Source organism: Nonomuraea sp. NPDC003709, from assembly GCF_040610775.1.
GTDB classification, from domain to species: Bacteria; Actinomycetota; Actinomycetes; order Streptosporangiales; family Streptosporangiaceae; genus Nonomuraea; species Nonomuraea angiospora_A.
Window position 1 is genome coordinate 1 of sequence record NZ_JBEXMW010000032.1, and the last position, 57,671, is coordinate 57,671.

The following is a 57,671-nucleotide window of genomic DNA, read 5'->3' on the forward strand; positions in this document are numbered from 1 at the left end:
CCACCACCATCCGGATAACGCATCCCACCGGCATACTCCCGAACCCCGCCACGAGCACGCAACCACGCCGTGTTACCTCAGACTTTCAAGCGCTGTAGCACCTTGATTCTGCAGAAAGAGTCCGGCTTGGTTGATCAGGAGGGCGGTGTTGACGGTGGCGGTGTCGGGGGATGCGTGGTCGGTCAGGGCGGTGATGTGCGGCAGGAGTGCTCGCCAGGTCGGCCAGCCGATGGGATCGTCTGCCGATTGCGGGAGAGCGTCGAAGAGCAGGCTGGTGGCTTGGTCGCGGGCGGTGTCGATCGCGACGGCTTGCCGGTGCGGGTCCTCGGGATCGGGGGTGCGGGCGACGGCTTGGACCAGCCGGTGCACAGTGACCGTTTCGACGCTGAGCGTGATCATGTTGTAGGCGGCCAGCTCACCCAGCGCGTGTTGCACCTCGGTGTGGGCATCCAGGCCGTCCAGCAGGGTGCGGGGTACGGGCTCGGCGCCGTACCAGGCCAGAATGCGCAGCAGTTGCCCAGCCGGCGGGAAGCCGGTCAGCTGGTCGAGGGTGAGGCGCCAGATGCGAGCGATGGTGCGTTCGGCGTCTGCGCCGCGGGCGGTGCGGTCGTACATCACCGCCGGCTGCTCGCGCAGCAGATTCAAATGAGCGCGCGGGGTCAGCCGGGTTTGGTGCAGGTATGCGCCCGCCTGCTCGATCGCTAGCGGCAGATGGCCCAGCTCGCGCACCAGTTCAGCCGCCCCATCCAGTCCCTCGGGCAGGTCTTGCCCGTCGAGGGCGGCCTGGACCGCGGCGGGGGACAGGCCGGGGGTGGCGAGCCGGGCCAGGAGCTCGATCGCCTCCCGCTCACCCAGCACGTCTAGGTGCAGCACGTGCGCGTCCAGATGGTGCCAGCCCTCGCCCAAGCGGCTGGTCACCAGTATCTGCCCGGTCAACGTCCGCTCCAGCAGCGGCCGCACATCGGCGGGGTCGACAACGTTGTCGAGCACCAGCAGCCACCCGTCATGGGCGGCCAGCCAGGCGGTGGCACGCTCGGCCAGTGTCTCCAGCGGCAACGCCGTGGCCAGTTCCGGCTGCAACGCCACCGCCAGCCCGGCCAGGCCAGCCTCCATTGCCTGGCCGGAATCGGCGGTGATCCACCACACCGGATTGAGCCGACCGGCTTCACCTCCCGCCAGCTGACGGCCGGTGGCCTGGGCCAGCGCATAGTGAGCGGCCAGCGTGGACTTGCCCACCCCACCCAGCCCGTGTAGCGCGGCCACCACCACCTCACCTCCGCTACGCAGCGCCGCCTCCAGCCGTGTCAACTCATCGTTGCGGCCGACGAACATGCGCCTTTGTCGGGGCAGATTCACCAGCCGCAGCGGCGCGGCCACCTCGGTGACCGGCCGCAGTGCCGCCTCGGGCAGCACCATCTCGTTGATGAACTGGTCACGCCCGGCCTGATACACGCGGGCATGTCCGGAAACGGTGGCCTCCATCCGGATCTGCGGCCGCTGGTGCTCGGGCTCGTCCGGCCGAGCCCGGGAAGACGTCACCGCTCGTGGATGGTTTGGTCGCGGCCGGCCTGATAGATGCGGCCGTGCCCGCTGGCCCTCGCCCTCATCACCAACGAACCGACTCGCTCCTGATCGGCTGGCTCCAGCGCCGGGGTGAGCACCTCGTCCACCACGCGTTTGATCTCCTGCGCCAACGACGGATCGGCGCGCAGCAACTGCTGCAGCCGCACCTGCCAGGACCCGACCAGGGCCTGCTCGGTGTCGGCGTCACCGTCCCGGCGGGCCTCGAGCATCTGCTCACGGACCTCGATCAGCTCCGCCTCGATGATGTCGGCTTGCTCGGGGCGGACCTTACGCCACAGTGCGATCGCACCATCGCGGGCCGACTGCCAGGCATCGGTGGCCATAGCCGTCACCAGCGCGGTGCCCGCAGCTAAAACGATCGGATCCACGTCGCCCCCTCACTTCCGAAGGATGCCCCCCACGGTAGAGCTGGACACGGCCATCAACCATCCCCGGCCAAACCGCAGATAAGCACTGGCAGTCCACTCCGCCCGGCGGCGCAATCGCTCGACGCCGGCACGTGGTGCACCGGAGCATCGCCGACGATCAGCGCGTCGTTACCCGCATATAAGGGCTCACTATCTGCGATAACGCTGGCCGAGCAGGCGGCCGGGCCCGCGCACGTCAAAGGCCACGCTCCCGCCCTGTCCTCCGAGTCTGTCGAGGGTGGCATCGATGGTGAGCCAGTCCCGCACGGGCAGCGTGAGGGTGAGGATGTGAGCTCCCTCGGGCTCCTCCATGTCGTGCTCCGACACGCTGCCGCGACCGCAGGAACACCCCGACGCGCCCGGCAGCGAATCAGTGAGCGAACACGCCATCGCCGCGGTCGTCCGCGGTCAGCTGGGGAACCGTGGCGATCGAGGAGATGTAGCCGGACGGTGAGCACCACGTTACCCGCGCTCCTGCGGGAAGCGCCCGGGCTTGTCGCGCGTCCCGCGCCGACTCCATCGAGACGGGGTTCTGTCAGGTAGATGGAGCGTCCCGCAACGTTTTCAAGACACACAAATAACGCCATATAATTAATCCCTTACTTAGCTCTTCCCAGATAATCCACATCGGGGATAAGCAGGCATTGAGTATCGCTGCAAGCATGCTTTTACTGACGAAATTAATTCTCCAGCACGTCATTCAGTGATCCCTCACCCCAACCTTCTGCTAGCGGTGCGCGGTCCCGGGGAGCTCGTCGGCGAGATGACCGTGGACGAGGGTTCCAGCACGCCAGGGCCGGACATTCCGACCATTTGATAGACTGCACTTGTGTGCGCCGCAGTGTTTCGCACCGACAACGGCGGCCTAGTTTCGTTTCGTTCACAGCAGGCCGTGTTCAGTATCGTTTCACGGCCAAATCGTTTCGTTTCGTCTCGTGTAATTTCCCTCTTGGTGGTTGTGATTACGGGGCCCACATCTCACAGTGTGTGCGGAGGCAACCGACGGGGCGCGGTAGCCGGCCCCGCCGTGGGCCTGACCCTCCACCGGTTCGCCTCGCCTGTCCCAACCTGTCGCCGGCCTTGGCCTCATGGAAGGAGAAGCCGATGGATCATCCGCCTTGGCACCAGCTCCTATCCCCGGCCGAGGTCCTGGACGGGGCATCGAGGCTGAGCTCTGCCATCGCGGCCATCGCGGCATGGCGGAATGCGGCTTCGGCTCGCCGATGCCACAGCCCTTGCTTCGACCAGCTGGTCTTCCTTCAGCGGCGGCTATCGGCGGCGCGCCCTCCGGCACACGTGTGCGTCCCGGCCGTGGGCCGGCACCGTGTCCGCCCTGCTCAACGCCGCATCTCCGCGGCCTGGCCAGGTTCCGGACGGAGGCGGACAGGCCGCTGTTTGGCGTTGTCATGCCGTGCTCCGGCCCGCGTCCTGTGGACCAGACCGCCCTGGGCTGACCATGCTGTCAGCTCATCCAGCCCTGCCCTGCCATCGCCGCTCGCTGCGGCATTGATCGCCCTCCGTCTGCGGCGTGCCGGGATACCGCCTGGCCGCGTGCAGGCGGTCAGTCACACGCGGCGCCATCGCGGCGCGGCCGGGTGTCATCGCCCGCCGCAGCCGGCCGCCTGGGGGCATCCCATCCCTGTCCAGGGCCAGGTTCTTCCCTGCGCAGCCCCTACGATAGGTGGGCTGCGGTTGTCGCTCAGCGGGCTGCGGCGCATGCATGCTCGCGCCCCTATCTGAGCAATTCCCAACACCCCGCGCACTTCCGAAGGCACCGATCTGTTGGTCCAGGCGGGCATTCGGAGATAAGAAGAGGCTCTCCGCTGGCACGGAGAGCCTCTTCGTTTTCCACCCTCTCCAGCCACGCCGCTTAAATCGGTCGGGTCCTCACCATCGCAGGAATGTCCGGCCCTCTCGCGAAGGTGGCGACGCACCTTTCTTTTTATCTCGAAAAGTCTTTTCACGATATTCACAGGAAAGAAAGGAGGCTAAGGCGAGCCTTAGTTTGATAACCGGTCAGACCGGTGCCTCGCCCGCGAGGATGAAGATCGTCTGGCCGCAGACTTGTCAAGAGCGCGTAGTGGTGTAATTGTTCTTCTCAAGGGTTCCGCAATGGCCACTCCCCGCGCGTGCGAGGGGGCCAAAGCAGAACCTCGCTCTGTATGTGGGCGTTGTTGCCACGATGCCAGTCAAAGCAACCCAAAACGCCCATTTGCGGAGTTCGGGCGCGCACATCCCCGTGCGCGAGCCCGCCTGGACCAAGGGTCAGGAGGAGTGCGGCGCGCACGTGAGCCCGCGTGCATCCCCACGTACGCGAGCCCCGAGAGCGCCGCGCACCTCCTGACCTCTGCACACGAAAGGTGCCTGTCGGTGCCCAACTCGATCAACGCCGGCAACGTGGCCGGCGCCCGCGCCCACCCCGGCAACGCGATGACCTTCGGCCTGGCGCTGCTGACCCACGTGGGCTTCACCGGCTACCTGCTGTTCCTGGGCCACCCTCTGTGGGAGGCGCTGACCGGCTCGACCAGCGCCGTGCTGGTGGCCGCCTACGTCACCCGCATCGTGCTCACCGGCGTGCCGCCCCTGGCCTTCACCGCGCGCTCTCTGGTGGCCCGCACGGTGCTGTCCTGGGTCAAGCAGGGCGTCGCCGAGCAGCTGCCGCCGGCCCAGCCCGGCAAGGACCAGCAGCCACCCGTGCAGGGGGAAGTCATCGAACGATGATCACCCTGTACACGATCCCCGTCCCGGCGCAGGACCTGCGCGAGGCCTACACCTCCCTCAGGGCCGGCGGGCTGATCTATGCCATCAAGGCCGTGCGCACGACCACGCCCATGGGCCTGAAGCAGGCCAAGGACTTGTGCGAGGCCATGCGCGACGGGCACACCGCAGGCGACATGGGGACCTTCTTCATCTCCCCGCAGACCCTCCAGGAGGTCAAGGGCCTATCAGCCGTGCGGCCGCGAGAGGCGGCCGTGAAGCTGGCGATCGAGACCGCAGGCCTCATGATGGAGGGCCAGGCGGAGACGATCGTCAAGGACTTGCTCGACCCGACCCGGGCCGGCGACTCCAAGGTGCAGGTCAAGCCGTGGCCGGTCGCGCAGCAGAGCGCCACCGCGTCCGTGACGCCCTCGAGCGGCACCGTGGCGGGCAAGGCGGCGGACGATGTGTCATCGGCGCCCCCGCTGACGACCACGCCTGGATGGCCGAACACGACAGCGCAGGCGGGCGTGCTGAAGGTGCGGCCCAAGCCGGCACCATCTGAGCCGGGCACGGCCAGACGGACCTTGGCTGACGAGTTGAAGCTGGCCTGGCGCCGGGCCGGGGAGCCGCCGCTGCGCAAGCTCCGGCGCCAACTCCTGGGCAAGGGCCTCGACTGCGCCGTGTCCATCGCCTCGATCTCCAAAGCCATGTCTGGGTCCACCGGACGGCCGCCGTCGTGGACGTTGGTGGCCGGACTGCTGGAGCAGTTCGACTCGGGCGCTGACATCGACGGCTTCTGGCGGCCGCTGTGGGCGAAGGCCCGCGAGGAGGTCGCGCCCTTGGGCCTGACCTCCGCCACCGACACGACGAAGCCGAGCACCATCACCCCGGTCATCAGCCTGGTAAGCACGTCCGGCCAGGACAACACCACCGGCGAGCCCGACGACCGCGCCCCCGAAACCGGCAACACAGCCCCCGCGGGTTTCGAGTGCGAGGACTGCGGCTCCTGGGTCGTCAACGCCGATCGGCACTACGCCTGGCACTGGAACATGGAAAAACAGCTCCGCCGGACGATCATCCGAGGAATTGAGAGTACCGGCAGCTAGACCAACCCAACCGGCCCGCGCCCGTCGCCGGACTCCATGGTGGACATGGAGTCCGGTGACGGGGGCGCGCTGACGTCCGGAGATCCACAGTCGAGGGCTCGCCGAGCGGGATTCTCAGGCGGCGCTCCAGCGGGCGCCAGGGACGCCTTCGGACGGGGCGAGGCCCCACGCTATGGCAAGCGCGAACGCAGGCCCAGCGCAGTTATCCCGCAAACGACCATTTTCGGACAGGGCGACAGTCCGCCCCGTCCGGCTCCCGGCCTTGGCGGCGTCCGGTTCATCGCCAACAGCACTGCTTCTTGCCCGCCGGCTTGGCGGGGCGTCGCGGCTGGTTCCGGCGTCGGCGGGCGACCGCCCAGCCGATCAGGGCGGTGGCGAGGTTGATGGCGCTGACGGCCAGGGGGATCCAGTGAGGGAGGTCCTGCATGGTGGGCTCCTTCGCAATGGGCTGTTGGAGCCTTAGGGCAGCAGGGGTGGCGGAGGTCCGGCTGCAGATGCGTACCGGTCCGGACAAACGCGTGCACCGCTGTGGCAGGCGAGAGAGCCTGAGCAGCAGAACGGTCCGCAGCGTTGGCCGCCTGTGGGGAGGCGTTCGGCATCGTCCGGCGGGCGAGCCGGACGGCCTCGCGCGCCGCGCATGTCAGGAAAGGAGAGGCGATGGCGCCCGATCCGGGCCAGGTGCACACAGCGGCCGAGTTGGCGGTGGCGTTGAAGGAGTTGGCTGGCGGGCGTTCCTACGCGGAGCTGGACCGGGCCGCCCAACCGGACAGGCTGCCGAAAGGCACGCTGACGGACATGTTCGGCAAGGGCCGGCCGAGCGAGGAGACGCTGGGGGTTTTCCTGCGGGCCTGCGGCATCCCGCGTGAAGAGCAGGCAGCCTGGGGGCAGGCGCGCAAGCGAGCCCTGACCACGGACCCAGTTTTTGAAGGGCTGATCCGGGTGGCACAGGTCGACCCGCGCCGGTTGGGCGTGCACGCGCCGATCGACGCCCCTGATGCGATCGAGGACATGCCAGTGTACGTGCGGCGAGACGTCGACGATGGCCCGCGCGGCGTGCGGGACCTGGTGAACCGGGCCGCGCAGCGGGGCGGGCTGGTGGTGCTGGTAGGCGGCTCATCGGTAGGCAAGACCCGCTGCGCCTACGAAGCCATCCGGGAGCTATTACCGCAGTGGTGGCTGCTACACCCTGCCGACGCCTGCCAGGTCGAGCGAGCCGCAACGTCGGCGCTAGGGCGGCTGGTGGTGTGGCTCGATGAGCTGCAGCGCTACCTCGACGGCTCGCACCCGCTGACCGCTGCTACGGTCCGTAACCTGCTGCACCGTCGCGCAGTGGTGATTGCCACGCTGTGGCCGGACCGGTTTGCCACCTACACGCTGCCACCCGAGTCCAAGAGGATCGATCCGCACGCTGGCGCTCGTGAGTTGCTCGGTCTGGCCGAGGTGGTCCACTTCGATGCGGAGCTGAGCAAAGCTGAGCAGGAGCGCGCCCACACGGCTGCGGCGGGGGATGCGCGGATCAAGCTGGGGCTGGAGTCCAGCGACTACGGCCTGTTCCAGGTCATCGCCGCCGCCCCGCAGCTGATCGACCGCTGGCGCGGCGCGGACGCATATGCGACCGCAGTGCTGACAGCAGCTGTCGATGCCACCCGGCTGGGGGTGCACTCGCCACTAAGCGCTGAGTTGCTCCGCGATGCCGCCCCCGGCTACTGCGACGCCCGCCAGCGAGGCGCCGCCCCAGCGAACTGGTTCGAGGCATCTCTCGCCTATTTGACCCAGGAACTCCACGGTGCAACCGCCGCGCTTGCCCCCATCGCTCTGCCAGGGTCGATGGGCCGCCCGGTGGGTTATCAGCTCGCCGACTACCTGCAACAGCACCTCGGAAGGCGTCGCCGCGATGCCAAAGTACCCGCCGCCACCTGGCGAGCCCTCGCTCTCCACCTGACCGACCCTGATGACCGGACCCGAACCTGCGCGGCAGCCCTCGACCGGCTGTTGTACGACTACATCCTGCGCGCCTTACCACCGCCACCTCACACCGGCGACCCGGCCACCACCGCGCGGGTGGCCATGATGCTGGCCGGACAGGGACGCGTAGAGGAAGCCCTCTTCCGCCTGCGCCCCTGCGCCGCTAGCAGCGACTGGCACGGCGATTACGGCAGCTGGCTCGCCGCCACGGCTCTGGGCGACCTGCTAGCCGAACACGGGTGTCTCGAAGAACTGCGAGCCCGCGCGGACGTCGGAGACCGGGTCGCCACCTCGCGACTGGCCGACCTGTTGGCCAGCCAAGGCAGGATAGAGGAGCTATCAGCCCGCGCCGACACCGGCGACTGGGACGCTGCCTGGAATCTGACTGAGCTGCTGGTCAAGCAAGGCGAGGAAGAGAAACTCCGGGCCCGTGCCGATGCTGGCGACTTATGCGCCGTTAAGGGGCTTGCCGATCTGCTGGCTAAGCAAGGATCCGTGGAGGAGGCCATCGCCATCCTGCGTCCCCACGCCAGTTGCGATAGCTCTCACCCGCTAACCGGACACGTGCATACGGAGGTACTGCGCTCCGCCGCCAACGTCGGCACCTTGGTCGGCCCCTGGATCGCCGCCTCACGGCTGGCCGACCTGTTGGTCAGGCAGGGCAGGGAGGATGAACTTCGTGCCCGCGCCGACGCCGGCGACTTAAGCGCCGTCAAGAAGCTTGCCGATCTGCTGGCTAAGCAAGGATCCGTGGAGGAGGCCATCGCACTTCTGCGTCCCCACGCCGACCGCAATGAATCCCACGCCTCGCGGCTGGCGAAGCTGTTGGTCAGGCAGGGCAGGGAGGATGAACTCCATGCCCGCGCCGACGCTGGCGATGGGTACGCCGCCAGGAGTCTGGTCCACCTGTTGTACGAACAGGGCAGGGAGGATGAACTCCATGCCCGCGCCGACGCCGGCGATGGGTACGCCGCCTCACTGAGGGTCGGCCTGCTGGTCGACCAGGGGCGAGTGGACGAACTGCGGGCCCGGGTTGAGGCGGGTGACGGGATTGCCGCCCTCCGACTGGCCGACGCACTTGAGAGGGTGGGGCAGGTGGCGGAGGGCGAGCGAGTGCGCCGGTTCGGGCTGCCGCTGAATGACGACTGAGTCGGGGCTTTTGATCGCTTGTATGGAAGAAAGATGGTCTCAACCCCTCTACGCGCAGGGCGCGTGCGCGCGGGTCATGCATGCACGAACAGCCCCCATCAGGGTGCCCCCGCATCGGAGGAATCGTCGGGGCACTGCCTAACGGGCGGCGACCGGGACCGGCCAAAGAGCCGCACGCCCGGCCGACCGATCCGCCGGGCAGCGCCCCGACGCGCATCGCGCCAGGGCGCTCTTGATATCTCATAAGAACAATTCGGCAACTCGTTCTTCCGCGGTCGTGTTCTCCTGGAGTCGATCCCTGAAGAGAGAGATGACAATGAGCGACAACGACATGATCGGACCTGGCGCTCACGAGATCGCCGCGCTGAACGCTCTCGCGGATGACAAGAGCGAGGATGCGAAAGTCCTGGCCATCCTGGCGCTGGCTTCAGCGGTCAATCGGCTGGCGGAAGCGCAGGAAGCTATCGCGAACATCTGAGCCTCCAGGATTGGCCGAAGCGTCGCATCTCAACCTGCGACGCCTTGTGGCCCGCCGGGGCGGGCGCCTTGGCCAGGGTGTGGTTGGTCTTGTCCAGCTCCCGGTTGCTGCGCAGCAGCTGCTCGGCGCGCTGGCCTCCGAGTAACTGCCGGGCGGTCAGCTGCAGGTCCGCGCGGAGGGTGCCTTGAACAGCGCCCCGGCCCACGTCTAAGACGCCCAAGCCTTGGCTGCATAACCGGGCGACAAAACGGCACAAAACGGGCATGGCTGAAGGGTCGGAGAACACCATCGACAGGTGGCCGAGGCGCGTTGATCGCGAAATCCTAGACCGAACAGAATTAGGGCACTGTCTGGTTACCGCTCTCCGCAGCTTCCTCCGGGCCGACAGGGCCGGCGGGCGCCGGTCGGCGAAGACCCGGTGCTGTCTCCGGAAGACCTTTGATCCCGTGATGCCCGTCCGCGACATGAGAGATGTAGACCGTGCCGCCGGAGAACGTCGCGTCCCTGAAGGAGACCGTGCCGCTGGAGAACTTCGCGCCGCGGAAGCTGACCTCGCCGCCGGAGAACTCCGCACTGACGAGGGAGACCGTGCCGCCGGAGAAGCTCGCGCCGATGAAGTCGACCGTGCCGACGGAGAACTTCGCGCCGCCGAAGGCGACGGTGGCGCCGGAGAAGCTCGCGGCGCCGAAGTCGACCGTGCCGACGGAGAAATCCACGTGGTTGAAGTTGACCTCGCCGCCGGAGAAGGTGGCGCTGTTGAAGGAGACCGTGCCGCCGGAGAAGCTCGCGTCGCTGAAGGAGACCGCGGCGCGGGCGAACGTCGCGTCGCTGAAGGAGACCGCATCGCCGGAGAACGTCGCGCCGCGGAAGTAGACCCTGCCGCCGGAGAACTCCGTGCCGCTGAAGGAGACCGTGTCGCCGGAGAAGGTGGCGCTGTTGAAGGAGACCGTGCCGCCGGAGAAGGTGGCGCTGTTGAAGGAGACCGTGCCGCCGGAGAAGCTCGCGTCGCTGAAGGAGACCGTGTCGCCGGAGAAGCTCGCGTCGCTGAAGTCGACGGTGGCGCCGGAGAAGCTCGCGCCGATGAAGTCGACCTTGCCGCCAGAGAAGCTCACGCCGCGGAAATTGACCGTGCCGCCGCTGAAGACGGCATCTGTGAAGTTGATGTCGGTGGTGAAGATCACACTGGTGAAGTCCAAGTCAGCGCCGTGCCAGGGAATCGGAGCGCTGGCTTTCATGTGGATGGCGATCAGACGCAAGATCGTGGCGCGTACTTCGGCCATGGATCGCCAGGCTGTGTGAGAGGTGATGTCGTTGGCCTGGTCGGGCTCGGGGGCGGGTGGCATGCGGAGGTAGGCGCACAGGACGTCGATGCACATCTGGCGTCCGCCGACCCAGTCGTCAGCCAAGGCGGTGAGGGCGTGCACGCCGGCCAGCCGTACCGCGGCCGCGTCGCTACCGAGCTTGTCGCTGGCCTTGTCGAACCGCTCGGCGAATAGCTTGGTCTGTTCGCGGCTCTCACCGGCCTCGGTGACGCGCTGCTTGCGGTAGGCCACCACCAGTGCCACCATACCGCCGACTCCGGCCACGACGGCCAGCGAGATTTTCACGATGTCCAGGACCTCGCTCACGCTGGGTTTGATCGCGGCCAGATCGACCGGGCTGAGCGCAGACAAGATCAGCGCGATCAGGCCAACCGCTCCGGCGCCGGCCAGCACGATGGTGCCCGCCAAGGCGAGGCTGATCGGGATTAGCCGGATCTGCCGTTCGGTCCGCCGGTGCCGCCAGGCCGTCGCCCGCGCGCGGCGGCGAATGCGTATCCCACCCATGTCCCGTACATCGTCTGACCGGTCTGCGGCGGTACTGGACCATTGCGAAACAGCTCAAAATCTATGCACTGGGCCGCTACTGGCTGGTAACAGCGTTCTCGCCCGGAGGGATTTCGCCAAGCCAGTTGTTCACCGCGTGCGCACCGACATGCTCGGCGGGCAGCCCACAGGTCTCGTCATCCAGCCCGCGAGGGTCCGCGCCACGCCACAGCGCCGAACAGTAGGGCAGATCAACCAACTCCCGGACGGCCTCACCACCGGCCGCGCGGCCCCAGCGCAACCACTCCCCGCGCCGCGTCACGGGGGACTCCTGAAATTGCGCCGTGTGCAGGCCGGGATGCCCAGGCTGCAGCTCGCAGCCGTAAGCGCGCCCGCGGGCCAGGGCGCCGTCACGGGCCGGCGCCCACTCAGCGTCGGTGAGCAGGTTGTAGTGCGGGCACACCTCACGGCGGACGTGCCGGCGAAGGCCCATGGTGACCGCGACGGCCAGGGCGGCCGCCTCGGCGACCTCGCACATGGCATCCTCGACCCGGCCGACGTCGTCGGCGCCCAGCCTGGCCTCGGCGAGCTGGTCGATCAGCAGACGCACGTGAATGGCATAGTGCCGGCTCGCATCCAGCAGCGCGGTCAGCGGGTCGGTGCCGTCCCATGCGTCGTAGTCAGCCGTCATGTCGGTGACGGTACGCCACCACCCGTGCCCGCGCTCCGAGATCAGGGATGCGGATGGAACAGAGTTGATCTGCCTCTTGGGCTAGAAGGGCTGGCCTCTAGCCCTAGAGGCTGAACCGGCCGCCGACCAGCGGTTTAGAACCTTAGACCCCTGCCGCAGCGCTCTACCAGGATGCGGGTGATGAGAGGGGCCCGCTGTTGCAGCAGCGGACCCCACAGCCTTCGATATCCCTGCCTGCTCAGACAACGTGACATCAAAGGGCCCCGTCTCAACGGGACAGCACGGATAACACCAGCAAGCACACTGTCTGTTTCCGTTCTTGGGAACCATTGTGTTGTCTGCCTAGCCCTCTTTCTGGAGGTCCGAGCACCTTAGAACGCTGCCGAACACGACCGAACGCTCTCGAACGCCGCCGAACTACAGGGAACGCCGCTGGTCACATGGCTGGCAGAGCTGGAGCGGAATAGGAGTTTTGCACCTTTTGGGGGAATCAGTTCTGGACGCGCATGGCAGGCACAATGCGCCATCATTGGCTGCATGCGCGACCACCGAAGGGGTTGCAGCCTCTGGCCGCGACAGCAATTGCCCCCTGCCTGCTCAGGCGAACACGACATGAAAGGCGGTGTTGCGCATGCGCGCTGTGTGCATTCGTATCCCCGGCATTGGCAACGTCCCCGCGTGGCTGATCCTCGTCATCATCCTGTTGGTCTTCGCGACTGTGGCGCACGTGATCGGCATGACCACCGACGTCATCGTGCTGCTGATCACCACCGTTACCACCGCGGCGCTTCAGCTCTTCGGCATACCCTCCACGAAGCAGCACACCTTCGCCGCAGGTGAGCCCCGGCAGGCACAGTGACCACGCCCGCGCACCGCCTTCCCAAGCGGCCATTGCCCGCGCAGCCCGCGCTGTTCGACACCAACGCCGCTACCTATTACGTCGCTCCCGGATCCCCCTCCGCACACCAGGACATAATCCGCAGGCTCCTGGAACTAATAGCCGCCCGAGGCATGGGCCCCTCCGAACTGTCCGCGCGCACCGGGATGAGGGATGCCCTCATCGAGGGCCTCCTTCAGGGGCGTGTGGTACCACCGCTTTCGATGCTCGAACGGCTCCTTGATGCCCTCGATGCGCAGGCATTCCATCGTCGGTATATCCGCCGGTGTTGGGAGCAGCTTCAGCATCCCGATGGACCTGAGCGGTCAAGGCACATCGTCGTCAGGGCCAGTACGCAGAACGACATCCACCGGCTTCGCCAGGATGTGGCGGGCTACGAGTTGCAGCCGGACCCGTTGACCGCCACGTCCAAGGAGGAATTCTTGTCGGCGATGAGGGAGTTCCACGTCTGGGCGGGCGAGCCGTCTTACCGCGAAATCGCCCTCAACGCAGGCAAGACCGTGGGGGCCAGCACGTTGTGCGAGGCGCTCGACCCAAACAAACCCGCCCGCTTGCCGACGCTGAAGGTCGTCACAGCCTTCATCTACGGCTGTGGCGGCGGTGAAGAAGACTTGACCATTTGGACGACAGCCTGGCGCCGCGTACGGATGGCCAGGACCGCCACCAGCGTCACCCACCTGGCCACCGCCGACCAGTGGCGCGTCAGCTAAAAGACACCCAAGAGGGTCGACCACACGGTTCACACCCTGTCGCTTGCCTGGAGTGGCGGAGCAACGTTGCGCCGCCACTCCCGATCTGGCGCACCCTCCCGACGTTCAAGACCAGGGAGAACGCGATCGGCCCGGACCAAGCCACAGCCTCGGCACAGATCCACACGTGCTGCAGCGTCTTCCGTCAGCGGCCGTGGTCGTCCTCTGTGCCGTCGAGACGGCAGCCGTTGACGGCCGCGGCCATGTTGGCGGCCGCCTTCTCGACCGCCTCCAGGGCGGCGGCCAGGCGCTCACGATCGCCTGCTTCCAGAGCGGCTTCGCCGAGCTGGTGCGTCAGCAGGTCCAGGTGCGTGGCGAAGCGCCGGCAGGCGTCAGTGGCAACGTCGACCGGGTCGCGGGTGGGCGGTCCCGGGGAAGCAAGGGTCACGGCTGTGACCGTACGCGGCGACCCGGCTCACGCGCACAGCGTTTCGCGAAGCTCGAGGCCAACCCACCCGCCGTTTCCCCGGCCAGCGGTAATTCAGGGCTGGTCCGTCGTGGGTAGGCGTTGGTCGGGGCAGGCGTCGGCGAGGTTGGTCAGGGCCTGCTGCTCGACAGGGTCGATGGACAGCCGCCAGTGGATTTTGATCATGGTCCACTCGGCGGCATACCGGCAGCGCGCGGGCTCGTATGGCGGTTGCCAGGTGGAGGGGTCCTGGTCGGCCTTCTGCCGGTTGGAGCGGGCGGTGACGGCGACCAGGTGCCAGGGCTCGTCCAGGTCGTTGGCGTAGTCCTGGCGCTGGGCGGCAGTCCAGTCGTAGGCGCCGGAGTCCCACGCCTCTGCAAGCGGCACTAGGTGATCTACGTCGAGTCCGGCCGGGTCATCGACGTACTGATCGTCGTAATAGGAGTACCACTGCCCGCCCGACAGCCGGCAGCCTGCCCCAATCTGGGGCGGGGTGATGGCTTCGTCGAGGAGGACCTCGGCGCGGGTGTTGCAGCCGTCGCGATCGGCGTCGACCCAGTGCCGGAAGCTGGTGCGCTGGTAGCCCTCGCGCCGCTCGGCGGCCACCGGCAGCATGGCGACCGCGTCGGCCAGCAGCGGTCCTTGCGCGCCCTGTGCCGCCGTCTTGAGCGTGTTCTGGACAGGGCTCGCGGCCGCGAGATCGGGGGTGGCGGCCATCAGGGTCATGTTGGCCAGTAGGGCCGTGCTGGTGAGGGCGGTACTGATCAGGGAGTGGCGCCGTGGGGGGTGGGACATGCCGGTCCTCTCACAGATGAATACAAAGAGCGAATATCTAACTACTCAGTGTAGTTATTTTTGTGAGGGTGACCCTCTACCGGCGTGGTGACCGTTCGGTTTCCCTGGGTTCTCCGGACCACGAACCCGAGCGGAGGGTCTGGAACGGCCCCCGGTCCGCGCCCGTCTGCGTCGAACCCGTCAGTGGACCGGCGCATTTCCTCGCGCCAATGCCTCTGGGTGACAGTCTTCTCACTATCTGCTTTCACCGGGCGGAAGTGCTCGGTAGTGTCGGCGTTCACGGCGTCGCCGATTTGGGAGACCTTCATGGTGATGGCGCAGGGTCCCGCGTGGAGCACCAGTGGGCTCGACGTCGCCGCGGGCAGGTATCCGCTGTCGATCGAGCGGCACGTCATGCGGATGGCCGACCTGCTGGTGCCGGGCGTGACGACGGTGACGCCTCATGCCCGCTACTACAGCCTGCACGCCCTGGTCGCGGTGGAGGCCGGACGCCGCGACCTGTCCCCCCAGCAAACGCAGGACCTGCTGCGTCGGTGTGAGGTAGTCATGGCGGCGGTGTCCTATGCGCACGATCACGCTGAGACCGGGCTGCCGCGGGCGCATGGCCTCGATGCCCTCGCGGGCCGGCTGCAGGGCGGCGAGGTCATCATGGCCGAGGCAGCGCAGCCCGCGAAGGGCGGCTACGTGCGCAACGTGTGGGGCTTTTGGAATCCGTACGCGGCCTCGGAGGTCTCCCTGGGGATCCTGGTGCCCGCGAGTATGCCGACCCCAGGTCCCGCGTGCGCGGCCGAGCAGGTGGCCGCCGGGCTCGACGGCATCCTGGAACTGGTGGCGCGTCCGCGACTCGCCGTGGACGAGCTGCGCGACTTCCCGCACCTGTGCGTGTGCGCTGGCGGTGGGTCGGCCGACGGCGCGTGGCTGGCGAGGCTGCTATGCGTGCCCGGCGAGCAGCCCGCCGACTCCGCCGGGCTCAGCAGGCGGAACACCATCCGGCTACTCGCTCGGGTGATGCGGACCCACGAAATTGGCGACGTCACCAACGACGTCAGACCGTTGATCGCGTACGGCGACTTCCTGACGAGCGACCCCGTCACCGCCCTATTGGACACGGCTCCGGTCTGGCGCGGGGTGGTGTTACGCAACTACGCGGTCGGCGCCTGGCGGCGCCTCTGGTCATGGCTCGTGTCCCAGGTCGACGGCCTGATGCCCGCCGACGACCTGGCCGAACGGTTCGCCGACAGCATGCCGGACGGGACCCTGGCCGCGTTCATGGATGGGTTGCCCGCCACCGTCACTCCGACCGGCGCCCCTGCCCCGGCCGAGGAACAGCTGCGGGCGAGCGACCTGCCCGTCCCGGTACGCGAGCTGGCGGTTCTGATCGTCAACGCCCGGCGGGTGAAGGAGCTTTCCGACCGGGTACGGGACGCCTTCCTCGGGCAACGCGGTGTTGAACTTGGCCCCGAGTGGATGGCATGGCGGCTGGCCGAGTCGCGGTCCGGCTCGTCGCGGGACTTCGCCCGGCGGCTCACCCACGATCTGCTGACTCGCGGCCGGCGCGTGGCGCTGTCGAAGGCCCGCCGGCGACCGGACGGGACGTTGTGGCTGCCCACCCGTCTCCACGAACGCGACGGGCTGCTCTATCGGACCAGCCAGGAAGGGCGCGGCGACGTGGGCCTGCGGCTGGCGCAGCTCACCTCCGTGCTGGCCGGCGCCGGGGTGCTCGAACTGGCCGACGGAACCTGGCACGTGACCGATGCCGGGCAGGTGCTCCTTGACTGAGCCACTGGTGGACCTGGAACTCGCCTCCCCGTTGACACTGCTGATGGAGGAGGAACGGTACGGCGACCGGCAGGCGGACGAGGCCCTGTTCCTCAGCTTCACCACCGACCTCGGCTTCTTCGAGACGGTCGCGCTGGGCGTCGCCCAGATGTGCGGGGCACGGGTGAGCCTGGTCGGCGACGCCGCGATGAGCACGATTGACCCGAGGGCCGTGCGCCGTGCCGGACGCGCCTACCTGCCCGGCCAAGCCGTGTGCAGCGGAGCCTTCCACCCCAAGCTGATGGCGCTGGTAGGCCCCCAGCGGGCCACCATCGCCATCGGCTCCGGCAACGCCACACTCGCAGGCTGGCAGGCCAACGCGGAGCTGTGGACTGTGCTGCGGGCCGACCAGAGCCACGTCCCCGACCTGTTCGGCGAGCTCGCGTCATGGCTGTCCGGGCTGCCGGACCGGGTCCGGTTCTCCAGGGGCGTGCCGGAAGCGCTGCGCCGGGTCGCCAACGGCCTCGCGGCGCTGCGCGAACGGGCCGAGGTCGTGCACCCGGACCTACGGCTGGTGTCGTCCAGCGAGCGGCCCATCATGGACCAGCTCCCCACCGGCCCGGTCGAAGAACTCGCGGTCTGCGCGCCGTTCCACGATCCCGGTGCCCTCACCCTGCGCCGCCTGGTCGAGCGCATGCAGCCGCGGCGGCTGGTCGTCAGCTTCCAGCCAGGCTTCACCGAGCTCGACGGCCAGGCACTTGCCGACCTCATCACCGAACTCGACGCCGACGTCCGCCTGGACGACGAACCCCGCTACCGGCACGGCAAGCTCATCGAATGGGTCATCGAGGGCCGCCGGTACGCGCTCACTGGCAGCCCCAACCTGTCGGGCGCCGCGCTGTCTACGTCCCTGGAAAACGGCGGAAACTGCGAACTCGGCCTCATCGCGCCAATCGGCGCCTCACGCATGCCCGAAGGGGCAACCGTGCCCATCGCCGATCTGCGCCCGCTGAAGTTCTCGATCCGTTCGCGCACAGAGCGGAAAGGCCCGCTCCTGCTCGGCGCCACCCGGGTCGAGCAGGGACTGCACGTCATGTTCGCGCGCACGCTCCGCACCGGAGGGCACCTAGAGCTGTCCGCCGCCGCGGCCCCGCCCGAGACGTGGGAACGCGTCGGCGAGGTGCCCGCCGACGTTGCCGAGGTCCTGCTGACCCAGCCCGCAGACGGCGGCAGCCGGCTCCGCCTCGTCACCGTCGTGGACGGCCAGGCACGCCACAGCAACGTCGTCTTCGTCGTCGACCCCCTCCGCGCACAGAACCGGTATGGCCTCACCGGTACCCCCGCGCCGACGACCAAGCCCGGTCAGCTGTTCACCAATGAGCAACTGGCCGGCAAGTTCCTCGCCGACCTCAGCACCCTCGCCAACACGCTGACCCGGCCTCCCACCTCGGCCGCCACGGCCGCAGCGTCGGCCGAGACCGCGCGTGCGGGGGCTGTCTCCGATCGATCCGGCGGCGGGTGGGCGGCCTACCTTGACGACTGCGCCGGACGTCTCGGAGTTCCGCTGCTGCGTTTCGCCCTCGGGCTACCCGCCCTCCCGGCCGAGCAAGAGGGCGCGTACGAGGAGCTGTTGCCGGTGTCCTGGGACGAGCAGTTCGCGGACGACGCCGACGTTGGACTCGACAATGACGACCCCGAGACCGTGGTCGACCAGCCCGCCGCCGTCACGGCCCCTCCCGACCTGCGTACCGTCGACGCCGCGGTACGCCTGCGCTACCAGCGGTGGGCCGAGCGCCTCACCCGGGTCGCGCCGACACTAGAGCTACCGGAGCGGATGCTCGTCACCAGGCTGCTCCTCTGGACGGCCGCCGCGGGCGCCTGGGACCGCGACGACCATACCTGGCTCGGCCTCCTAGCGGACGCCGTAGGCGAACTGGGCGTCGGTACGCTACCCGCCGAGGCGGAACCACAGGTGGGCAGCCTGGCGGCGGTCGGCCTAGCGGTGCTCCGCGCTTACGCGCCGCGCCACGTCAGCACTGCTACCACGGTTGTGTTCACCCGGACCGCCGCCGGCGTGGACCACCTCCTCCCCGCCGCCGAACCCGAGTACGTCGAGCAGTACAGCGAACTGCTGCAAGACGCCTTCGGCCCGGCACTGAGCCCGGAAGCAGTCGAGAGGCTCGCCGCCGAGATCGTCCAGGCCGACCCCCTCGCCGACGCTCAGCGCACGCTGGCCGAGCAGAGCCGCCACGTCCACCGGCATGGCGAACGCCTGCTGCATGTCACCGGCGCCTTCTCCAACGCCCGGCTCGCCGCGCTCCAGGCCGTCGCCGCCGCGCAGGACGCCGGCTTCGTCGGAGCCTGGGCCACCTCCTCTCACGGTGCCTGGGCCCTGGTCGTCTGGCGCCGGCCAGACCTGTTCACCATCGACGCGGGCCCGCGCACTCTGTGGCGGCACTACCGGCTCACTGGTCTTCGCGATCCGCGTAGCCTCGCCGCCCAGCGCAGCTTCGACGGCGTTCGGACGGTGCCGCATGGCCCGCTCCTGGATCCGTTCCCCGAGGCGCTTGCGGTACTGGCTGACCTGAGCCTGCCTCCCGACCCTCGGCCTCCCCTCGACTGCCCTCCTTGGTCGGGCTGAGCACTGTGCGGTAATGACGTTGTGCTTGGCAAGCGGCTCATCACCGATGTTGTCGGGTTCAGGCGCGGATGGAGCGGACCGTGGGTGGGCGTGCTGGTTGCTTCGGCGGTAAGCGCGGCCATGACACCGTTTCATTAGACCGCGGCGCCACCACAGGACGGTATCGGACCGGATGACAAGCCACAGCCGGTGCGGGACCGGGGCCGAGGAACGCAGGAAGAGCCGTTGGCGGCACTAATAAGTAACAAGGCGCTGACCTGTGGTTCGACCTCACGCGGCAAGCCGGGTTTCGGGGCGAGTTGCCCCTGTGACTCGTGGGACAGGATGGATGGACGAACCAGATCTGTTGCATTGACAGGGATGATGCTGCGCGGCAGATGGGGCAGCCAGGTTACTGGCGGGTGCCGCCAGCCGCCGCCCCTCTGTTCCTTAGCCCCCGCTCCGCGGTCGGCTCAGGATCGTGAGCGTTCTAGGCCACGCCGTGAACACCCATCCCGTTCATGAGGGCAACCCGTCTGTGCCGCCGAGGAGCCGGCTGAATCGTCGTCTCTCCTGCGTTGCTGGGTTCCGCCTACGAGCTTGCATGCAGTCACTCTCCGCATCAAGTCGCCTACGGGCTAAATCGGATATCGAAAATTGGCATCCGATTTCTATGTGAAAGTCCTTAGCGTCATATGTATGTGCAATGCTAAGGTAGATCCCACGCAAAGCAAACCCGACAGGAGGACTCCTTGCCCATCCCCGCCTGGACGCTTCAGCCCGGACAGCAGATTGAGCGCAAGAGGCTGCACGAAGAGTTCGGAGGCCGCACCCAGGGCGGCATCGGCCCGTCCAGCCGCTCCGACAACGTGTTCATCTTCAGCGACCCGATCGCCGGCGAGAAGCACGGCTACTTCGACGGCTGGATGCCCGACGGCCTGTTCCACTACAGCGGCGAAGGCCAGCACGGCGACCAAAGGATGCTGTCCGGCAACGCCAGCATCCTCAACCACAAGCAGAACGAGAAGGCGCTGCGGGTCTTCCAGGGCGCCCGCGGCACCGTCACCTACCTCGGCCAGTTCGAGGTCGACGACAAGGACCCCTGGTACGAGGCCGACGCGCCGGAGACCGGTGGCGGGCCGCTGCGCCGCGTGATCGTCTTCCGGCTGCGCCCCATCGACGCCTCCCCCCAGCCACCGCAGACCAGCCTGGCCCGGCTGCTCGACGACGCCCTTGACGACCCGAAGGAGGACCAGATCCAGGAACTCGGCCTGGAGCAGCAGCTCACCGAGCGGATGTTCGTCAACCCGGACCGCGAACCGTACGAGGCCGAAAGGAAGGAAGCCACCCTCGTGCAGGCGCTCGCCGACTACCTGCGCGGCAAGAACCACAAGGTCGGGCGGCACCAGATGATCCCCAAGGGTGAGACCCGGCCGCTCTACACCGACCTGTACGACCACGACATGAACCTGCTCGTCGAGGCCAAGGGCAGCGTGACCCGCGAGAACGTGCGCATGGCTATCGGCCAACTCGCCGACTACGGTCGGTTCCTGCCGGACGCTACCCGTGCGATCCTGCTCCCCACCCAGCCGCGGCAAGACCTCGTCGACTTGGCTCACAGCCAGGACGTTGTCGTGATCTGGCCGGTGAAGAGCGGCTACGACACCAGCCGGCCTGGTCCCATGCTGTAGGGGCACCCATGGAGATCGTGATCCGGCCGTTCGTGTTCCCTTTGGAACAGCGGCCGGATTATGCCACCCGCCGGGGCATCTCTGCAGGTGCGGGGCCCGCCAGCCGTGGTGCGGCCTTGACTTGAGAGGAGCGCTCGTAGATCGTCCCACCGCTCTAACAGTCCGCGTAGTCCCGTACGGTGGTGGAGCCTGGCCGGACTATCCCAAGCCCACTGTCACCCTCGATCTCGTCTAAGCAGGCTTTGAGATGCTCAGCGTCCACCTCGCTGGGCCACCATGTGCCCGTCTCCGGCCACCGCACCCTTCCAGCTCGACGCCAGCTAACCGAACCGTGCGTAGATCCGAGGTTGTGAAGTCGTCGAGAAACAGACTCACTGTGCCTTCACTGAGGATGACCTTGCGGCCCAGCGCGTCGTCGTCTGGCGCTTGGGTCCTCCGCCGAGGCGACGATCGCTGTGGCGCCCGCGGACGACCTCGACAGGTGAGGCTCACCGCACGGGCTAGCAGCGCACCCACCGCTACGTTGCTATCGGCGAGGGCGCGATAGACGCTCGCCGCCGATGGGCGCCGGCCCTTGCACCCGCCGTTCGGGACGACCGGCTTGCGGTGATCGACATCAGCGGTATGGCCGATTGACGATCACGCTGGTGCGCCTCGCCGACTGGGCGCTCTACGCCATCGCCGGATTTCCTGGCGTATTCAGCTGCGGCAGCCACAGGCGTGCCGAAGCGTTGCCTCTGCTGAGGTGGCTGACATGGCGCTTTCTCGGCAGGCGGCGTTGGAACGGGACATTGGTTGTGCCGTTGGGGCGTAAGCGGTGCTCGTGACGCGCCATGATGAGAAGCGGTGGTGTCGGGGGGCAGCCGTCTGCGGGCGCGGAAGGCAATGCCGGGCGCTGCTCGTATCAGCCGTACCTATGTGGCGGGCCCGGCATGCGGGCGCTTGGAGGGTGTAGGGAGTGGCCTGGATACCCCCGGTCGAACTGGTCGGCGACAGCTCAAACCTGCGTGTCTCCGCCACGATCTTGTCGGGTGGCAGTGCGTGCGGCCGTTATCTGGCCCTCAAGGCACGGCCCAAGGTCAACGCAGCGGGCTGGAAGCCGTTCTACGGCACCACCAGCCTTTTCCTGCCGGGGGACCTCGTGCGCCTGATCAAGGCCGCGCATGCGGCGCCCCCAGAGGCGCTGGCTCCCTCCTCCATCACGGGCTGGCTGCAGCAGCAGTTCGACGCCCTAGCCGTCCACCGGCTGGCCCGCCCCTTCTTGGCGCGCGCGGTAGAAAACATCCTGGAGGCCCACGAGGCCATCGAAGGTGAACTGGGCCCGCTGCGGCTGACCGCGCACGACCCGAAGGTGGGACGGCCCGGTCAGCAATTGTCGGTGTGGGGGCCGGTGTATTTCGGTGAGCAGGGGGTTCGAGAGGTTCGTCGCTATCGGCTGGGCCGTGCCCACTCAGCCCCCACGGAAGGCGACCGGCGGTGGGGCGTGACCGCCGCGTACGTGATCGCACGTCTGGGCAGCAGGCCCGACCGGGTACGGGCGGTAGAGATCGGCGCCCTGGATGGCAGCATCAGCGTGCTGTTCGACGACACCCCCGAAGCGGCTCAGGAGGCCTTCCAGTCCCTCGGCATGCCTCACCTGCTTCAGGTGATCGAGCAGACCCAGGCCAGCCCGGGCTGGGACTGCGCCGGCTGCAAGATCGCTGGAGCGTGCGACAGCCTAGTGCCACTGACCGGCATGCTCGGCCAGCGCGGTCCTGGCATCGCCTTCCGGTCCATCGCGCCGTATGAGCTGCAAGAGTACCGCCAGTGCCCGGCACGCTGGCTGCTGAGCCGCGACCTGAAGCTGCCCAAGGATCAGGACGTCACTGAGCCACAGGCGCGCGGGCGTGCCGTGCATCAATGGCTGCGTGCCGCCCACGAACGCAGGGTCGCCTGCCGTCGCGAGGACCTGCCAGAGCCCGGGCGCGATCTGGGCCTGGATGATGCGGCGGGCTTGTCCCCGGAGGAGTACGCGGCCGCGTATCCCTACCTGCTCCAGCACCTGGACAAGTGCCCGCTGGGCATCCCGAACACTGTGGTGGTCGGTGTAGAGCAGCCCGTTCATGGCGTTGACCACGACGCCCAGGTGGTGGTGGCGGCGGCGCCAGATCTCACGGTCCTGCGGGACGGGAAGCTGATCCTGCGCGAGGTCAAAACCGCAGCGGCGCTGCCTCCGCACGGCCGCGAGGAAGCCTACAGCCAGTATCTGCAGATCCCCTTTCTGGTGAGGATGCTGGCCAGCGGGCTGGCCGCCCATCATGGGGTTGCCGCAGGCCGCGTAGAGCTGGAGATGCTCACGCCCGACGGCGCCGAAGTGTGGGCCTGGAACAGCGACCACCAGATGACAGCCGACGTCGCCGCAGGCGATGTCCGCCGGGCAGTCGAACCCTGGCACACCGATGCCACCTGGGCGTCCCGCCCCGGCCCGCACTGCGCGCGATGTCCTGTGCGCCAATGGTGCCCCGACGCCGACGACGAGCATCCCCCAGGTACGTCCCCACGCCAGGGAATCGACCTGGAAAGTCTCGCAGGCAAGGCGATCCACGAGTTGCCCCCGTTCTGAGCACGCAGCCCTGCGGCCCTGACAAGCTAGAGCACGTGACTACGCCCCCCAGTCCGACACCAGCGTCGATGCCGCAGCGCCGACGGCCCGCTGTCCCTCCACGGCCGTCTCCGCCCAGCAGAAGTACGTTCAGGGCTGCCGACGGCTATCCCCGGCGAGGCTGGCCCGATGCGACAGTATGGCCCGACACCGGCATCTGGCTGACCTTGGGCATCATCCAGCATCTGGCGGGCCGCTTTGTGCGCCAGCACGGAGGCCGTGTGCGGGTGCCCCGCATCATCGAGCGCGAGGTCCGGAATCATGCTAGACCGGGCGGCGCGACCGAGCGCGAGCAGCGCAAAGCGGCAGCGGCCACCGCCATCGTGGCCGCGTTCTTCCTGGGGAAAAGCCGTTTCCCGCAGCCGGAGTTGAGCACCGAGGATCTGCCGACAGTGGAGAGGATCATGGAGGCGCTCAAGAACCTGCCCGGCGGCATGAACAAGACCCACGGCGGCGAAGCCGAGCTCATCGCCTTGGCCGCACGGGAGCAAAAGGCGACCGGGACGCGCCAGGTCCTGCTGTCGAACGACGGAGGCGCGAGCGTCGTCGCGGCGCGATACCAGATTCCCACTCGTCACGCGGCCGACGTCCTGGCCGAGTTCGCTTGCGCTGACCCTGGGCTCTCGCCGACTGAGTGCACGGCACTGTTCAGATCCGCCTGCGAGATCTCCGCCCCGCCGGTCGTGTCCCGGCCCGCGGACGACTCCGCCTTCACCTGCAGCCACGCGAACGGCTTGTGCGGCCCGTGTGACAACGCGGAGTGAGCGGAACCTACCAGCCGGCGTCCGCCAGCATCCGGCGCACCACCGGCTCGTCTTCGCCCATGAGCTCGGCCACCACCGCGATGTCGAGCAGGCCCTCCCCATAGGCTTGGACCGCCCGTTCGACCAGCCAGGGCGAGCCTGACGGCTCGTTCTGCCCCTCGCACAGTTCTTGCCACATCTGTGCTTGGCCGGCGCTGTCCATCAGATTCCGCACCGGTTCCGCTTCCAACATCGCCAAGCGGCCGTCGGTCGGAGGCACGAACCCGTCGTCGACCAGGGCTTTGAGAACAACCGACCGGCTGACGCCATAGGTGAGCATGAGCCGGACGAGCAACGCGTGAGCAGGTTCTCGCGCTGCCTGCGCTGCCTCCCTCTCGGCCCGCAGCGCACCCACCGGCAGCAGCAGGTGTCGGGCGAACGCTTCGGCGCGCAGTTCGGGCAGCGTCTGGGGGACGTCAACCTCGTCCACAATGACCTGACCCTCGTCGTCATACAGGCCATGGCACAGCTCGTGCGCCAGCGTGAACCGCTGGCGGGTCCAGTAGTCGGAACTGCTCACCACAATGGCGCGCCGCACACAGCCGTTGCTGTCATCCCGGACGTTGATGCCGTGCAGATTCCTCGGAAGGGGCTGGAAGGCGACGGGAATACCACAACGCTCGACAAGGCTCACCAGATCGGGGATCGGCTCGTCGCCCAAACCGAGGGCGTCACGTACCTTCCCCGCAGTCTGCTGGCCGGCTTCCTTATACAGCGCGCTGTAGTCGACACCCAACTCGTCCAGCGCACCCGGTCTCATATCCTGCCAAGAATCCAACAGCGTGAGCCGGCGGATCAGCATGTGGGCGTACTGCAGGGCACGCTCGGGCACGCCGGAGTTCTGCGCCTGGCCCAGGCGCAATGACACTGCCAGGCTGTGCGAGCCGTCGGTCTGCCCGGCTAGATAGGTGACGGGAACATCGAGCACATCGGCCGCGGTTACCAGGTCGCTCAGCGATAGTCCTTCCGGCTGACGCAGCAGTTCAGCAAGCGATTCCAAACTGAGGGACAAGGCCTCGGCAAGGGGGTTGGCTGCTTGCGGCGAATGCTCCAGCAACTGCGTGATTCGGCCTCCAGGAGTACTGGGGACCTCCTGCCTCGTCACACGCTCCTCCTCGCCTTGCCCGACCTTAGAAGGCTCTGACGTTACCCGCCGCCGCAGCCCTCGACCCGAGTATCGGCTACCAAGTACGACACTAGACGTCGCCACCGACAAACAACCAGGCACATGCGGGTGAAGCGGGCGCTCGATCTATAACCGGTAGATATCGTTGCCGTGCGGACGCTGACCGCACATCACGCCTGGCGCCCACCGCCACTCCCTGGGTTGCGCGATGGCTTTCCTGCCATACCCTTAACCTTCCCGTACGGGTGTTCGGTTAATCTCCCTAGCCGCCCCGCAATCAGCTCGCCGCCACAGCCGTGGGCGGGTAATGTCGGCGTCTCGCTCCGGGTGCGTTGGACGTCCCGTCCTGGGGGCACACCAGAACCAAGCCGGACTGACTCTTTCGGGCGGCATGGCCGTCCCATGTGCATCTCGCATATTCCAGTCGGTGGGACAGAGAAGAGCCGTCACACTGACGATACGCCATGCCCGGCGACTACCCGGCTGCGCACAGAGCGGAGGACGCGTGCCATGCCTTCACGGACCTGGATGACCGGAGAGGCGAGCCTCTCTCTGTTCTGGGACTTCCTCGCAGGTGTCACCCGCGACTGGCGGACGGAGTTCGACGTTCCACCTTGGAGGGTGGACTTCGAGAAGGTGCCGACAGCCTGCACAGTCGCGCGCTACCAGGACCCGTCCGCCGGAAAGGTGACCGTGGGCGTCGCGCTGCGCCCTGGTCAGGAGTCCGAGATCGAGTGGGGGATGGTGGGCGAGGCTGAACACGGCTGGACGTGCCGCTCAGCGGCCCCCTGGGCACGCCTCGGCTTCATCGGCGAGGGCTTCTGCGATGCCAGCGGTGCTTACCTGGATGAACAACCAGCCGTCCTGCCAGTCGACTTCAGTCCGAGCCGACGGGATCTGCTGGAGGCCATGATGCGCGGTTTCAACGACCCGCACCGTTCCACCGGACTGCTCGTTGTGGCCGTCAGCGGCCGGAAATCCGCAGAGAAGGCCGGCCACGTCGACGCCGTGTGCTGGCCAGGCGTGCTCAGCGTCGCGCTGGTCACCGACGAGGGCCGCGCCGTGCTAAACCGGCTGCTGCCCAGCGAGCCCATCCCCGCCGGCGGCGCCCGCTTCTATCCCGCTCCGGGCGATGAGCTGACCGGTGTCGAGTACACCCGTACGACCGTGCGGACCCGGCCAGAAGTGTTCACCGAGCTGCTTAACCGAGCCCTCCGCACACGCGCAAGCCGAACCCCGGCCGGCGCGGCGGCACCCGCTGCACGCCTGCTCGAGGAGGTCCTCCACGCGGCCACGTCGCCCCAACAGGAGACTCTTACCCAGGAGAACGAGCGTCTGCAGAGTGACCTCAGCACCGCCCGCCAGCACAACGCCACGTTGCAGACAACGCTCGAACGAGCCCGGCGAGACTGTGCTGACGCCCGCCGGGAAGTGATCAGGCTGGCCCGGCTCCTGCCCGGCGACCATGGCGGAACCGAGCGGGACCTCCTCGCGGAGCTGCTGGAACCAGCCGAAGATGAACGCGACCAAGCCCTCCGCGACCGTGGCCTGCTGACGTCACGGCTGCACGCCGCCCGGCTCGACCTGCCAGATGATGGGCACGACGACATTGCTGCCGCGCAGACCTTTCCGGCGCTCATAGAAGCCGCGCGCCGACGTTACGATCTGCTCGACATCACCGCCGACCCCGTCGACTCCGCGCTTCTCGACGCCTACCCGAAGGCGGCGACATGGCGGCGCAAGACCGCTGACGCCACTGGCTACCATGCAGGCCTATGTTGCGGCCAAACAGCAGGCCCGCGTCAGAGGCGTATTACCAGGCCCACAGATGTCCGACCTGCTGGCCTTCGCTCGCACCGGCGCCCCTGGTGTCATGATCTCCGTCAGCAGGTCGAACAAGCCCCTCACCAACCGGTAGACAAGCGACAGCAACACCTAGCGATGGTCGCAGCCGCTGTCTTGATCATTCAGCAAAACCCCAGTTCAGAGCACGAAATCGTGTTTTCGAGCGGGACACCATTTACCGCCGAGTACTGCGCGCCGTTTAACTCCGCGAGTCACACTCTTCAGGCGAAGGGCCCGGGGGAGAGCATTACGGGCACGGTGGGGCGTAGGGGAGCTGGGGGATGTACTTGTGCCACTGCCGGGGCGTGAGGACGTTCTGGGTGGTGGAGCAGATCCACTGGGCGGCGTGCTCGGCGTTCAGGTCCCACAACCTGATCACGCCATCGTCCCCGGCGCTGGCCAGACGGCCGTCGCGGTTGAACGCCACCGACTCGACGGCACTGTACGCCCCGGTCAGGGGTTGGCCCACGGCCTGTGAACGGGCCGGGTCGATAAGGCCCCACAGCCGGACCGTGCTGTCGTAGCCGGCGCTGGCGAGGGTGCGGCCGTCAGGGCTGAACGCCACCGACAGGACGGGGCCGGTGTGGCCGGTCAGGGGTTGGCCGAGCGGCTCCGCGTGGGCCGGGTCGATGACGTTCCACAGTCGGACCGTGCTGTCGTAGCCGGCGCTGGCGAGGGTGCGGCCGTCAGGGCTGAACACCACCGACAGGACGGGGCCGGTGTGGCCGGTCAGGGGTTGGCCGAGCGGCTCCGCGTGGGCCGGGTCGGTGACGTTCCACAGTCGGGTGGTTTTGTCCGAGCTGCCACTGGCGAGGGTATGGCTGTCAGGGCTGAATCGCACCGAGACCACGGTGCCGGTGTGGCCGGTCAGGGGTTGACCGAGCAGTACCGGGTTCACCGGGTCGGTCAGGCTCCAGAGTTGGATCAGTCTGTTCCAGCCGGCGACGGCCAGGGTACGGCCGTCCGGGCTGAACGCCACGGACACCACCTTGCCCATGCCCGTGACCAGTCGCCGGCCCAGGGCTGTGGTGCGGGCCGGGTCGGTCGTGTTCCACAGCTTCACCGTGCCGTCGTAACTGCCGCCCGCGAGGACGTGTCCGTCGGGGCTGAACGCCAATGACGAGATCGTCGCGGGGGCATCGACGGTAAGGGGATGGCCGAGCGCGGTGGGGTGGGCCGGATCGGTGACGTTCCACAGCCTGAGCTTCCGGTCGGAGGTACCGCTGGCCAGCGTCCGCCCATCCGGGCTGAACGTGGCGAACGTGAGGGAGCGGCTGTTGGACGTGATCAGTCGCGGGGGGAAGGACCACACCCGCACCGTGCTATCGGCACTGCCGCTGACCAGGGTGCGGCCATTGCGGCTGAAGCCCAGCGCGAGAACCGCTCCCGTGTGGCCGACCAGATCCCCACCGCGCAACATGGGGTCGTTCGAGAAGACCACGTTCCACAGCTTGATCGAGCCGTCGTAGCTGGCGCTGGCCAGTGTCTGCCCGCTCTGACTGAATATCACCGACGTGATGGCCCCAGTGTGCCCGAGGAGTTGGCCCAGCATAACGGTGTGCGCGGGATCGGTCACATTCCACAGCCGGACCCGGTGGTCGTCACCGCCACCGCCACTGGCCAGGGTGTGTCCGTCGGGGCTGAACGCCACCGACGCCACCAGGCTGTTGCCATGGCCGTACAGGGGGCGGCCCAGAGCCGCCGCATGGACCGGGTCGGCCACGCTCCAGAGCCGGACCGAGTAATCGAAGCTGCCGCTGGCCAGGACCCGCCCGTCTGAACGGAAGGCCATCGACCCGACAGTGTCGGTATGGCCGGTGAGTGGGCGGCCCAGGAGCACCGGGCGGACGGGATCGGTCACGTTCCACAGCCTGATCGTCTTGTCTGCACTGCCGCTGGCCAGCACCCGTCCGTCGGGGCTGAACGCCACCGACCCCACGGTATAGGTGTGGCCGGTCAAGGGCTGCCCCAGAGCCAGCGGGTGGGCGGGGTCGGTGACGTTCCACAGCCGGATTGTCGCGTCGGTGCCGCCCGCCGCCAGTGTGTGGCCGTCCGGGCTGAAGGCCACGGATTCGGTGATAGTGGCGCGCACGGGCAGCGGTTGGCCCAGGGCCACCGGGTGTGTCGGGTCGGTGATGTTCCACAGCCTGACCGCGTTGCTGTTACTGCCTGTGGCCATGGTGCGCCCGTCGGGCGTGATCGCCACCGAGACGACGACCCCGCTGCCCGAGGACACGGGCGTGGACAGCGGAGTGGTGGCGCTGGTGATGAGATGTGTGTACAGATCCGGTTTGGGGCGCATCCGGTAGGCGACCAGGTCGAGTTGGGCCGCAAGCGAGGAATCGGTGCTCCGCAGCCGGTCCGCTTCCGCGGTGATCTGGCTGAAGATCGCGGTGTCCCGTTCGGCCAGCGCCGTGCTGCCTTGCTGAAAGGCGAACACGGCGGCCGCGGAGGCCAGGAGAAAGAGAGCGACCAGGACGGCGGTGATCCCACGGCGGATCCGTACGGCGCGCTTGGCGCGGCCGGCCGAGGCGGTGAGGAACGCCCGCGTCACCTGGTCCACGTCCCCCGAGTCCGTGACGCTCGCCGTCGCGGTCTCCAGCCGGCTTCCCCGGTACAGGAGGTCGTTGTCGCGTTCCGCCCGGTCCCAGGAAAGGGCGGCGTCGCGCAGCTCCTGACGTACGACGTTGCCGATCCGGTCGTCGTTGATCCATCCCTTGAGCCGCGGCCACGCGCGCAGCAGTACCTCGTGCGTGATGGCGACGGTGTCCCGATCCTGCGTCAGTAGCCGGGCCCCGGTGAACGCGTCGAGGACCGTCCGCACCGCCTGCGGATCGGCCTCCGAACGCAGCAGGTCGGCCCGCAGTACCCGTCGTCTGGAGTGTTCGGAGCCCTCGGTGATCGTCACCAGACGCAGGAAGACGCTCTTCGTGGCCTCCTCGGCCAGCCCCAACTGCGCGAAGGCCCGCTCGGCGGTGTCGGCCACCGCGTGTTCGATCCCCTGAGTCGCCTGGTATCCGCGGATGGTCAGCAGACCATTGTCGCGCTGCATCCACGTGGCGCGCAGCGCGTGAGCCAGCAGCGGCAACCGGCCGGCCTCGTAGTCCTCGGGATTCTCGGCGGTCCCGTCCCGGCCGCCGGGCTCGGTACCGGAGGCGCCGAGGTCCCGTAACAGCACCTCGACCAGGCCCGCTTCGACCTCAAGAGCGACCTTGTGCGCGGGGAGCACGATCGCGTTCCGCAGCTCGGACCGTGACATCGGGCCAAGGAAGACCTGGTTGCGCTGGACTGCGGTGCGCAGCCACGGGTAGCCGGCACAGGACGCATAGAAGTCGGCTCGCAGGCCCAAGACGACCAGGCCGACCGGGTCGTGCCCGCCCCCCGGATCCGCCAGCCACGCCAGCTCCTCAACGAAGGCCCGCCGCTCCTCCTCGTCCTCGCACTGCGTGAAAATCTCCTCAAGCTGGTCCACGATCACGACGACCCGCGATTCGGTGTCGGCCGCGTTCCGGCTGAGGGCCCGGCGGAGAGTCGACCGGCGGACGTCACGGTCCACCGAACGCCAGTCCGGCGGCTCGGCGGCGCCCTCGCGGGGGTCGGCCAGCACGGCGAAGTGCGCGGTCAGGGCTGTCATCGGGCTGTGGGTGGGAGTGAACACCAGACGCTGCCAATACCGCGAACCCGCTGTGGGCAGGTCGCCGCGCTCGATCGCGGACAGCAGGCCGGCCCGCAGGAGCGAGGACTTGCCCGCGCCCGAGGGAGCGACGACCACCAGCGGGGTGTGGTCGGCGACGCTGCCGTCCAGCCGTATGGTCAGATCGACGATCAGCTCTTCCCTGCCGAAGTACCAGTCGGCCTGTTCGAGGCCGAATGGCTCCAGGCCGGGGTAGGGGCAGTCCTCGTCCGCCGTCGGTCTGCCGACCCGGTGGATGTGGCCCTGATCCATAACGAAGGTGACGCGGAGATCGCGGACTTCCACGATGTACTGGTCGCCAGCCGCCTGGAAGACACGCGCCTCGTCCGACGCCTCGGCATGCAGGAAGGCCGGTTCCTGAGATCCGTCACTGGCCGGATCCCGAATGGGGGCCAGCCCGTCCTCGGTGCTCAACGCTCGGTGATGTGTTCGATCGCCGGTACTCGTTCGGGATGCACTCGCCGCCACAGCGCGACCACTGCCTTGCGGGCCTGGCGCCACCCTTCGGTCGATAGAGCGGTCACCACGGCCGTTGCCGCGGCTAACACCAGCGAATCCATCTCCCCCGTCCTCTCTTAGCGTAAGAACCCGGTCGGCGAAGGCCCACCGTAGCCACCGGTGCCGTACTGCGCAGGCGGAATGCACAACGCGCATACCCGGGAAATATCGGGGTCGAGGAGACCGGTCCGCTGGGTTTCCCGGGGTGGTGACCGGTGCGGTGCTGGCTCAGGTGCGCTGGTCTCGCAGGGTCTGCAGCAGGTCGGCGGCGAGGGCGTCGGCGGCCGCGGCCTGCTGCGTGGTGGGTCGCCCCTCACCCGGGCACCGGCGCTGGACACGCTGCCTGACCCCGGAGACATGACGGACAAGCCCTGGCCCGCGTTGGAGGACTTCCCCGGCGAGCCGGTGCTGGGCGCTGACTGGCCGACGTCGAGCACATCTGGAAACCCGACAGCGGTGGGGCCCTGTGCGGGAAAGTCATCTGGAAGCGTCGCGGCCTTCTTGACATGTAGCCGAGGACGGTGTTAGCGAACTACACCCCACTTCGGGGAGAGCGACCCATCGTGACCGCGCGCCGGGGCACGGGATTGTTGATCTCACCAGGTCAACGGTCTCCCACAGGGAAGTCCATCCCGAAAGGAAGATTCCCGTGAAGGCGCTGCTCTCCTCCCGTCCCGTTCTGTGGTTCCTGTTCCCGTTCGTCGCGGCGCTCGCCGAACTGGTTGCCCTTCAGGCGGATCGGTTCCACGGCCACGGCAGGTTCGTTGTCCTGCGGGAGCGGGCCGACATCCAGGACCGGCATTTCCCGGCCGCCGACAGTTAGCTCAGGCCCAGAGCGGCAGCGGATGGCCGCAGTGGTAGCAGTACATTATCGCGCTGTCGGCCAGGTCGTAGAAGAACCCGGGGTTGGCTCGGCGCATCGCGGCGTCGGTCGACTCGCATACGCCCACGCATCGTCCGTCCGGACCGAGCGGCCGTTGGGGTGGCGAGACGGTGCAGTTGGTGAACCGGTGGCCAGGGTCATGGTCGGCCGGATCGGCGCAGCCGCGGGGGCATGGCCAGTTGCGCGCAGCCGCCGGCGTGCAGGTGACGCAGCCCTTGGCGTCGATGCCGCGGCCTTGATAATGGGGGCACTCTGTGCGCAGGGGAAAGTCACGGCTGTCGGCCGGCCGGATGTACCCGACGGGGGCGTGGTCGGGCCAGAGCCGGTAGGCGCAGTTGTAGCAGTTGGTGTGCAGGTGCCAGTCCGGGGTGGTGGCCACCACGGTGGCGTGATCGGGGATGTCGCACCCGCACATGGTGCGCGAGCCGTCCAGGCTCACGTGAACCTTCAGCACAACGCGCTGCCCGGTGTCGACGAAGCGGTTGCCCTCCCGGCGTTGGCGGGGCCGGGTCCAGGTGACGATCGTCGCCGTCACGGGCACACGCCCGGCGGGCGCTTGCCGGGGCGGCGGCACAGCCTGTGCCGCCTGCGCGACCGGTGCGGCCACGGCCTGGGGGGCGTTCGGTAGTGCGGCGCCTGCAGCGGCCGTGACAATGTCCAGGGCTTGCCTGACACGCTCGGCGGCATCGGCCAGGCGGTCCCGGGCGAAGTCGTCCAAGGCCTGCTCGCGTAGCTGATGGGCCAGCAGTTCCAGATGGTTGGCCAACAGGACGCAGGCGCCGGCGGCTATCTCGACCGGATCGCTGGGCCTGAGGGGATTGGGCACCGTCACGAGCGTGACGCTACGCCAGCGCCCCACCCGTGCGCAGTGTCAATAGCGAAACGGCGTAGCTGACGGCTCTCGCCAAGGCGCTGACCTGCGGCGGAGCTGGATACCGCGGCGGCCTCGGCGCCGGTGTCGTTGAGCTGCGTCATCGCCTATTGGCACCGCAAGCCGCTCTCAGCGGCGCGCCAAGAGCCGTTACGTTCACAAAGATCGTTGTGGATCCTCGTCTGAAGTAGCGAGTTATCACGCGACCTTGCGAAGCATGCGGCGAGTTCTCATCTGATGTGGCGAGGATGTCTGTGCGCCTGGAGTGGTTCCCGGCGCTGTCGGACGCCTTGGAGGCAGCGTGTCGCCGTTGGTCATCGAGTTGGATCCGCTGAGGGCTGCTGGCCCGGTGTTGCTGGGGACTTCATACGAGGAGGCGGGGCGGGCGCTGGCGGCGTGGGGGACGCCGCAGCCGTACGCGCCGTATCCGGGCGCGAAGCCGCTGGATTGGCGGCTCATGGGATCGGGAGTTGACGTGCACGTATTCTGCGGGTCCGCAGGAGTGGTGCAGACGGTCGAGATCTACCAAGACCTCGACGTGGAGCCGCGAGCGCAGGTGTTCCTGTTTGGTGCGGATCTGTTCTCGACGCCTGCCGAGCAGGTGATCGCGGAACTGCGAGTCCGCTACGACGTCAAGGTTGACCAAGACGACTGCGGCTTGGTGGTGCCGGAGTTGTCCGTCGGGATGTCCCGATCGGGGGTCCCGTTTCCGGGTGCGGATCAGGAGACTATCGACCGCTACACGTGTTTCGAAAGCGTTCTGATCGCGAGCCGGGGCTACTACGACCCGCCGCCTCGGAACGGAGTGTCATGAGCACGGACCTGGCCGCGATGGATGAGTTCTATGCGATCTATGTGGGAGACGACGGCACGGAACGGCGTGTCCCGTGGGCGTGGCTCTAGCTGCTGCCCGGATGAGCGCTCCGGCCAAGGCGAAGGAGTGGCGACCGGACTGGCGCAAGCTTGCTACACGAGCTCGACCTCGCGCAGGCCGTGGTGGAACAGACGAATGGCGCCGTTGTCCACGGCGCAAGCCATCTCCCCAGCAGCGAAATTGATCTTTGTGTTCCCCGGAGCGGGGTTGTACCTTCAGGCGGGTGAACGAACTGCAGGAGGGCCCGCTCTTCAAATTCTCCGAGTGGCCGAATGACCAGGTTCCCCGCCTGGCGGCCGGGGTCTACACCGTATGGCGAGAAGACGTGCTCCTCTACGTCGGCATGAGCGGGCGGGGAAGGAAGCAGGAGCAGCTGGTGGCCGATCCCGGCCAGGCCGGCAAGCCGCTGGGGCTCTGGACTCGGCTGCAGGCGCACGCGTCAGGGAGACGGTCGGGAGATCAGTTCAACGTCTACATCTGCGACCGGTTCGTCATCCCCGCCCTGACACCCCAGCAGCAGTCCGAAATCGGTCTCGGTCGCCTTAGCCTAGACCGACTAACCAGGGACTACGTCCACCAGCATCTCAGTTACCGGTTCCTGATTTGTCGTGATGGGGAAGAAGCCGGCAGGGTTGAACGCGCCGTCCGCGCCGGGGCATTGCAAGCAGGGTTTCCGTATCTCAATCCCCAACGAGATCGGGTTGCCCCCAGCTGATCGGATGCGTTGCTGCAGGGCACATGTCTGACCACGAGCCGTTTCCCGAGCCCTGCTGATCGGTGTTTCCTCCGCGACCCCGAATCCTCCCGCAACGTGGGATGCAGCATGACCATCTTCTCAGCCCTGAACCTCGAGAGAATTCTCGGTTCGAGCCAGAGCTTGAATGAGGATCAGGTGTGCAAGTTGTTCGGCCCGCTCGGTCAGGATTCGGCCTGAACAGCCACGACGGAATTGTCGGTGGCGGGTGGCAGTCTATTGGCACGCAATGTGCCGAGCGACATCCAGTAGCTCTGTTCGTCGTGGACGTTCACGGACCCGCCATGGAGGTTGGCCGATCTGATCGAGAAGCAGGGCCCATAGCAACATCCCTGAGTGCAGGATGGCTGAGGGGACGTTCACCGTCGGGCCGCGTCAGGGCATCTGCAAGTCCCGATATCAGATGAGAACGAGGAGTGACCGATTGGACACAGGTAACAGCAAGGCCGTGGTGCTCCTGAGCGGTGGCCTGGACTCGACGACCGTCCTCGCGATCGCGCGCGAGGAAGGTTATGAGACCTATGCTCTCAGCTTCTCCTACGGACAGCGTCACACCGAGGAACTCGAGGCTGCCAAGAAGATAGCTCTTGAGCTCGGCACCGCCCAACACGTGATCGCTGACGTCAATCTTGCAGCCTTTGGCGGATCTGCACTCACCGATCACACCGTTGACGTGCCGCACCACGAGAGCATCGAGGACTTGGACGTCGGCATTCCCATCACGTACGTGCCGGCTCGCAACACGATCTTCCTCTCCTTCGCGCTTGCCTGGGCCGAGACGCTTGGCTCATCTGACATCTTCATCGGGGTCAACGCACTCGACTATTCGGGTTACCCCGACTGCCGGCCGGAGTACATCGAGGCATACGAGCGTATGGCCAACCTTGCAACGAAGGTTGGCATCGAAGGCATACAGAAGCTCAAGATCCACACGCCACTCATCAACCTCACCAAGGCACAGACGATTCAGCGCGGTCTTGAGCTAGGCATCGACTACTCCCTTACCCGCAGCTGTTACGACCCCAACGACGGACAGGCTTGTGGGACCTGCGATTCCTGCCTTCTCCGCGCAAGAGGCTTCGCGGAGTTGGGGCTGGTCGACCCGGCCTTCGTATCGAAGACTTGAGCCACGCATGTATCGCATGAAGGAGATCTTCTACACACTTCAGGGTGAAGGCAGCCACGCAGGACGGCCCGCCGTGTTCTGCAGGTTTACCGCCTGCAACCTCTGGACGGGCAGGGAACAGGATCGTCACCGCGCGATCTGCAGGTTCTGCGATACCGACTTCGTCGGTACAGATGGGCCAGGGGGAGGGCGGTTCAAGACAGCTGCCAATCTCGCCGCTGCAGTCGCCAAAGCGTGGGCAGGCAAGTCTCACCCACGTAGTCGGCCCTACGTAGTCTGCACGGGCGGAGAGCCCCTTCTGCAACTCGACGCGGACGCAGTTGACGCCCTCCATGCTGAAGGGTTCGAGGTGGCCATCGAAACCAACGGCACCCGGTCAGCTCCCGCGGGCATCGACTGGATCTGCGTGAGTCCCAAGGCCGGCACTGAGCTGGTGCTGACGTCGGGCCACGATCTAAAGCTGGTCTACCCGCAGGTCGGCGCGGAACCTGCGCTGTTCGAAGGCCTCAATTTCGATCGGTTCCTGCTCCAGCCGATGGACGGCATAAACCTCGTCGCCAATACCAAGGCGGCGATCGAGTACTGCCTTGACCACCCGCAGTGGCAGCTGAGCATCCAGACCCACAAGCTCTTGGGAATCCGTTGATCGAGATCTTTCGCGAGTTCACGTTCGAAGCAGCCCACCGACTGCCGAAGGTGCCTGAGGGTCACAAGTGCGCCAGGCTTCACGGACACAGCTACCGCGTCGAAGTGCACATCCGAGGCGAGGTCGATCCTTCTACTGGCTGGCTGATGGACTTCGGTGACATCAAGAAGGCGTTCAAACCTCTTCTCGACCAACTCGATCACTACTACCTCAACGAGATCGCCGGCCTCGAGAACCCCACCAGTGAAGTCCTCGCCCAGTGGATCTGGGACCGGCTGATCGGCTCACTGCCACTGTCGGCGATCCACGTCCGCGAGACATGCACTTCCGGATGCATCTACCGAGGGGAAGAGTAACGATGCCGCATCCAAAGGCACCCGACAGACGCGATCCGGTGCTGGACAACGTTGGTACGCCCATCCAAGAGCCGTTTCAGGGCATCATCGGTTACCTCTCTGCTCGGCAAGTTGCGATAACCCCAGCTCCCTGCAGCAGCTTCGCTTCAGATCCCTGGCCAGCCAGTTCAAGCCGCCTCGATCGTCGACGGCCTGTAGCCCGTATCGGTTCCCTGTTCCGATCACTTCGTGCATCGCTGGCACGGTCAGTCCGCAGTGAATCATTTCATCGGGATCAAAAAATACCACCTGACTTACATGGGAACTAGTCGCCAGCCCCCTTCCTGAAGGGTGCAGCCATTTCAGTACGAACGCCGATCGGCGAAACAGCGAGAAAAGGCGCGAGAGCCCAATATTCCATATTGCGATGAACGCCTTGGATTTGAAAATGAGAGCAAGGAGAGCGCAAGCGAACATGCAAGTAGCTCGTTCGCGAGCTCAGAACATTCATATCTTGATCGAACGTGCGTAGGAGGTTCCATGAAGTTCTACTTTCCCGACAGTCAGGATCAAATTAGTCCAACTTATAACTTTATTACGGAGGAATATTCGCCGTATCGCGTTCGGCAGCGTGATGACGTGTATGCTCACGAAATTCTCGACCCGATACCCTATCATGGTCTTCTTGTGAGCAAGGCGATCGTCGATGGCTCCGTGAGAGGGGCCGGCAAGTACACGATGCCGCAGCGTGAGCGGCTGTATCGCTTAGGCGTTTCTAAGTATTTTAGGTTGCCTGACAACATTGTGACAATGGGGGACTGCGGAGCCTTCAACTATATCGACGAGGAGCTTCCTCCCTACACGACTGATGAGGTCTTGAATTTTTATGAACGTTGTGGCTTTCATGCAGGGATAAGCATCGACCATGTAGTTTTCGGCTATGATGCAAAGGTGCCGGATAAGGAGGTGAACCTATCCTGGAAGAAGCGTCGTGAGATCAGCCTCCATTATGCCGAAGAATTCTACGAAGCCGTCCAGCGTAGCGGAAATAAAATCGAGCCTATTGGGGCTGCCCAAGGGTGGAGCCCAGAAAGCTACGCCGACAGCGTTCAGCAGCTACAACAAATGGGCTACCAGCGCATTGCTCTCGGAGGCATGGTGCCGCTGAAGACGGCCGATATTGTCGCTTGCCTGAAGATGATCGATCAAGTATGTCTGTCGGCTACACAGCTCCACCTACTGGGGATCACGCGAGTCGCCTCCATGGAAGAATTTTCTTCATATGGAGTCACCAGTTTCGACAGCACGACACCCTTCCGGCAGGCGTTTATGGACGACCGAAATAACTACCACACAGAAAACGGGGCCTACACCGCCATCCGAGTGCCACAGGTGGAGGGAAATCCTGCCCTCAAACGACGGATCCTGGCAGGCGAGGTCTCAGCGTCAAAAGCCCATGCTATTGAGCGAGAATGTATGAGGCGCCTTCGCGCTTATGACCAAGGCTCTGAAACGGTGGATAGGGCAATCGAGATCCTCGAAGAATATGAGAAATTGCTTGATTCAGGTATAAAGAAGAGTAAAATTCCGGCTTACCGCACTACTCTCGAAGCTAAGCCCTGGAAATCATGTAAGTGTTCGATCTGTGTAGCCCATGGTATCGACATAGCTATCTTCCGCGGTTCCGAACGTAACAAGAGACGCGGCTTCCACAACTTGTCAGTCTTCGCCGACAAAATGTGCAGAATTGAACATTTCCACAGGCAGGAGGGTTAGTGATTGACCGTGTGCCGCTCGAATATTGAGTTATGGGTCCTGAGCTGTGGTTAAGCGGCGTGGTGGTATTCGCTGATCATGCTGGCAACGACGGGTTTTCGGCGGACGATCCGCTGGTCGTTGAGGTCGGTCACGTCGTGAGCGGGCTGCGCTGCGATGTCCGGGGACGTTGCTGCCGGGACTGGTGCGGCCGGTGCCGGTTGTAGTGGATCAGGTACTCCTGGAGCACGCGGGCCAGGTGGCGTTCATTGAGGATCAGAATCCGCTCCAGAAGTTCACGGCGCAGCGTGCCGATGACGCGCTCGCAGATGGCGTTGATCCTCGGCGTCCGCGGCAGCGTGGTGATGATCCGCAGCCCTTCAGCTGTGAAGACCTCCCTGAACGCCGAGGTAAAGAGCGGATCCCGATCGTGGATCGGGAACCGTAGCCCGGTGATGCGGTCGCCCAGGTTCATCGCCAGGTTGCGGGCTTGCTGGGCCGCCCAGGCCCCGGTCGGGTGTGCGATTACGCCGGCCAGGTGCAGTCGTCGGGTGCCGTGCTCGATGAAGAGCAGCACGTAGAGCCGTTTGAGCGTGATCGTCTCGACCGCGCGGAAGTCACAGGCGATGATCGCGTGGGCCTGAGCGGTCAGGAACTGCCGCCAGGTCGGCCCGGCTCGGCGGGGTGCCGGATCGATACCGGCGGCGTGCAGGATCTCCCACACTATGGAGACCGCGATGCTGTAGCCCAGCCCGGCCAACTCGCCTTGGATTCTGCTGTGCCCCCAGCTCGGGTTCTCCCGCGCCATCCGCACAATCAGTGCCTTGACCGGTCGGCGGGTGCAGGGCCGTCCCGGACGCCGCCTGTCTGTGAAAGTCCATTTACGCGCCACGAGACTGCGATGCCGACGCAGGATCGCCGCCGGGGTGACCGGGAACACCTCCGCCCACCGGCGGCGGTGTATCAGTCGCGACAACGCCGCAAGCCAGAGACGGTCGGCGCCACCCTACCGAGGCCGGCTGCTGAGCTGACGGCGGAGGACCTGGTTCTCGTGACGGAGCACCAGTACCTCAGCCTCTTTGGACAGATCGGAGCGGATCAGCACCGTCAGCAGGTCGACCAAGCCCCTCACCAACTGGTAGACAAGCGACAGCAACACCTAGCGATGGTCGCAGCCGCTGCCTTGATCATTCAGCAAACCCCAGTTCAGAGCACGAAATCGTGTTTTCGAGCGGGACAGGTCACTCGATTCCTCGGTGTCTTCGAGCGACAGCAACCACTCCTGCTGGCCCCATGCCGGGCGATCGTAAGTGGGCTCGCCGGCTCCTGCTGGATTACAGCGCGTGATTCTTTCTTGACTCGCGCTTTGCGGCGCGGCCAGATCCAGCTCTTATGGGTGCGAAGATTTGCGTGCACAGGTCGCGATATGCATGGATACGGATGTGTCAATCGCAGTGTTCTCGTACGCTAAATGGGTGAGGAGCAGGCAAAGACGTTACGCTTCTGCCTTTTCACTCAATTCCCCCTCTTGGGGCAGAGATTTTTTATTGGTTGAAGAGGAGTTCCCGTTTAGAGAGTTTCCGCCTTGCATTAGAAGCAATTGGAGTTTGGCAAACTCACCCATCATTAATGCTCTTTGATGAGGGTCGTCAGTCATAATCGCCATACTCAAGTATCGACTTGCTCGCCCATCTTCATTTTCGCGACGCTCTACTTCTTGCTTCTGTTTGTCGATTCGAGAGCTAGTCATTTTTAGCGGAATTACCGAAGCGCCTGCGAGCAAACCTGCGAAGCTTGAGATCGTTCCAAAGACAGTCTTTCCGATAACAACTAGGAAGAGGCCTCCTGGAACCAACAATAGACCTAATGAGGTGGCGACGATGAACATCCAGAAGACTACGGTATCCTGACGATTCAACCGCTGAAGTTCTTCGCGCCGATCTTTTCGCCTTTCGGCCAGCTCGGCGCTAAAATTATTATACCATGCTTCACGAGCTTTTGTTAGTAGCTCCTGCGATCCCTCATCTTTGAGCTGAGGCAATGGATCGGACGCGCTCGAGTTTGGTATTTCATCGCTCAAGAGGGTCACCTATTTACGCGTCCGCTCTTTGCCGACCGAGGAAAGTAGTGCTTTTGGCGCCTCGGTTGGCGTGCCTTCATTTCTTTGCGCGACGATGCTATCTATGCTCACCATGGCAAATTTGGCATTATATAGCTTCGCATTGTTTATGCGGGCACCATCCAGTATGGCGCCCGTGAAATCTACTCCTTCGAGGTTGCTGTAGTCTAGAACCGCTTCGGACACGAATGCTGACCGCAGCGAAGCATCGGTAAGATTCGCGTAACTCAAATCTACTGCGGGCATTATCGCTGCAGTAAGGTCTATTTCGGGAGCCAAGAGGCGCGTTAGGCGACTTCCATTAAGCCACACACTTTGAAGTGTTGCTCCGCCTAGAGTGGAGTCCGATAGATCGACATGATCGAGTATGGCATTAGTGAATGAAGCGTCGATGGCTATACTCGCTCTCATAGAGCAAAAGCTGAGATCGCTCGCATCGAACTGAGCCCTTGTAAGATCTGCTTGATCTAGCAAAGAATTACGAAAGCTAACCCCTCTGAAATCAAGATCCGAGAGATCCGCGCCTCGCAGATCTAGTCCGCTGAGATCAATATTCACACCCGTTGAGATTATTTGTGCTATATCTCGGCTGCCCAGAATCCTAAGAGCAAGCTGAACATCGGAATCTAGACTGATATTCTCTCGAGTGAGGCGAGGAGTAGCTGGCCGAGCACGAGTCCTAATGAAGCGCGCAAGTGCATCTACTGTAGCGCGTTCACTTTGCTGAGAACCGCGTGCGAGAGCACCCAAAGCATAGACTGCGCCTATTCTGCTGAGTTCATCCTCTGTTGCTAGTTTTGATGTGGCCAATCTAAGTTGTTCGGCATAGCCAAGAACCACTTGCGCGCGGCGCGGGTCCGGAAGGTCTTTTGGTGGGGCCTTACGCCCGAGCCAAAAGGCATAGATCGCCACAAGCCCAGCTGGCGCTACGACGCCAAGAATGGTGGCGGAAGCATACAGCAAGGTATTGACGGACTTGGCATCGAATACATTGACCAGTTTAGCAATAGCAGTGGCTGAGGAGATCATAACCAAAGCTATTGAGAGGCCGACCAGTATCCTTGCTGAAACAAGGAAGCCTTGCTTATGCGAGGATATCCGGCTAGACAAATCTACGGAACGGCCAGAACTCTTACCCACTACGCCACCTGCATCTTCGTTATGCGGTAATGCTGGGGGGAAGAGTGAAGTCGCCATGGCTGCTGACTGGCTCGCTTCCTTTGAAGATTATCTAACTGCTGACTTTCGTGAGGATGTATCGCACTGATGAGACCTAAGATCTTTTTCATCTGCCTGTCTACCTCCTGATAGTGACGCAAGTTCCGCTGTGTGTCCAGGCGATTGCTGATTGCGAGTTGTAGCTGTTCTGTATAGATACACTAACCATCATGAGTGTCTGTTTTTCAAAATTTGCACCTTTTGGGCTGTCTTATACAGATGGTCCGTTTTTGAGATAAGATCGTCCATTACGGCTAAGCCGAAACCTGGTTTCTAGACTTCTGCGCTGGAACCTATGCATCTATCTACACATGGTGGGGCCTTTGGGTAGGCGTGTCTAGATATGAGGCGTTCTATCTGCGGGGAGGTCGACGGTTTCGAATTTTGCAGCTGCGAGAACTCTCGACAGACGTCCACCTGTCCATCCCGTGTGCCGTCGGCCCACCGCGGAGCGGCAGCGGGCCGACGACGGAGGTGCAAGCCCGGCTTCGCGTGTACGTTCGCCCAGACGCCTGCCATGGTCATTGGATACCAAAGGTCACAGCCGGGCTTGCGGTGGAGAAGGGCGGGGCCGCCTGTCCTACCCGTGTGCCGAATACCTGTTCAAAACCGCCACTGCCGGACTCGACCCACACGGCCAGGGCTGGACGCTGCACCAACTCCGACATTCGGCGCTGCAGCATCTCGCACAGGCCGGCCGCACCGCCCCCGAGTTGCAGGCCAAGAGCCGACACCAGCACCTGGCCAGCCTCGGCCGCGACGTACGCCTGGGCGAGCAGACCTCCGCCCGCATCACCGCCGAGCACGACCCTACCGCACGTCGTCGGTGCCCCCGCTGACTTCACCCGTTCCCGAAAGCCTGCCGAGCAGGGCTAATGCAGTCGCATGTACCGGGTGACACCGTCGTTAACGACAGGCCTATTACGGGGGCTTCTACGACGTCGGCCCCGTAGTCCTGGAGGTGACCCGGATCTCGCGACCCTCCTCGTCGAAGACCTTCCGGCGCCCCAAGGGCCGGTCGAGCGCGACGGGCACAGAGACGACCCCGCCGGTACCGATGGAAGCAGGCGGCCACAATTGGTCCCGCCACTTCTCGAGCAGCGTGCGCTCACGTCGCGGGCAGACGTCGCGGAGCACCACCCGGACCCGCACACTTGTCTCGAACTCGGTCGCTTCGGCTTCGTCGGCCTTGAGGCATTCGGTTGAGTTCATGTCACTGATGGCACGCAGGATGAGGACCCGTCCTTCCACCTCAACCAGGTCGATCCACCCGTTGAAGGGTGGTTCAACAGGCCGAGGCTCCCGGATGGAGACCGCCATGGGAATCGCGACGGCCAGCACCAGGAGGCAGCACATGCGCCACAGGAAGGACGGGCTCAGCGGGTTCATTTCTTGTAGATGTCCTTGCCGACGGTCTTCATCACGTCATGGATGTCGGTGGAGTAAGTCACGCAGGTGGACCGGACAGGCGCGTCATCGCCGACTCCGCCGCTGAAGATGCCCTTGGCCACCACGTATCCATCGCTCTGGTGGAAACTGTAGACCGGCGCGCCTGAATCACCGCCGACCGGGCACTTGCCGGGTTTCTTACCGACCTGTACCCACCGCACCGTGCCGATGTATTCCCGGGTTTTCGGGTCTACGTACTCGACCTTCCAGCCGATGTCGGTGACCTTGAAGCGGCAGATCTGGCCGTTGGATTCGGGATTCGTGCTGGCGCCGCCGATGCAGTACCGCTCTGGAAGAATACAAGAAGGCCGCCTCTGAGCTCTTCCGATGCGGAAGAGCTGCATGCTGGACCTACATGTAAGATACGATACCGTCCTCAATTGATAGCCGAGCGAGAAGAGATAAAAGGATGAGGGTTGCGCGGAGACGAAAGTTGACTGCAATTGCTCTTGCGATCTCTCTTCTTGCTGGAGGATGTGCGCAGCAGCCCGAAGAGGTCGACCCCGGCGTACTGGAAGAAGTTAATAAGATTGGCACAGTTATCTGGAAAGAACGCCAAGAAGTCTCAACGGGATCAGAAATCCTAGTAACCCATGCTTTCTTGGTCGATGTCGGTGGCGATACTGAGGAGGAATCACTCGGGAAGGCGGTGGTCTATCTCCACAGCCGAAACTGGACCACCAAATTGGACAGTCGGCCGCAAAATGTGTGGCTGAAATCATCCCGGTGGAAAGGTGCCACCATTGCTGCTTATGCGTGGAGTGTCTCTGAGGAGCACGATCAACCCGAAGCGATGAAGGCCATCGAAAGTCAGGGCATCAAGCCCACGGCGCTCGTGAGCGTTTACGCGTACGTAGGTTGGTGAGGGTGTCTGAACGCCGACAGTGCGCCTGCCAAAAATTCCATCCATGCAGGTCAAGCAGCATGTGAGTACTCGTGGAGGACGCCGCCAAGCCGGTCTCGTCGGCGTATGCTCGCGTCGGTGATCCGTCCAAGGTCTGTGATCGGGGCCGGGACAGGACGCAGCGGGGCGGCTTGATTAAGGGCTTGGTGGGCTCGGCGCTGGTTGTAGAAGCGTTCGCACTCAGTTGCGTTCACGGGAGTGCTGTATGGGTTAGAGCACGTGCCGAGCACTGCGAGCGACCTCTACGGGCGGTGCCTGCATGACTGGAACGCGAAATCCACTTCCGCGGAGCTAGGATGCAACCGCCGAACAGGGCGGCGGCCGTGCTCGGTGCGTGCTCGTACGCCCCGACATGCGCCGTCAGGACGCGGCACTGCCTGGCACGCAAAATGTGGGGAGGCGGCACGAACCACCACCAGGCGGCACCGCGCGGCACTAAAGGATCTTGCTTCTAATCCGATGGTCGCAGTGCTCGCAACTCCGATGTCTGCGCTTTCGAGACGAGTCGAGACGAAGCTTGATCTGGTCTTTACGTTCGATCGCGTTGACGGCCAATACTTGATTTATCGAAAGCAGTGCGTTGACAATGATTTGCTGAACATGTACAGAATGCCCTATCTCAAACTTCGGTAGGGCTCGCGCACGAATTCTGGGGACTTCGACTGCCTAATCCGACGGTCGCAGGTTGGAATCCTGCAGGGCGCGCTTTGATCATGGTCTGACCTGCGGCTATACGGGATCGGATGCGTTTAGAATTTTTGTCTAGCGCTTGCGTGCTCCGTGCGTGCTCGCGCGCACCAACCCCGCACACGCATGATCGACATCGGCCTTCTGGGGTGTACCGCTCGAATATTGAGTTACGTGGGCTGAGCTGCGGTTAAGCGGCGTGGCGGTATTCGCTGATCATGCTGGCAACTACCGGTTTTCGGCGGATGGATCGCAGGTCGTTGAGGTCGGTCACGTCGTGAGAGGGTTGCGTTGCGATGTCCGGAGGCCGTTGGCGCCGGGACTGGTGCGGCCGGTGCCCGTTGTAGCTGCGCCATGAGGCGCCTTTTTGTATCCCCAACTCAGTTGGGAGGGACTCGGAGGGAGGTTCCTGGGCCTGATGGCTGACCCGGATCCGAAAGGTGATCGGGGACCACAGCATGCCAGAAAATCGGCGGTCGCGTTCAAGTGCCAGAAGCGATGCGTCGAGGGGCCCGCGTGACACGGCGAAAGCTGGATTGCCTGAACCCTAATCTCCAGATGACGAAAGGGCACGTCCGCCGGAAATGGCATTTGCAACCGGCGCCAGACCCTGCATCGGCATCACTACAAGGTCGATGCATCCTCCGGGGTGTGGAGCGATTCCCAATGAGGGAATTCAAGGAGATGAATGGGGCGCCTAAATCACGCTCGATACGTACAACAAGGATGAACATGGGATCACCTAAAATCACTGGAGAGCCCGTTGCTCGGAAACGGGCACGGCGGGTTCGGGAGGGGGCCGTCGGGAAAAGGACCAGCACGCTGGCACCTCGCCTGACGGCCTACCTCGCTGGATCAGATACTCCTGGAGCACAAGGGCCAGGTGACGTTCGTTGAGGATGAGGATGCGGTCCAGGAGTTCGCGGCGCACGGTGCCGATGACGCGCTCGCAGATGGCGTTCATTCTCGGTGTCCGCGGCATGGTGGTGATGTCCCGCAACCCTTCGGCTGTGAAGACTTCCCTGAAGGCGGAGTTGAAGAGCGGATCGCGATCGTGGATCACGAACCGCAGCCCGGCGATGCGATCACCCAGGTCCATCACGAGGTTGCGGGCCTGCTGCACTGTCCATGCCCCGGTGGGGTGCGCGGTCACACCGGCCAGGTGCAGTCTCCGGGTGCCGTGCTCGATGAAGACCAGCACATACAGCCGTTTGAGCATTATCGTCTCGACCACGAGGAAGTCACACGCGATGATCGCGTGGGCCTGGGCGGCCAGGAACCGCCGCCAGCTCGGCCCCGCCCGGCGAGGTGCCGGATCGATACCCGCCGCGTGCAGGATCTCCCACACCGTGGAGGCCGCGATCGGATAACCCAGGCGGGCCAACTCGCCTTGAATTCTCCTGTGCCCCCAGGTCGGGTTCTCCCGCGCCATCCGAATAATCAGTGCCTTGACTGGTCGGCGGGTGCATGGCCGTCCCGGGCGCCGTCTATCCGTGAAGGTCCACTTACGCGCTACCAGGTTGCGATGCCAGCGTAAGATCGTCGCTGGCGTGACCGGGAACACTTCCGCCCACCGGCGGCGGCGAACCAGCCTCGACAACGCCGCAAGCCAGAGCCGGTCGACGTGACGCCACCGCGGCCGGCCACCGAGCTCACGGCGCAGCGCCTGGTTCTCGTGGCGAAGCACCAGCAGCTCAACATCCTTCGACAGATCAGCGCGGACCAGCACCGCCAGCAAGCCGAACAAGCCCCTCACCAATCGGTAGACAAACGCCAACAACACCTCGCGATCGTCGCAGCCGCCGCTCTGATCGCGCAGCAACCCCCGGCTCACAGCATGAAGCCGTGTTTTCGAGCGGGACACCTTGCTGACGTCCTGTTTTCGCATCCACGCAGCCGCATCTACCAGGTAGTGCAGCCCATCGCGCCGGGCCTTGCGCAGCGCCTGGCCGAGCTTGGGTGAACGCGCCGACAGCAGCATCACGGTCTCTTCGACATATCGCCAGGCGGTCGCGGGCGAGACCCCCAATCCGGCTCCGAGTTCGGTGAATGTCTCGCCCTTGCGCGGGTAGACCAGCACCACCAAGGCCTGCTGTCCTGCGTTGAGCAGTCGCCAGGCCGACCTGATCGCCTTGCGGCGCTGGCGGATCACCCCGGCGACGTAGTTCAGCGTTGAACGCGACAAATCGACGGCAGCACGATAAAACAGCATCCGAGGCCCCTGCTTGTGACGGATCTGGTTGTGGTGATCAATGCGTCTACCAGGGGTTTCTTACGTCGTCAGGCAAACGTCAAGCTCGCGATCATGCTGTGACCGGTGCTGGCTGCCCGGGGGACGAAAAGCCTCAGTACAATCCCTGGGGCGTATTGCTTACCAACTCCAGGCGTCATCTGGAATACGGTAGAGCGTTCGAGGGGACATGAGCCAGTCCTGATCGATGAATCTCCCGGTGACGTGTCCTAGTAGGTGTAGGTAGGAATTTAGTTCGCTTTCGTCATCCTGGGCCGCAGTGGCGTCGACATTGTGTCTGTTGAACAGTACTTCAAGTTCCCCCAGCGTGTTTGAATTTCGTCCGTATTGCCCTCGACCCTTCCCGTCACGCCAATAGCTGAGGCCGTGGACGCCACCTTCTCCATCATCGTACTCTAGATAGAAAAGCCGCCGTCCGTCCGCGCTAAGAGGGCCAGGGGCAATCCCGACGCCGCTGAGGCTGATGATGTGCAGCCATTCGGGAGCGTGTACGCCTACCCAAACTATCTCCTCGGACGAGTATGGGTCGTACCACTGCATAGCCGTTTCGAAATCGCAATCAAGTCTGCTGGCCGGGTCAGCACGGAGAATATGGGCGGCCGACTCAGGATCACTGCCTTCCACCCAGGTGCCGGCGAACCGTGCCGAGAATCCGTGCGACGACAGGAATCCCCATTGATCCTCGATTGGGGACGGACTCACGTTATTTGTCATGGAAACCTTCTTGTTATGCGATTCGCCGCCGCCCGGCGGGCGGCGGCGAATCTGGTCCTGTTCAGTCGGCAGTCGGGATCATGACACGATCAGAACCCAGTAGGGGTCGCCCACGTCCACGACTCGGTACTTGCTGTAGAACTTGTTCAAGGCTACACCGTGCAGCCGGTTGTGTTCTCTTCCGATGGCGCGAAGGGAATAGTCGAAGGTGGCGTTCGCGGCGCCCTGCTGGGACGAGGCGAAGGGGTACTCGTCGCACTGCAGCTCATTCCATCGCGGGTCGACTCTGGCGATGTACGCGGGGTCGCCATACAGGTCCTCGTAATAATACCTGCAGTAATTGCTCCGATAGTATTTACCTTCCGCCGTGAAGGAGAAGTTGCGACCGGAGAACACATCGCGGTTCAGCCTTGCGCCGGCGGTCGAATTCCTGGTGAGCGGGCCACCTGGAACAGTACCGGGATCGGCGGCCCAGTTGCCCGGGACTTTCTTGATCTGCTCGGTTCCGTCGAAGGTTCGCAGCGGGGGATCCTGCTTCTCGTTGGGACGCACCGCTGGATGCGTTCTCGGGTTCGTGGCCGTGTTGAGCGCCGTCTCGATGTGGTCGATGACCTGCCGGAAGTTGGCATTCTGGGATTTGGACATGACGAAGACCTTGTGCCCTCGGGTGTTCACACATCCGCCCGTGTGATCGTCCACTTCGTTGGCGGGGTCGTCCTCCCTACCGGATGTCCTCCAGTCGCAGCGTACGTGGGGAGCGTACAGGTTGCCGGTGGCGGCGCCATCTCCCTTGCGGATCACGCCGATGCGCTTCCCCTTCTCGTCGAGATATTCCTGCGACCAGAGCCGGCCTTCCGTGACGGGGTACCCGAACACGTTGCTCCACATAGGTTTGATCGTGCAGACCGAACTCTGGAGCTGCGCATCAGTGTCCGCGTCGATCACGAAGGCGGCGTCACTGTTCGACTGCCAGGTTTCTATCGTCCTGACCTGTTCGCTACCTGACTGGATTCGGCACGGCCTTCCCGCTTGTGACTCGAGTTCGACATTAAACCCGATCTTGGCCTGTTCCAGCTTGTCATCGTAGGCGCTGAGCCGTCGTCCATCCGAATAGAGTCCGAATTCACCCAGACGCGCGAACACCTTGATGCTCTGCGGGGTGACGCCAGTCCCTTCTCCGTTGACCACCCCATTCCCCGAGGCATTGCCTAGATATGTGTGCACGACCCAAGTGACACGCATCTGGAAGATGACGTCAGGAGAGAGCTTCTGCTGCATCTCCTCGAGCGTCATGCCCAAGACGCCGCGGAGCTTCGTAGACCTGTTACCTGCTCTACGCCTTGGTCTGTCCGGGTCGTCGTCATCTCCATCCGACTCGTAGACGGTGTAGGACACATAGGACGACCAGCAGGAGGCGTAGACGCGTTCCTGAATCCGTGCCAGTAACGCTGCGTGCTTCGGTTCGATTGGGGTGTTGTAACAGTCCTCCAGCGTCAAGTGGTCAGGGTTGAAGGAGGAGGCGGCTGTGGCGGAGCTGGCAGCCTTGGGCGCGGACCCCGTTGCCGGCTGAGTGATCAGTGCCCTCACTGACGCTCCGTTGACGACGGCAGTGAGTTCTTCGGAGGACAGGGGCCTCTGGTAAAGCTGGACGTCGTCAAGATCACCTAGCGTCTTGGTGCCCAGGGTCATGGCGGTGTCCGCATTCCATGCCGTGAAGCTCACTGGCGAGGTCTTGACCAGGTTGCCGTTGAGGTACAGCGAGGCGGTCTTGGCCATGGCGTCGTACACGCCGGCCAGGTGGAACCACTCGCCGACCGGTGGTTCGACGTCGGACAGCGCGCCCTCGACCGTCGCGTCGGCGGTGTCGGCGCTGGTGAAGGTGAACACCAGTCCGTGGTCCGGGGTGTTGCCGAGCCGGAAGGGTGCCTGGTGGGTGCCCTTCTGCTCGAGGACGGTGTAGTCGCCGTCCTTGTCGCTCCATCGCAGCCAGGCGGCTGCGGTGAAGTTTTGGTCGGTGCGGATCACCGGTCCGGCGGTCTGGGCCAGGGGTTCCTCGCCGGGCTGGGTGACGTCGATGGTGACCTGTTGCCAGTCCGACCAGGCTGAGGGGGCCTGCTCGGTGACGGCACGCAGGCGCCAGCGCACCTTCCATCCGTCTGTCAGCTTGCCCGTCGGGACGGTGATGTTCGCCGGGGTGCCGGAGGCGACATTGTCTATGGCGCCGGTCCAGATCTGGCCGGTGCCCTGATCGGTCGCGGCTGGGTCGTGCTCGATCTCGGCCTCGGCCCGCAGGGCCTGGCCCGTCGGGTGGGTGAGGGTGGCCTGCAGGGTGGGGGTGAGCGTGGCGGTCACCGTCACGCCGTCGACCACCTTCGACGGGGTGATGGTCAGGCCGGTGGCGGTGGGCTTGGGCAGGCTGATGGTGAAGGACTGCCAGTCCGACCAGGCTGAGGCGGCGGTGGGTGAGACCGCGCGGGCCCGCCAGCGCACCTTCCATCCGTCGGACAGCGTGTCCGCCGGGACGGTGACGTTCGCCTGCGTGCCGGCCGGGACGTTGTCGGCGCTTCCGGTCCAGATCTGGCCGGTGCCCTGACCGGTTGCGGCCGGGTCGTGCTCGATCTCGGCCTCGGCCCGCAGCGGTTTCCCGGCGGGGTCGCTCACCTGGACCAGCAGGACCGGGGTGCGCGTGGGGGTGACGGTGGTGCCGTCCACTTGCTCGGACGGGCTGACCTGCAGCGCGCCGACGGCGGGTTCGGAGACCGGGTCCGGCACGTCGATGGTCAGGGTCTGCCAGTCCGACCAGGGTGAGCCGACCGTGGTGGAGGTGTTGATCGCCCGGACCCGCCAGCGCACCTTCCACCCGTCGGTTAGCTTCCCGGCGGGCACGGTCGCGGACGCCTGGGTGCCGGAGGCGACGTTATCGACGGTGCCGGTCCAGATCTGGCCGGTGCCCTGCCCGGTTGCGGTCGGCTCGTGCTCGAGTTCGAACTCGGCCCGTACCGGCTGTGCGGCTGGGTCGGTGACCGTGGCGCGCAGGGCCGGGGTCAGGCTTGTGGCCACCATGCCACCGTCGACCACCTGGGAGGGTGTGACCTGGAAGGCACTGACGGTCGGGTTCGGTACGTCGACCGTGGCCGTCTGCCAGTTCGACCACGCCGAGGTGGTGGAGGCGGTGGCGTTGGCCGCGCGGGCCCGCCAGCGGATCTTCCATCCGTCGGTCAGCTTGCCTGCGGGGACGCTGACGGTGGCCTGGCCGCCGGAGGTGACCGTCTGCGAGGCGCCGGTCCAGATTTGGCCGGTGCCCTGTCCCGTGGCGGCCGGGTCGTGCTCGACCTCGAACTGGCCGGTGAGGTTGCCGCTCGCGGGGTCGGCGACGGTCGCGGCGAGTTGCGGGGTGAGCGAGGTGGTCACCGTGGTGCCGTTCACCGTCTGCGCCGGGGTGATGGCCGGGGCGGAGACGGCCGGTTGCGATGCCGGGCCGCTGGTGGTGACGGTCAGCGTGGGCGGCTGGTTGAAGTCGGTGTCTTCGGAGGAGGTGAACACCCGGTAGTTGTCGATGTTCGCCTCGCCGGGCGACTTGAGCACCAGGCCGTGGTTGGCGGCGCCGGCAGCCCAGTCCTGGGCGATGCCGGTGACGTTCCACTCCATGCTGTCCGGGTAGGTGGCGCAGTCGGAGTTGACGCCCTTGAAGTTGGTGGAGGCGTCCTCGGTGGTGAGGGTGGGCTTGGTGGCCCAATACATGCCGGTCGGGTCCCACGCGCTGGTCAGCCGGGCGACCTGGATGCCGTTGGCGAGCGCGGGGCCACAACTGTGGCTGTCGACGGTGTTCATCGACAGCTTGGCGTCGCTCACCGTGCTGCCCTGCAGGCCCGTGGTGTCGAACTTCAGATGCACCCGCATCTTCATCCCGCCGGTCATGGTGCCGGCCATGAGGTTCGGGCCGCTCGGGTAGGAGGGGGCGTCCACGTCGAGCGTGCTGACATCCACGTCGGCGCCGACGGGCAGCGTGACCGCCGCGGCCACCCGCACCGGGTAGGTGGTGTCGGCGTCGGCCAGGAACGCCTGGTCGGGCTTGACCACCAGGTCCGTGCGGCCGTCCTTGGTGACCACGTTCGTGCCGGCCTCGGCGCGCTTGGCCAGTGGGCCCTTGGCGCTGCCGTCCGACACGATCGGCCGTGTTCCTGCGGCGAGGAGCTTCTTGTCCTTGCCCTTCAGCAGCAGTCGGCCGCCCTTGCCCTCGGTCAGGGTCAGGCCCTCGTCATCTACGCCGATCCGCAGTTCCAGCGGCTTGGCGGGCCGCTGGCGCAGCACCACCTCATACCGGAACCCGGTCGACAATGCCGTCACCACCAGGTCGGCGCCCACGCCGGCGGCGTCGGTGTAGGTGGCCACGCTGCCCTTGACCGTCGGCTTGGGCAGCGGCGTCGGCCAGCGCAGCGCGTACGACTTGCCATCGGCGGACATCTTCACGAACGGATCCGTGCCGCCCGCGGAGATCTCCACGACCGCGCCCTCGGCGAGGGCCTTCGGCCGCAGCTTGCCGCCTTGCTCGGCCAGGGTGGCGTCGATCGGCACCCATCCGGCGCCCTGCCTTGTCCGCACCGGACCGGCGGTGACCTCCGTCTTGAACGTCTTCCCGTCCGGCTGGGCGTAGGTGATGCTGGTCGCGGTCGTCTGGTCGGCGACCTCGACGGGCTTGCCCTGCTTGGCCGCCGCCTGGGAAGCGGCGACCTGCGCCTGCGACGGCATGTTGGAGATCGCGTTGCTGTTCTTTCCGGCGATCCACGACGCCGTGTTGTTCAAAGTCGCATCGTGATCATTGCCCGACGAGTCGGCGGCCGTACGACCCTCTCCCTCGTCGAAATCCCAATGGCCTGCCGCCTGACGGATGGTGCTGAACGACCATGAGAAAGGCTGCATGGTGTTTTCCCACGCGTCAATCGCCCCGGAAATCGTGGCTGTGTAAGTGACGCCTGGATCCAAGGGGGCGGCGGGAGTGAAAATCAGCACCTGCTCATCGGTCAGGGCCGAGGATCCCGCGATCTCAGCCCCGCCTGCCGACTTGAGAACGACCTTGGCATCTGCGACCTTCTCCGAGAATGTCGCCCTGACTGTGGTAACAAGCGGCACATCCACGGTGCCGTGGCCGGGCTCGACAGTGATCACGGACGGTGCTGTTACGTCCTCCTCACCGCTCCCATCTCCACCGTCGTCCAGGTCAAGCTTCCCCGTGTCTACCAGGTAACCGTCTCCATCACGCTGGGTGCCGATGGCTTGAGCCAGCGCGTCGGTGATTTGCACTGATTCGGGTTGCGTCGGTTGGTAGATCGACTGGGCGACCGCGTTTTCGTAAAGCTCAGGAGCGCCTGTCAAAGGTGTAGGGGAGAGCATAAGGATCTCCTCCTGCACAGCAGGGGGCGCTGGTATGTATTCGACGATGAGGGTGGGCGGGTGCCGGTACCCGGGGTAGGGGTCGCCGCTATATTCGCTGGAGTAGTACTGGCGCCAGTTGATTGATGCGTTCTCGGGGAGGGCCCGCAGCACTAGACCGTAGTTGGGTTTGTCCTGTTCGATCCAGGCGCGGGTCATGGCGTTGACCTGGTGGAGCAGCGTCGCTTCCTTGGCGCACCAGCTGGCAGGGTCGGCTTCGTAGTTGTAGCCGGCCTTGTTTCCTCCTTCTAGGGTGCCTAAGGTCAAGGGCTGGTTGGACCAGCTCAGGCTGCTGGTACTCCATGAAGAGGTGACGCGTTCGGCCGCGATGCCGTTTCCGAGGTTCTCGCCGCACAGTTGGCCGTTGGGGCCGCCGGATTTGTAATTCCACATCCACAGGTCCGCGTCGAGGACGGTGGCGCCCTCGAGCTCCGGGGCATCGGTGTTGAATTTGAGGTATACGCGGGCGATGTCGGCGCTGGTGGAGGTGGTGCCGGCGCGCAGCCATCCGGCTGCGGCGTTGTTGGTGCTGGGGTTGTTCTTATTGACCCAGGCGTCGGTGGGTACGCCGCCGCCGAACCATTCGGAGGCGGCGGCGATGGTCACCGGATAGGTGACCGCCGGGTCGGCCAGGAACTTGTCGTCCGGGGTGAACACCAGTTCTGGCGTTGTGCCGGAGGTTTCCACGCGCGCGGTGACCGGGGAGCTCTTGCCCTCGTCGGGGGAGGCTTCCACCTTGGCGTCCATCGCGGTCAGCACGATCGGCGCCGCCGCTGCCTTGCCCTTGTCGTTCTTGAGCTGGGGCAGCCCTTCGGACGTCTTACCGAATTTGGTGCCTTCGGGCAGGGTGATGGGCAGTCTCACCGTCACTGGACCGGTCGGTCGCTGCCGGAAGACCACCTGGGAGATGAACCCGTCGGCTTGGGCCTGCACCAGCAGGTCCACTCCCGGTGCGATGGCGTCCGGGTAGGTGACCGAGCTGCCGCCGATCTTCGGCTCCGGCAGCGCCCGAGTCACGCCCAGGCCGCTGATTCCCTGCTTCCCGGTCGCTGCAACCAGTTGCTTGGTCCCCCGTCCGCCGAAGATCAGCGGGCTCTTGACCCGCGTGGCCTGGAGCTTGCCGTCGCGGGTGATGATTCGGGTGTCAATGGGTTCCCATGCGCCGCTGGTCGGATTCTTCAGTTGGACAGGCCGGGTGTACAGCTCGGCTCGCATGTTCTTGCCGTCCGGGTTCGCCCAGACCTTCATGGTCTCGGTGAACTTTGAGGGCACCTCGACAGGTTGGCCGGACTCGGTGGCCTTATCCCAGGCGGTCTTGAGAGCGGGATCCGCTGGGACGCTTGACGGAGCCGCCGAGGTGGAGCTCGGGGATGGGGATGGCGTGGGACCCTGGGCGGTCGCGGGCGCGCTCATCAGCGAGAACGGCAGGGCCAGCGCCGCCACCAGGGCAGCACGGTGGCGCATCCGGATGGGTAAGCCGGATGATGATCGGCGTGTGTTCACTCACTACCTTTCGAACGAATATGGGAAAACGGGGTGATCATCACATAAGGCGCAACTAAAAGTAAAGATCGTTTCCTGTGATAGGAAAGGTATGATCCGTGACGAAGAGGGCGACGGTGAACCTCCAGGTTGCAGCAGTCGTCGCCGTGTGCCCTGTCCGTACGTTCATCCGCCTTGAGGTGCGATGGACCACGCCGAAGAAGCGACGGCGCAGCAGTCGGGGTGGCTACGGTTCCGGCAGTTTCACCGATGATGGTGGCCACGCCGAGCACTCCGCAGCCCGGGATGGCTAGCAGCTGCGAAGCCAGGACGCCCACGAGCTGACGCAACTGGCTTTCCACCTGGTTGATGCGCGCCGTCAGCTGGCAGCAGCGTTCCAGCAGCTCACGAGCGATTTGGGCGACGACTCCTGGCATGTCCGCCAAGCGCTGGGCGAGCTGGTCTTGCAAGCACTGACGGCGCAGGCCGCGAAAGAGGATGCCCAGCTCGGGATCGAGTTCGTGCAGGTGCCAGCGTAGTTGACTGCAGACCCGGATCCGCTGGACGACCAGGTCATCCCGGTAGTCCGCTAGCAATTTCACCTCACGCGAGGGGCCGTCCAGATGCGCGATGGGCAGGTCCAGCTCGCGCAGCGCGACCCGGGCGACCGCCAGCGCATCGATCGGATCGGACTTGCCGCGTTCCCGTCCGCCGCGGCGCTGGCTGGCCCACCGGCTGCGTCGTCACGCGCACGACACGGTAGCCGGCCGGCAACAGGTCGGCCTCCAGGTGCCGGGTCACATGGAGGCAGTTCTCAATGGCGAATACAACCTCAGGCCATTGACCTCGCCAGGCCGCAGCCTCGACGAGGTGCAGATCCACCAGCGGCCCATGAGCGCCGATGACGTCGCCGGTGTGTTCACAGTGGACACAAGCCCCGCACCCGCGGCTGCGTCCCCGACGCAGGCGAGAACGGGCGCAACCGCAGCCGCGGTTCAAAGCGGAGCTTTCGATTACAGCGCGTCAACCTGTAGACGCGCCAGGTCAGCCCGGGCGAGACCGACTATGCGGAGTACGACGCACGTATCCGCGAGTTGCCCTACAACCCGTGCTGGTCCGCTACCTTCAGATAAAGGATTACAAGGAGGATGATTCGATCGGGAGAAAGAAGAAATCCACCGGTAAGTGGGCGTTTTGTCCTGTCTGGTTCCGGGTTCAGGTGCCGCGCCATGTGGAGGTGTTTTCGCCGGTGAGGCGGTGGGTCATGAGGTCGATCATGGCGATGTGGATCACGGCTTTGGAGTGGTCGGGGCGTGCTTCGTAACCGCGGGCGTGGCGGCGGTGGAGCATCGGCCAACCGAACGTTCGCTCAGCCTGTGGGTGCCGAATATCGTGTCGCCTCATGCGGCCTGCGAGTATTCGTGAATGCTTTTCATCCTCACGTTGCCTGAGCAAACTTGGTGATTCTGAAGGACGGCGATGGCCTTGCAGAGATGGCCGGCCTTGCTGGGGCTACAGCGGAGCTTGCGGAGGATGCGCCAGCTCTTGAGCTGGGCGTTCGCGCGTTCGCCAGGTCCGCGAAGGCGGGCGTGTGAGCGATTGGCCTGTCCGGTGCCAAAACGCGCTCATAGCGCTGACCTGCGGTTTCGCACGTCGTCAAATGGCTCTGCGATACTCACAGATCAGACCGCAGACGACGCTTCGTCGCTGTATTCGAGCCGTGAGATCGACCACCTCGGCCGGATCGTGAAGGGGTTGGCGTAGTGATAGCGCCTGATGCGGACGGTGCTGGTTGTAGTGGCGCTTGTACTCGGCCAAAGTCTGTCGAAGGTGCCGCTCACCAAGGATCAGAAGGTGATCGAGGCATTCGCGCCGGAGCGTGCCGACGAACCGCTCGGCGAACGCGTTCGCCCGTGGCGAGCGCGGCGGAATCTTCAGGACGCGCATGTACGCGCTGGCGAGCACCTCGTCAAATCCTCCGCCGAACTTGCCATCCCTATCCCGGATCAGGAACCGGAACCTGCCGACTCGCTCACCCAGTTCCATCAGCAGATTGCGCGCCTGCTGCGCCGTCCAGGCACCGGTCGGATGAGCGGTGACACCGAGGATGTGCACGCGGCGCGTTTCGATCTCCATGACGAACAACACGTACAGGCGCTTGAGGAACACCGTATCGACGTGGAGAAAGTCGCACGCCAGGATGCCGGAGGCTTGAGCGATGAGGAACTGGCGCCAGCTTGGTGAAGCCCGGCGCGGCGCGGGTCCAAATCCCGCCGCCGACAGGACCCGGCGGACCGTCCCCTCTCCCACCTTGTATCCAAGACCGAGGAGTTCGCCCTGGATGCGTCGATGTCCCCATCGTGGATTCTCCCGAGCCAGCCGGATGATCAGGTCGCGAATCTCTTCGGAGATTGGAGGTCGGCCCTGCTTGGCGGGGTAGGTCCACTTCTTCTTGACCAGCCTGCGGTGCCAGGCCAGCAGCGTGCCGGGCGTCACGATGCGATGAAATCGAAGGCGAGCGGGTAACAGCCTGGCCAATCCGGCCAGCAGCGCCCGATCGGCCCAGTCCAGCCTGGGCTGGGCGACCTGGCGACGCAGCACCGCGACCTCATGACGCAACACCAAGATCTCTACCTCTTTGGAGGCACTGCTCCGCGTGAGCAGCACCAGCCAGCCGAACACCCTGACCACCAGCACATACACAAGTCGAAACAGCACGAGAGTCAAGCCTAGAAGACCAAGTCAGACCCTCTGCATCAGTTCT

Annotated in this window: 44 protein-coding genes and 2 pseudogenes; 20 read left to right on the top strand and 26 right to left on the bottom strand. The window is 65.3% G+C overall.

What is annotated here, in order from left to right:
- Nucleotides 1-72: 72 nt before the first annotated feature.
- The 3 genes from ABZX61_RS56250 to ABZX61_RS56260 all read right to left on the bottom strand — a co-directional run bounded on the left by ABZX61_RS56250 (nucleotide 73) and on the right by ABZX61_RS56260 (nucleotide 2,318).
- Nucleotides 73-1,539, bottom strand: coding sequence for an NB-ARC domain-containing protein (locus ABZX61_RS56250; RefSeq protein ID WP_355208997.1), 1,467 nt, complete (start codon nucleotides 1,537-1,539; stop codon nucleotides 73-75).
- Nucleotides 1,536-1,952 carry a hypothetical protein gene (locus tag ABZX61_RS56255; protein ID WP_355209000.1) on the bottom strand — a complete coding sequence of 139 codons (417 nt, stop codon included), beginning with the start codon at nucleotides 1,950-1,952 and terminating at the stop codon, nucleotides 1,536-1,538. The genes ABZX61_RS56250 and ABZX61_RS56255 overlap by 4 nt, the downstream gene beginning before the upstream one ends.
- Nucleotides 1,953-2,141: 189 nt before the next feature.
- A complete protein-coding gene (locus tag ABZX61_RS56260; RefSeq protein WP_355209003.1) occupies nucleotides 2,142-2,318 on the bottom strand; it encodes a hypothetical protein in 177 nt (58 codons plus the stop codon).
- A 2,043-nt stretch (nucleotides 2,319-4,361) separates the two neighbouring features.
- On the opposite strand from ABZX61_RS56260, the gene ABZX61_RS56265 reads away from it, so the two are divergent.
- A complete protein-coding gene (locus ABZX61_RS56265; protein ID WP_355209005.1) occupies nucleotides 4,362-4,712 on the top strand; it encodes a hypothetical protein in 351 nt (116 codons plus the stop codon).
- The gene (locus ABZX61_RS56270; protein ID WP_355209007.1) at nucleotides 4,709-5,797 is read left to right on the top strand and encodes a hypothetical protein; all 1,089 of its coding nucleotides are present in this window, start codon (nucleotides 4,709-4,711) and stop codon (nucleotides 5,795-5,797) included. Before ABZX61_RS56265 ends, ABZX61_RS56270 begins: the two co-directional genes overlap by 4 nt.
- A gap of 277 nt (nucleotides 5,798-6,074) precedes the next feature.
- On the opposite strand, the gene ABZX61_RS56275 is transcribed toward ABZX61_RS56270, so the two are convergent.
- Nucleotides 6,075-6,224: a hypothetical protein gene (locus ABZX61_RS56275; RefSeq protein WP_355209010.1), complete on the bottom strand. Its 150-nt coding sequence runs from the start codon at nucleotides 6,222-6,224 to the stop codon at nucleotides 6,075-6,077.
- Between the two features lie 230 nt (nucleotides 6,225-6,454).
- Here ABZX61_RS56275 and ABZX61_RS56280 point away from each other — a divergent pair, with 230 nt between their 5' ends.
- On the top strand, nucleotides 6,455-8,911 hold the full coding sequence (locus ABZX61_RS56280) for a hypothetical protein (protein ID WP_355209013.1): 2,457 nt from the start codon (nucleotides 6,455-6,457) through the stop codon (nucleotides 8,909-8,911).
- A 316-nt stretch (nucleotides 8,912-9,227) separates the two neighbouring features.
- Nucleotides 9,228-9,389: a hypothetical protein gene (locus ABZX61_RS56285; protein WP_355209016.1), complete on the top strand. Its 162-nt coding sequence runs from the start codon at nucleotides 9,228-9,230 to the stop codon at nucleotides 9,387-9,389.
- Here the strand turns inward: ABZX61_RS56285 and ABZX61_RS56290 are convergent.
- The 3 genes from ABZX61_RS56290 to ABZX61_RS56300 all read right to left on the bottom strand — a co-directional run bounded on the left by ABZX61_RS56290 (nucleotide 9,373) and on the right by ABZX61_RS56300 (nucleotide 11,885).
- On the bottom strand, nucleotides 9,373-9,609 hold the full coding sequence (locus ABZX61_RS56290) for a hypothetical protein (RefSeq protein ID WP_355209019.1): 237 nt from the start codon (nucleotides 9,607-9,609) through the stop codon (nucleotides 9,373-9,375). The two genes, ABZX61_RS56285 and ABZX61_RS56290, sit on opposite strands and share 17 nt — an antisense overlap.
- A gap of 118 nt (nucleotides 9,610-9,727) precedes the next feature.
- Complete coding sequence (locus ABZX61_RS56295) at nucleotides 9,728-11,215, bottom strand: pentapeptide repeat-containing protein (protein ID WP_355209022.1); 1,488 nt, start codon at nucleotides 11,213-11,215, stop codon at nucleotides 9,728-9,730.
- Nucleotides 11,216-11,291: 76 nt separating this feature from the next.
- A complete protein-coding gene (locus ABZX61_RS56300; protein WP_355209025.1) occupies nucleotides 11,292-11,885 on the bottom strand; it encodes a hypothetical protein in 594 nt (197 codons plus the stop codon).
- 631 nt (nucleotides 11,886-12,516) lie between these two features.
- Between ABZX61_RS56300 and ABZX61_RS56305 the strand changes: the two genes are divergently transcribed.
- Entirely contained in the window at nucleotides 12,517-12,744 is a 228-nt protein-coding gene (locus tag ABZX61_RS56305) for a hypothetical protein (protein ID WP_355209028.1), read from the top strand.
- Nucleotides 12,741-13,493, top strand: a complete 753-nt coding sequence (locus tag ABZX61_RS56310) for a helix-turn-helix domain-containing protein (protein WP_355209031.1) — start codon at nucleotides 12,741-12,743, stop codon at nucleotides 13,491-13,493. The genes ABZX61_RS56305 and ABZX61_RS56310 overlap by 4 nt, the downstream gene beginning before the upstream one ends.
- 184 nt (nucleotides 13,494-13,677) lie before the next feature.
- On the opposite strand, the gene ABZX61_RS56315 is transcribed toward ABZX61_RS56310, so the two are convergent.
- Both ABZX61_RS56315 and ABZX61_RS56320 read right to left on the bottom strand, forming a co-directional pair.
- Nucleotides 13,678-13,920, bottom strand: a complete 243-nt coding sequence (locus tag ABZX61_RS56315) for a hypothetical protein (protein ID WP_355209034.1) — start codon at nucleotides 13,918-13,920, stop codon at nucleotides 13,678-13,680.
- A 93-nt stretch (nucleotides 13,921-14,013) separates the two neighbouring features.
- Nucleotides 14,014-14,733 carry a DUF1524 domain-containing protein gene (locus ABZX61_RS56320; RefSeq protein ID WP_355209037.1) on the bottom strand — a complete coding sequence of 240 codons (720 nt, stop codon included), beginning with the start codon at nucleotides 14,731-14,733 and terminating at the stop codon, nucleotides 14,014-14,016.
- A gap of 306 nt (nucleotides 14,734-15,039) precedes the next feature.
- Here ABZX61_RS56320 and ABZX61_RS56325 point away from each other — a divergent pair, with 306 nt between their 5' ends.
- The 5 genes from ABZX61_RS56325 (at nucleotide 15,040) to ABZX61_RS56345 (ending at nucleotide 24,207) form a co-directional block, all read left to right on the top strand.
- Nucleotides 15,040-16,512: a hypothetical protein gene (locus ABZX61_RS56325; protein WP_355209040.1), complete on the top strand. Its 1,473-nt coding sequence runs from the start codon at nucleotides 15,040-15,042 to the stop codon at nucleotides 16,510-16,512.
- Nucleotides 16,505-19,132: a hypothetical protein gene (locus ABZX61_RS56330; protein ID WP_355209043.1), complete on the top strand. Its 2,628-nt coding sequence runs from the start codon at nucleotides 16,505-16,507 to the stop codon at nucleotides 19,130-19,132. Before ABZX61_RS56325 ends, ABZX61_RS56330 begins: the two co-directional genes overlap by 8 nt.
- Before the next feature lie 731 nt (nucleotides 19,133-19,863).
- A complete protein-coding gene (locus ABZX61_RS56335) occupies nucleotides 19,864-20,802 on the top strand; it encodes a restriction endonuclease (RefSeq protein WP_355209046.1) in 939 nt (312 codons plus the stop codon).
- Between the two features lie 958 nt (nucleotides 20,803-21,760).
- Complete coding sequence (locus tag ABZX61_RS56340) at nucleotides 21,761-23,404, top strand: PD-(D/E)XK nuclease family protein (RefSeq protein ID WP_355209048.1); 1,644 nt, start codon at nucleotides 21,761-21,763, stop codon at nucleotides 23,402-23,404.
- Nucleotides 23,405-23,610: 206 nt separating this feature from the next.
- Nucleotides 23,611-24,207 (top strand): hypothetical protein, encoded by a 597-nt coding sequence (locus ABZX61_RS56345; RefSeq protein ID WP_355209050.1) that lies wholly within the window; start codon nucleotides 23,611-23,613, stop codon nucleotides 24,205-24,207.
- Between the two features lie 7 nt (nucleotides 24,208-24,214).
- Here ABZX61_RS56345 and ABZX61_RS56350 read toward each other — a convergent pair whose 3' ends face one another.
- Entirely contained in the window at nucleotides 24,215-25,351 is a 1,137-nt protein-coding gene (locus ABZX61_RS56350) for an ImmA/IrrE family metallo-endopeptidase (RefSeq protein WP_355209053.1), read from the bottom strand.
- A 531-nt stretch (nucleotides 25,352-25,882) separates the two neighbouring features.
- On the opposite strand from ABZX61_RS56350, the gene ABZX61_RS56355 reads away from it, so the two are divergent.
- The gene (locus ABZX61_RS56355) at nucleotides 25,883-27,526 is read left to right on the top strand and encodes a hypothetical protein (protein ID WP_355209056.1); all 1,644 of its coding nucleotides are present in this window, start codon (nucleotides 25,883-25,885) and stop codon (nucleotides 27,524-27,526) included.
- Here the strand turns inward: ABZX61_RS56355 and ABZX61_RS56360 are convergent.
- Together ABZX61_RS56360 and ABZX61_RS56365 are read right to left on the bottom strand one after the other, a co-directional pair.
- Nucleotides 27,465-31,325, bottom strand: a complete 3,861-nt coding sequence (locus ABZX61_RS56360) for a hypothetical protein (protein WP_355209059.1) — start codon at nucleotides 31,323-31,325, stop codon at nucleotides 27,465-27,467. The two genes, ABZX61_RS56355 and ABZX61_RS56360, sit on opposite strands and share 62 nt — an antisense overlap.
- The gene (locus tag ABZX61_RS56365; RefSeq protein WP_355209061.1) at nucleotides 31,322-31,471 is read right to left on the bottom strand and encodes a hypothetical protein; all 150 of its coding nucleotides are present in this window, start codon (nucleotides 31,469-31,471) and stop codon (nucleotides 31,322-31,324) included. Before ABZX61_RS56365 ends, ABZX61_RS56360 begins: the two co-directional genes overlap by 4 nt.
- 587 nt (nucleotides 31,472-32,058) lie before the next feature.
- Between ABZX61_RS56365 and ABZX61_RS56370 the strand changes: the two genes are divergently transcribed.
- Complete coding sequence (locus ABZX61_RS56370) at nucleotides 32,059-32,232, top strand: hypothetical protein (protein ID WP_355209064.1); 174 nt, start codon at nucleotides 32,059-32,061, stop codon at nucleotides 32,230-32,232.
- Between the two features lies 1 nt (nucleotide 32,233).
- On the opposite strand, the gene ABZX61_RS56375 is transcribed toward ABZX61_RS56370, so the two are convergent.
- On the bottom strand, nucleotides 32,234-33,124 hold the full coding sequence (locus tag ABZX61_RS56375) for a hypothetical protein (protein ID WP_355209067.1): 891 nt from the start codon (nucleotides 33,122-33,124) through the stop codon (nucleotides 32,234-32,236).
- A gap of 349 nt (nucleotides 33,125-33,473) precedes the next feature.
- Here ABZX61_RS56375 and ABZX61_RS56380 point away from each other — a divergent pair, with 349 nt between their 5' ends.
- The 6 genes from ABZX61_RS56380 (at nucleotide 33,474) to dpdA (ending at nucleotide 38,674) form a co-directional block, all read left to right on the top strand.
- On the top strand, nucleotides 33,474-33,977 hold the full coding sequence (locus ABZX61_RS56380) for a hypothetical protein (protein WP_355209070.1): 504 nt from the start codon (nucleotides 33,474-33,476) through the stop codon (nucleotides 33,975-33,977).
- Nucleotides 33,978-34,260: 283 nt separating this feature from the next.
- Nucleotides 34,261-34,752 carry a hypothetical protein gene (locus tag ABZX61_RS56385; protein WP_355209073.1) on the top strand — a complete coding sequence of 164 codons (492 nt, stop codon included), beginning with the start codon at nucleotides 34,261-34,263 and terminating at the stop codon, nucleotides 34,750-34,752.
- A 463-nt stretch (nucleotides 34,753-35,215) separates the two neighbouring features.
- Complete coding sequence (queC, locus tag ABZX61_RS56390) at nucleotides 35,216-35,917, top strand: 7-cyano-7-deazaguanine synthase QueC (protein WP_355209076.1); 702 nt, start codon at nucleotides 35,216-35,218, stop codon at nucleotides 35,915-35,917.
- Between the two features lie 16 nt (nucleotides 35,918-35,933).
- Nucleotides 35,934-36,563, top strand: coding sequence for a 7-carboxy-7-deazaguanine synthase (queE, locus tag ABZX61_RS56395; protein WP_355209079.1), 630 nt, complete (start codon nucleotides 35,934-35,936; stop codon nucleotides 36,561-36,563).
- On the top strand, nucleotides 36,563-36,919 hold the full coding sequence (queD, locus tag ABZX61_RS56400) for a 6-carboxytetrahydropterin synthase QueD (protein WP_355209234.1): 357 nt from the start codon (nucleotides 36,563-36,565) through the stop codon (nucleotides 36,917-36,919). The genes queE and queD overlap by 1 nt, the downstream gene beginning before the upstream one ends.
- Before the next feature lie 519 nt (nucleotides 36,920-37,438).
- On the top strand, nucleotides 37,439-38,674 hold the full coding sequence (dpdA, locus tag ABZX61_RS56405) for a tRNA-guanine transglycosylase DpdA (RefSeq protein ID WP_355209082.1): 1,236 nt from the start codon (nucleotides 37,439-37,441) through the stop codon (nucleotides 38,672-38,674).
- Nucleotides 38,675-38,804: 130 nt separating this feature from the next.
- Here dpdA and ABZX61_RS56410 read toward each other — a convergent pair whose 3' ends face one another.
- The 6 genes from ABZX61_RS56410 to ABZX61_RS56435 all read right to left on the bottom strand — a co-directional run bounded on the left by ABZX61_RS56410 (nucleotide 38,805) and on the right by ABZX61_RS56435 (nucleotide 43,783).
- A complete protein-coding gene (locus ABZX61_RS56410; RefSeq protein ID WP_355209085.1) occupies nucleotides 38,805-39,593 on the bottom strand; it encodes an integrase core domain-containing protein in 789 nt (262 codons plus the stop codon).
- A 555-nt stretch (nucleotides 39,594-40,148) separates the two neighbouring features.
- Nucleotides 40,149-40,733: a hypothetical protein gene (locus ABZX61_RS56415; RefSeq protein ID WP_355209088.1), complete on the bottom strand. Its 585-nt coding sequence runs from the start codon at nucleotides 40,731-40,733 to the stop codon at nucleotides 40,149-40,151.
- A 9-nt stretch (nucleotides 40,734-40,742) separates the two neighbouring features.
- A complete protein-coding gene (locus tag ABZX61_RS56420) occupies nucleotides 40,743-41,969 on the bottom strand; it encodes a pentapeptide repeat-containing protein (protein ID WP_355209090.1) in 1,227 nt (408 codons plus the stop codon).
- Nucleotides 41,970-42,511: 542 nt separating this feature from the next.
- Complete coding sequence (locus ABZX61_RS56425; protein WP_355209093.1) at nucleotides 42,512-42,796, bottom strand: hypothetical protein; 285 nt, start codon at nucleotides 42,794-42,796, stop codon at nucleotides 42,512-42,514.
- 127 nt (nucleotides 42,797-42,923) lie between these two features.
- On the bottom strand, nucleotides 42,924-43,379 hold the full coding sequence (locus ABZX61_RS56430; protein WP_355209096.1) for a hypothetical protein: 456 nt from the start codon (nucleotides 43,377-43,379) through the stop codon (nucleotides 42,924-42,926).
- Complete coding sequence (locus ABZX61_RS56435) at nucleotides 43,376-43,783, bottom strand: hypothetical protein (RefSeq protein WP_355209099.1); 408 nt, start codon at nucleotides 43,781-43,783, stop codon at nucleotides 43,376-43,378. The genes ABZX61_RS56430 and ABZX61_RS56435 overlap by 4 nt, the downstream gene beginning before the upstream one ends.
- An 89-nt stretch (nucleotides 43,784-43,872) precedes the next feature.
- Between ABZX61_RS56435 and ABZX61_RS56440 the strand changes: the two genes are divergently transcribed.
- Entirely contained in the window at nucleotides 43,873-44,304 is a 432-nt protein-coding gene (locus ABZX61_RS56440) for a hypothetical protein (RefSeq protein WP_355209101.1), read from the top strand.
- Between the two features lie 2,626 nt (nucleotides 44,305-46,930).
- On the opposite strand, the pseudogene ABZX61_RS56445 reads toward ABZX61_RS56440, so the two are convergent.
- The 7 genes and pseudogenes from ABZX61_RS56445 to ABZX61_RS56475 all read right to left on the bottom strand — a co-directional run.
- Nucleotides 46,931-47,242 (bottom strand): annotated as a pseudogene (locus ABZX61_RS56445) (transposase family protein); the annotation flags it as partial.
- 159 nt (nucleotides 47,243-47,401) lie between these two features.
- Complete coding sequence (locus ABZX61_RS56450) at nucleotides 47,402-47,995, bottom strand: hypothetical protein (protein WP_355209104.1); 594 nt, start codon at nucleotides 47,993-47,995, stop codon at nucleotides 47,402-47,404.
- Nucleotides 47,996-48,073: 78 nt separating this feature from the next.
- Complete coding sequence (locus ABZX61_RS56455; RefSeq protein WP_355209107.1) at nucleotides 48,074-54,697, bottom strand: DNRLRE domain-containing protein; 6,624 nt, start codon at nucleotides 54,695-54,697, stop codon at nucleotides 48,074-48,076.
- Between the two features lie 227 nt (nucleotides 54,698-54,924).
- Nucleotides 54,925-55,509 (bottom strand): hypothetical protein, encoded by a 585-nt coding sequence (locus tag ABZX61_RS56460; RefSeq protein ID WP_355209109.1) that lies wholly within the window; start codon nucleotides 55,507-55,509, stop codon nucleotides 54,925-54,927.
- Nucleotides 55,510-56,122: 613 nt separating this feature from the next.
- The gene (locus tag ABZX61_RS56465; RefSeq protein ID WP_355209112.1) at nucleotides 56,123-56,257 is read right to left on the bottom strand and encodes a hypothetical protein; all 135 of its coding nucleotides are present in this window, start codon (nucleotides 56,255-56,257) and stop codon (nucleotides 56,123-56,125) included.
- A gap of 50 nt (nucleotides 56,258-56,307) precedes the next feature.
- Nucleotides 56,308-56,511 (bottom strand): annotated as a pseudogene (locus ABZX61_RS56470) (hypothetical protein); the annotation flags it as partial.
- 52 nt (nucleotides 56,512-56,563) lie between these two features.
- Nucleotides 56,564-57,625, bottom strand: coding sequence for an integrase core domain-containing protein (locus tag ABZX61_RS56475; RefSeq protein ID WP_355209115.1), 1,062 nt, complete (start codon nucleotides 57,623-57,625; stop codon nucleotides 56,564-56,566).
- Between the last annotated feature and the right edge of the window lie 46 nt (nucleotides 57,626-57,671).

Excerpts from the sequence above, each read along its gene's own strand:
- ABZX61_RS56450 (WP_355209104.1), bottom strand. The coding sequence starts at position 47,995 with ATGACAAATAACGTGAGTCCGTCCCCAATCGAGGATCAATGGGGATTC.
- ABZX61_RS56355 (WP_355209056.1), top strand. The coding sequence starts at position 25,883 with ATGCCTTCACGGACCTGGATGACCGGAGAGGCGAGCCTCTCTCTGTTC.
- ABZX61_RS56275 (WP_355209010.1), bottom strand. The coding sequence starts at position 6,224 with ATGCAGGACCTCCCTCACTGGATCCCCCTGGCCGTCAGCGCCATCAAC.
- queE (WP_355209079.1), top strand. The coding sequence starts at position 35,934 with ATGAAGGAGATCTTCTACACACTTCAGGGTGAAGGCAGCCACGCAGGA.
- ABZX61_RS56320 (WP_355209037.1), bottom strand. The coding sequence starts at position 14,733 with ATGTCCCACCCCCCACGGCGCCACTCCCTGATCAGTACCGCCCTCACC.
- ABZX61_RS56365 (WP_355209061.1), bottom strand. The coding sequence starts at position 31,471 with ATGGATTCGCTGGTGTTAGCCGCGGCAACGGCCGTGGTGACCGCTCTA.
- ABZX61_RS56280 (WP_355209013.1), top strand. The coding sequence starts at position 6,455 with ATGGCGCCCGATCCGGGCCAGGTGCACACAGCGGCCGAGTTGGCGGTG.
- ABZX61_RS56295 (WP_355209022.1), bottom strand. The coding sequence starts at position 11,215 with ATGGGTGGGATACGCATTCGCCGCCGCGCGCGGGCGACGGCCTGGCGG.
- ABZX61_RS56465 (WP_355209112.1), bottom strand. The coding sequence starts at position 56,257 with ATGCTCCACCGCCGCCACGCCCGCGGTTACGAAGCACGCCCCGACCAC.
- ABZX61_RS56420 (WP_355209090.1), bottom strand. The coding sequence starts at position 41,969 with ATGGCGACTTCACTCTTCCCCCCAGCATTACCGCATAACGAAGATGCA.
- dpdA (WP_355209082.1), top strand. The coding sequence starts at position 37,439 with ATGAAGTTCTACTTTCCCGACAGTCAGGATCAAATTAGTCCAACTTAT.
- ABZX61_RS56325 (WP_355209040.1), top strand. The coding sequence starts at position 15,040 with ATGGTGATGGCGCAGGGTCCCGCGTGGAGCACCAGTGGGCTCGACGTC.
- ABZX61_RS56435 (WP_355209099.1), bottom strand. The coding sequence starts at position 43,783 with ATGCAGCTCTTCCGCATCGGAAGAGCTCAGAGGCGGCCTTCTTGTATT.
- ABZX61_RS56305 (WP_355209028.1), top strand. The coding sequence starts at position 12,517 with ATGCGCGCTGTGTGCATTCGTATCCCCGGCATTGGCAACGTCCCCGCG.
- ABZX61_RS56285 (WP_355209016.1), top strand. The coding sequence starts at position 9,228 with ATGAGCGACAACGACATGATCGGACCTGGCGCTCACGAGATCGCCGCG.
- ABZX61_RS56270 (WP_355209007.1), top strand. The coding sequence starts at position 4,709 with ATGATCACCCTGTACACGATCCCCGTCCCGGCGCAGGACCTGCGCGAG.
- ABZX61_RS56430 (WP_355209096.1), bottom strand. The coding sequence starts at position 43,379 with ATGAACCCGCTGAGCCCGTCCTTCCTGTGGCGCATGTGCTGCCTCCTG.
- ABZX61_RS56300 (WP_355209025.1), bottom strand. The coding sequence starts at position 11,885 with ATGACGGCTGACTACGACGCATGGGACGGCACCGACCCGCTGACCGCG.